60 protein-coding genes (2 of these 60 running past the window's edge) are annotated in these 57671 nt (G+C 43.4%); all 60 read right to left on the bottom strand.

Annotated features, from left to right (window positions below; genetic code table 11):
- Nucleotides 1-1609 carry the 5' portion of a chemotaxis protein CheA gene (locus BHE18_RS07000; RefSeq protein ID WP_071617866.1) on the bottom strand. The gene continues 413 nt to the left of window position 1, outside the view, so only the first 1609 of its 2022 coding nucleotides appear in the window; it begins with the start codon at nt 1607-1609; the stop codon falls past the left edge of the window.
- Nucleotides 1610-1624: 15 nt separating this feature from the next.
- A complete protein-coding gene (locus BHE18_RS07005; protein ID WP_071617867.1) occupies nt 1625-2722 on the bottom strand; it encodes a protein-glutamate methylesterase/protein-glutamine glutaminase in 1098 nt (365 codons plus the stop codon).
- A 4-nt stretch (nt 2723-2726) separates the two neighbouring features.
- Complete coding sequence (locus BHE18_RS07010; RefSeq protein ID WP_071617868.1) at nt 2727-3593, bottom strand: MinD/ParA family protein; 867 nt, start codon at nt 3591-3593, stop codon at nt 2727-2729.
- Nucleotides 3568-4728, bottom strand: coding sequence for a flagellar biosynthesis protein FlhF (flhF, locus tag BHE18_RS07015; RefSeq protein ID WP_328585876.1), 1161 nt, complete (start codon nt 4726-4728; stop codon nt 3568-3570). Before flhF ends, BHE18_RS07010 begins: the two co-directional genes overlap by 26 nt.
- Nucleotides 4729-4733: 5 nt before the next feature.
- Nucleotides 4734-6770, bottom strand: a complete 2037-nt coding sequence (gene flhA / locus BHE18_RS07020; protein WP_071617870.1) for a flagellar biosynthesis protein FlhA — start codon at nt 6768-6770, stop codon at nt 4734-4736.
- A 21-nt stretch (nt 6771-6791) separates the two neighbouring features.
- A complete protein-coding gene (flhB, locus tag BHE18_RS07025) occupies nt 6792-7874 on the bottom strand; it encodes a flagellar biosynthesis protein FlhB (protein WP_071617871.1) in 1083 nt (360 codons plus the stop codon).
- 1 nt (nt 7875) lies between these two features.
- Nucleotides 7876-8652 carry a flagellar biosynthetic protein FliR gene (fliR, locus tag BHE18_RS07030; protein WP_071617872.1) on the bottom strand — a complete coding sequence of 259 codons (777 nt, stop codon included), beginning with the start codon at nt 8650-8652 and terminating at the stop codon, nt 7876-7878.
- A 4-nt stretch (nt 8653-8656) separates the two neighbouring features.
- Nucleotides 8657-8926, bottom strand: coding sequence for a flagellar biosynthesis protein FliQ (fliQ, locus tag BHE18_RS07035; RefSeq protein ID WP_032088820.1), 270 nt, complete (start codon nt 8924-8926; stop codon nt 8657-8659).
- Nucleotides 8927-8938: 12 nt separating this feature from the next.
- Nucleotides 8939-9604 (bottom strand): flagellar type III secretion system pore protein FliP, encoded by a 666-nt coding sequence (fliP, locus tag BHE18_RS07040; protein ID WP_071617873.1) that lies wholly within the window; start codon nt 9602-9604, stop codon nt 8939-8941.
- Entirely contained in the window at nt 9597-10253 is a 657-nt protein-coding gene (locus BHE18_RS07045; protein ID WP_083573654.1) for a flagellar biosynthetic protein FliO, read from the bottom strand. The genes fliP and BHE18_RS07045 overlap by 8 nt, the downstream gene beginning before the upstream one ends.
- A 26-nt stretch (nt 10254-10279) precedes the next feature.
- The gene (locus BHE18_RS07050) at nt 10280-10642 is read right to left on the bottom strand and encodes a response regulator (protein ID WP_032088822.1); all 363 of its coding nucleotides are present in this window, start codon (nt 10640-10642) and stop codon (nt 10280-10282) included.
- Between the two features lie 73 nt (nt 10643-10715).
- Nucleotides 10716-11912 carry a flagellar motor switch phosphatase FliY gene (fliY, locus tag BHE18_RS07055; RefSeq protein ID WP_071617875.1) on the bottom strand — a complete coding sequence of 399 codons (1197 nt, stop codon included), beginning with the start codon at nt 11910-11912 and terminating at the stop codon, nt 10716-10718.
- Nucleotides 11902-12897: a flagellar motor switch protein FliM gene (gene fliM / locus BHE18_RS07060; protein ID WP_071617876.1), complete on the bottom strand. Its 996-nt coding sequence runs from the start codon at nt 12895-12897 to the stop codon at nt 11902-11904. Before fliM ends, fliY begins: the two co-directional genes overlap by 11 nt.
- Before the next feature lie 33 nt (nt 12898-12930).
- Nucleotides 12931-13356, bottom strand: coding sequence for a flagellar basal body-associated protein FliL (gene fliL / locus BHE18_RS07065; RefSeq protein ID WP_071617877.1), 426 nt, complete (start codon nt 13354-13356; stop codon nt 12931-12933).
- Nucleotides 13346-13567, bottom strand: coding sequence for a flagellar FlbD family protein (locus BHE18_RS07070; protein WP_071617878.1), 222 nt, complete (start codon nt 13565-13567; stop codon nt 13346-13348). The genes fliL and BHE18_RS07070 overlap by 11 nt, the downstream gene beginning before the upstream one ends.
- Before the next feature lie 63 nt (nt 13568-13630).
- A complete protein-coding gene (locus BHE18_RS07075) occupies nt 13631-14854 on the bottom strand; it encodes a flagellar hook protein FlgE (protein ID WP_071617879.1) in 1224 nt (407 codons plus the stop codon).
- Nucleotides 14855-14926: 72 nt separating this feature from the next.
- Complete coding sequence (locus BHE18_RS07080) at nt 14927-15319, bottom strand: TIGR02530 family flagellar biosynthesis protein (RefSeq protein ID WP_071617880.1); 393 nt, start codon at nt 15317-15319, stop codon at nt 14927-14929.
- A gap of 14 nt (nt 15320-15333) precedes the next feature.
- Nucleotides 15334-15966 carry a flagellar hook assembly protein FlgD gene (gene flgD, locus BHE18_RS07085; RefSeq protein WP_071617881.1) on the bottom strand — a complete coding sequence of 211 codons (633 nt, stop codon included), beginning with the start codon at nt 15964-15966 and terminating at the stop codon, nt 15334-15336.
- A 9-nt stretch (nt 15967-15975) separates the two neighbouring features.
- Nucleotides 15976-17199, bottom strand: coding sequence for a flagellar hook-length control protein FliK (locus BHE18_RS07090; protein WP_071617882.1), 1224 nt, complete (start codon nt 17197-17199; stop codon nt 15976-15978).
- A gap of 31 nt (nt 17200-17230) precedes the next feature.
- Nucleotides 17231-17815 (bottom strand): MotE family protein, encoded by a 585-nt coding sequence (locus tag BHE18_RS07095; protein WP_071617883.1) that lies wholly within the window; start codon nt 17813-17815, stop codon nt 17231-17233.
- 4 nt (nt 17816-17819) lie between these two features.
- The gene (fliJ, locus tag BHE18_RS07100; RefSeq protein ID WP_071617884.1) at nt 17820-18266 is read right to left on the bottom strand and encodes a flagellar export protein FliJ; all 447 of its coding nucleotides are present in this window, start codon (nt 18264-18266) and stop codon (nt 17820-17822) included.
- On the bottom strand, nt 18263-19591 hold the full coding sequence (gene fliI, locus BHE18_RS07105; RefSeq protein ID WP_071617885.1) for a flagellar protein export ATPase FliI: 1329 nt from the start codon (nt 19589-19591) through the stop codon (nt 18263-18265). The genes fliJ and fliI overlap by 4 nt, the downstream gene beginning before the upstream one ends.
- The gene (fliH, locus tag BHE18_RS07110) at nt 19588-20367 is read right to left on the bottom strand and encodes a flagellar assembly protein FliH (RefSeq protein ID WP_071617886.1); all 780 of its coding nucleotides are present in this window, start codon (nt 20365-20367) and stop codon (nt 19588-19590) included. The genes fliI and fliH overlap by 4 nt, the downstream gene beginning before the upstream one ends.
- A complete protein-coding gene (gene fliG, locus BHE18_RS07115) occupies nt 20360-21373 on the bottom strand; it encodes a flagellar motor switch protein FliG (RefSeq protein WP_071617887.1) in 1014 nt (337 codons plus the stop codon). The genes fliH and fliG overlap by 8 nt, the downstream gene beginning before the upstream one ends.
- 12 nt (nt 21374-21385) lie before the next feature.
- Complete coding sequence (gene fliF, locus BHE18_RS07120) at nt 21386-22969, bottom strand: flagellar basal-body MS-ring/collar protein FliF (protein WP_071617888.1); 1584 nt, start codon at nt 22967-22969, stop codon at nt 21386-21388.
- 33 nt (nt 22970-23002) lie between these two features.
- Entirely contained in the window at nt 23003-23308 is a 306-nt protein-coding gene (fliE, locus tag BHE18_RS07125; RefSeq protein ID WP_071617889.1) for a flagellar hook-basal body complex protein FliE, read from the bottom strand.
- Nucleotides 23309-23321: 13 nt separating this feature from the next.
- The gene (gene flgC, locus BHE18_RS07130) at nt 23322-23783 is read right to left on the bottom strand and encodes a flagellar basal body rod protein FlgC (RefSeq protein ID WP_071617890.1); all 462 of its coding nucleotides are present in this window, start codon (nt 23781-23783) and stop codon (nt 23322-23324) included.
- A 2-nt stretch (nt 23784-23785) separates the two neighbouring features.
- On the bottom strand, nt 23786-24172 hold the full coding sequence (gene flgB / locus BHE18_RS07135; RefSeq protein ID WP_071617891.1) for a flagellar basal body rod protein FlgB: 387 nt from the start codon (nt 24170-24172) through the stop codon (nt 23786-23788).
- A gap of 660 nt (nt 24173-24832) precedes the next feature.
- Nucleotides 24833-25612, bottom strand: a complete 780-nt coding sequence (codY, locus tag BHE18_RS07140; protein WP_071617892.1) for a GTP-sensing pleiotropic transcriptional regulator CodY — start codon at nt 25610-25612, stop codon at nt 24833-24835.
- A gap of 107 nt (nt 25613-25719) precedes the next feature.
- Nucleotides 25720-27135: an HslU--HslV peptidase ATPase subunit gene (gene hslU / locus BHE18_RS07145; protein WP_071617893.1), complete on the bottom strand. Its 1416-nt coding sequence runs from the start codon at nt 27133-27135 to the stop codon at nt 25720-25722.
- 48 nt (nt 27136-27183) lie between these two features.
- The gene (gene hslV / locus BHE18_RS07150) at nt 27184-27729 is read right to left on the bottom strand and encodes an ATP-dependent protease subunit HslV (protein ID WP_071617894.1); all 546 of its coding nucleotides are present in this window, start codon (nt 27727-27729) and stop codon (nt 27184-27186) included.
- Between the two features lie 16 nt (nt 27730-27745).
- On the bottom strand, nt 27746-28645 hold the full coding sequence (gene xerC, locus BHE18_RS07155; protein WP_071617895.1) for a tyrosine recombinase XerC: 900 nt from the start codon (nt 28643-28645) through the stop codon (nt 27746-27748).
- Nucleotides 28646-28708: 63 nt separating this feature from the next.
- Complete coding sequence (gene trmFO / locus BHE18_RS07160; protein ID WP_071617896.1) at nt 28709-30010, bottom strand: FADH(2)-oxidizing methylenetetrahydrofolate--tRNA-(uracil(54)-C(5))-methyltransferase TrmFO; 1302 nt, start codon at nt 30008-30010, stop codon at nt 28709-28711.
- 313 nt (nt 30011-30323) lie between these two features.
- Entirely contained in the window at nt 30324-32399 is a 2076-nt protein-coding gene (topA, locus tag BHE18_RS07165) for a type I DNA topoisomerase (RefSeq protein ID WP_071617897.1), read from the bottom strand.
- A gap of 287 nt (nt 32400-32686) precedes the next feature.
- Complete coding sequence (gene dprA, locus BHE18_RS07170) at nt 32687-33562, bottom strand: DNA-processing protein DprA (protein ID WP_071617898.1); 876 nt, start codon at nt 33560-33562, stop codon at nt 32687-32689.
- A gap of 83 nt (nt 33563-33645) precedes the next feature.
- Nucleotides 33646-34548 carry a succinate--CoA ligase subunit alpha gene (gene sucD, locus BHE18_RS07175; RefSeq protein WP_071617899.1) on the bottom strand — a complete coding sequence of 301 codons (903 nt, stop codon included), beginning with the start codon at nt 34546-34548 and terminating at the stop codon, nt 33646-33648.
- A 16-nt stretch (nt 34549-34564) separates the two neighbouring features.
- A complete protein-coding gene (sucC, locus tag BHE18_RS07180; RefSeq protein ID WP_071617900.1) occupies nt 34565-35725 on the bottom strand; it encodes an ADP-forming succinate--CoA ligase subunit beta in 1161 nt (386 codons plus the stop codon).
- A 224-nt stretch (nt 35726-35949) separates the two neighbouring features.
- Nucleotides 35950-36231, bottom strand: a complete 282-nt coding sequence (locus BHE18_RS07185) for an EscU/YscU/HrcU family type III secretion system export apparatus switch protein (protein ID WP_071617901.1) — start codon at nt 36229-36231, stop codon at nt 35950-35952.
- Nucleotides 36228-38039: a hypothetical protein gene (locus BHE18_RS07190; protein WP_071617902.1), complete on the bottom strand. Its 1812-nt coding sequence runs from the start codon at nt 38037-38039 to the stop codon at nt 36228-36230. Before BHE18_RS07190 ends, BHE18_RS07185 begins: the two co-directional genes overlap by 4 nt.
- Nucleotides 38040-38052: 13 nt before the next feature.
- On the bottom strand, nt 38053-38826 hold the full coding sequence (locus BHE18_RS07195; protein WP_141771840.1) for a ribonuclease HII: 774 nt from the start codon (nt 38824-38826) through the stop codon (nt 38053-38055).
- Nucleotides 38827-38926: 100 nt separating this feature from the next.
- Nucleotides 38927-39793 (bottom strand): ribosome biogenesis GTPase YlqF, encoded by an 867-nt coding sequence (gene ylqF / locus BHE18_RS07200; protein WP_071617903.1) that lies wholly within the window; start codon nt 39791-39793, stop codon nt 38927-38929.
- Between the two features lie 29 nt (nt 39794-39822).
- A complete protein-coding gene (gene lepB, locus BHE18_RS07205; RefSeq protein WP_071617904.1) occupies nt 39823-40362 on the bottom strand; it encodes a signal peptidase I in 540 nt (179 codons plus the stop codon).
- 240 nt (nt 40363-40602) lie between these two features.
- Nucleotides 40603-40947 carry a 50S ribosomal protein L19 gene (gene rplS, locus BHE18_RS07210; protein ID WP_032088854.1) on the bottom strand — a complete coding sequence of 115 codons (345 nt, stop codon included), beginning with the start codon at nt 40945-40947 and terminating at the stop codon, nt 40603-40605.
- Nucleotides 40948-41081: 134 nt separating this feature from the next.
- Nucleotides 41082-41816 carry a tRNA (guanosine(37)-N1)-methyltransferase TrmD gene (trmD, locus tag BHE18_RS07215; RefSeq protein WP_171910683.1) on the bottom strand — a complete coding sequence of 245 codons (735 nt, stop codon included), beginning with the start codon at nt 41814-41816 and terminating at the stop codon, nt 41082-41084.
- Nucleotides 41816-42334, bottom strand: a complete 519-nt coding sequence (rimM, locus tag BHE18_RS07220; RefSeq protein ID WP_071617906.1) for a ribosome maturation factor RimM — start codon at nt 42332-42334, stop codon at nt 41816-41818. Before rimM ends, trmD begins: the two co-directional genes overlap by 1 nt.
- Before the next feature lie 17 nt (nt 42335-42351).
- Nucleotides 42352-42738: a YlqD family protein gene (locus BHE18_RS07225; protein ID WP_071617907.1), complete on the bottom strand. Its 387-nt coding sequence runs from the start codon at nt 42736-42738 to the stop codon at nt 42352-42354.
- A 168-nt stretch (nt 42739-42906) separates the two neighbouring features.
- Nucleotides 42907-43140, bottom strand: a complete 234-nt coding sequence (locus tag BHE18_RS07230) for a KH domain-containing protein (protein WP_032088858.1) — start codon at nt 43138-43140, stop codon at nt 42907-42909.
- A gap of 12 nt (nt 43141-43152) precedes the next feature.
- Nucleotides 43153-43425, bottom strand: coding sequence for a 30S ribosomal protein S16 (gene rpsP / locus BHE18_RS07235; protein WP_032088859.1), 273 nt, complete (start codon nt 43423-43425; stop codon nt 43153-43155).
- A 118-nt stretch (nt 43426-43543) separates the two neighbouring features.
- A complete protein-coding gene (ffh, locus tag BHE18_RS07240) occupies nt 43544-44887 on the bottom strand; it encodes a signal recognition particle protein (protein WP_071617908.1) in 1344 nt (447 codons plus the stop codon).
- A gap of 12 nt (nt 44888-44899) precedes the next feature.
- Nucleotides 44900-45232, bottom strand: coding sequence for a putative DNA-binding protein (locus BHE18_RS07245; protein ID WP_071617909.1), 333 nt, complete (start codon nt 45230-45232; stop codon nt 44900-44902).
- A gap of 715 nt (nt 45233-45947) precedes the next feature.
- Entirely contained in the window at nt 45948-46937 is a 990-nt protein-coding gene (gene ftsY / locus BHE18_RS07250) for a signal recognition particle-docking protein FtsY (RefSeq protein WP_071617910.1), read from the bottom strand.
- Between the two features lie 17 nt (nt 46938-46954).
- Nucleotides 46955-50521, bottom strand: a complete 3567-nt coding sequence (gene smc / locus BHE18_RS07255) for a chromosome segregation protein SMC (RefSeq protein ID WP_071617911.1) — start codon at nt 50519-50521, stop codon at nt 46955-46957.
- Nucleotides 50522-50532: 11 nt separating this feature from the next.
- Entirely contained in the window at nt 50533-51279 is a 747-nt protein-coding gene (gene rnc, locus BHE18_RS07260; RefSeq protein WP_071617912.1) for a ribonuclease III, read from the bottom strand.
- A gap of 499 nt (nt 51280-51778) precedes the next feature.
- Nucleotides 51779-52012, bottom strand: coding sequence for an acyl carrier protein (acpP, locus tag BHE18_RS07265; RefSeq protein ID WP_032088865.1), 234 nt, complete (start codon nt 52010-52012; stop codon nt 51779-51781).
- A 105-nt stretch (nt 52013-52117) separates the two neighbouring features.
- On the bottom strand, nt 52118-52861 hold the full coding sequence (gene fabG, locus BHE18_RS07270) for a 3-oxoacyl-[acyl-carrier-protein] reductase (protein WP_071617913.1): 744 nt from the start codon (nt 52859-52861) through the stop codon (nt 52118-52120).
- Nucleotides 52862-53806: an ACP S-malonyltransferase gene (fabD, locus tag BHE18_RS07275; protein ID WP_071617914.1), complete on the bottom strand. Its 945-nt coding sequence runs from the start codon at nt 53804-53806 to the stop codon at nt 52862-52864. It abuts the gene before it with no gap.
- Entirely contained in the window at nt 53799-54794 is a 996-nt protein-coding gene (gene plsX, locus BHE18_RS07280; RefSeq protein WP_071617915.1) for a phosphate acyltransferase PlsX, read from the bottom strand. Before plsX ends, fabD begins: the two co-directional genes overlap by 8 nt.
- Nucleotides 54795-55376 (bottom strand): transcription factor FapR, encoded by a 582-nt coding sequence (gene fapR / locus BHE18_RS07285; protein WP_071618273.1) that lies wholly within the window; start codon nt 55374-55376, stop codon nt 54795-54797.
- Between the two features lie 93 nt (nt 55377-55469).
- Entirely contained in the window at nt 55470-57527 is a 2058-nt protein-coding gene (gene recG / locus BHE18_RS07290) for an ATP-dependent DNA helicase RecG (RefSeq protein WP_071617916.1), read from the bottom strand.
- On the bottom strand, nt 57508-57671 hold the end of the coding sequence (sdaAA, locus tag BHE18_RS07295; protein ID WP_071617917.1) for an L-serine ammonia-lyase, iron-sulfur-dependent, subunit alpha. Its footprint extends 730 nt past the window's final position; 164 of the gene's 894 nt are visible here — the last part of the coding sequence; its start codon lies off the right edge, out of view; the stop codon is at nt 57508-57510. Before sdaAA ends, recG begins: the two co-directional genes overlap by 20 nt.

Below are 57671 nucleotides of genomic sequence, written 5' to 3' on the forward strand. Positions count from 1 at the left end.
ATTGAATGGAAAACAATGACCCATTTCCTTCAGTAGAATCTATGGTGATTGATCCGCCAAGGGATTCTATCGTCGCTTTGACTACATCCAGGCCGACTCCCCTTCCGGATATATCGGAAATTTGTTCTGCAGTGGAAAAACCGGAAGCTAAAATCAATTCATAGATTTGACGGTCGGTGAGTGTGTGGGCGGTTTCTTCACTGACGATTCCTTTTTGAACCGCTTTCTCAAGGACCCGGTGTTTATTGATGCCGGCACCGTCATCTTCCAATTCAATGAATACATGATTTCCGCTGTGGTAGGCTTTGAGCTTTACTGTACCCTCTTCCGGTTTTCCGTTCTTCACGCGGATATCCGGTTTCTCGATTCCATGATCGATCGCATTACGGATCAGGTGGACAAGAGGATCTCCTATTTCATCAATAACAGTACGGTCAAGTTCGGTTTCAGCCCCGATAATTTCAATATTGATTTTTTTATTTAGATCTCTTGCCAGCTGGCGTACCATTCTAGGGAATCGATTGAATACTGTTTCAACCGGAACCATCCTCATATTCAAGATGATAGTTTGTAAATCCCCGGAAATACGAGTCATCCTTTCAACCGTTTCATTCAATTCAGGATTTCCGAGGTCTTGGGAAATCTGTTCCAGTCTCCCGCGGTCTATGACAAGTTCTTCAAATAAATTCATCAAGATATCCAAACGCTCGATATTCACTCTTATCGTTTTATTTGCCGGACCTGATTTTTGAGTAGGGGACTTTTCTATTTTTAGTGAATCCCCTTCTTCTTTTCTAGTTGTCTTTGTTTCATCTGTATGTACTGCAGGACTACCCTTAAAAGCAGCAGGGATTATTTCTGAAACTTCCGCTTTCTCTACTTCTGACACTTTCATTACCTTTTTCTCCAGGCTTGCTGCATCTTCATTCGTTATAAGAGTAACGGTAAAAGATTGATCAAATTGCTCTTCTTCCAGCTTATCCACTGAGGGTTCTGATTTAATGATTTCCCCGCTTTTCTCCAAAACTTCAAAGACCATATAGACTCTTGCTGCTTTAAGGAGGCAGTCTTCCCTTAATGAAACAGAAATTTCAAAACACTTCATACCCTGTTCATATGACTGTTCGATTATGGTCTGTTCGTAGGCTTCATATTCAATCGAAGCTTTTTCATGAGCCACGGCTGAAGCTGTCTCTGAGTGGGCATCCGCTTGGACCGCCTGGATCCCTTCGCCTTTTTCAATTGACTGGAGCAAAGTGACCACTTCCGTCACATCCCGCTTCCCATCTCCTCCATTCGCGATGGAAATGACCATCGCTTCAAGGTCATCCACCGATTTAAAGACCACATCCAACACCTCGGGAGAAACATATATTTTCTCGTTTCTGATCCCGTCGAGTACATTCTCCATTTTATGAGTGAGGTTCGCCAGGTCTTCATATCCCATCGTTGCAGACATACCTTTCAAGGTGTGGGCTGCTCGAAAAATTTCATTTACGATTGATAGATTTTCTGGATTCTTTTCCAATTCAAGCAATTGTTCATTGCATGTCTGCAGATTTTCTTTACTTTCCTCAATAAAGACTTCTAAATATTGGCTCATTTCCATATGTTCTACACCTCTCTATCCCATGTATTTCATTATCGATTGACCAATTCCTTCTACATTGACGACTTCGTCTGCAAGCTTTGCAGCTATTACAGATTTAGGCATTCCGTAAACGATGCAAGTTTCATGTGATTCTGCAATCGCTGTAACGTTTCCGGTCTCTTTCAGCTTCATCAGGCCTTCTGTACCGTCAGATCCCATTCCGGTCATCACCACCGCAACTTTTTTGCAGCTGCCGAGAGTGCTTGCTGATTCAAATAAGACATCAACGGATGGACGGTGCCCGTTTCTCGGAGGTTCTTCCTTGGTTAAATGGACCATCAAGTTTGATTCTTCGTTCATTATCCTCATATGGAACCCGCCCGGTGCGATATAGGCAGTACCCTTCTCTAGAAGCTCCCCATGTTCTGCTTCTTTTACCGTTATAACAGCCAGGGAGTTCAAGCGGTCTGCCAGGGATTTCGTAAACCCGGGAGGCATGTGCTGCACGATGGCTACAGGTGCATCCAGGGAGGATGGCAGATTTGTCAGCACATGCTGTAATGCCCTTGGACCGCCAGTCGATGTTCCGATCATGATAAGTCCAGGTTTTTGAATGTCCTGCATTGGGCGGGCAGTTTTACATTCCAGCGCGGACTCATCAATTTCTTCATGATTGACTTTTCTGTTTGGAGAAACCACAGTCGGAGACGGCTGCCCAAGCAGCTTAGTGATCGGCACAAGACTTGCTGTATACACCTTGCGTACGATTTCCTCCTGAATCTTATGCAGGTCCAGTGAAATCGTACCTGAAGGCTTTGCAATAAAATCAACCGCACCATACTGGACCGCTTTAATGGTTTCCTCTGCCCCTTCTTTGGTAGTGGAAGAAAGCATGACAACCGGAACTGGACATTCGGACATTATTTTCTTTAATGCCTCTATGCCGTTCATCTTCGGCATTTCAACGTCAAGGGTGATGACATCCGGTGAAAGATTTTTTATCTTCACCAGAGCGTCTTCTCCGTTGCGGGCAATTCCCACTACTTCCATTTCTTCTGAAGCAGATATGAAGTCACTGATCAGCTTTCTCATAAATGCTGAATCATCGACTACCAGCACTCTTTTCTTCATCTCTTTACCTCCTGAAAAATAAACTCTTTATATTTTTCAAGAACGAAGGTTTCTCGTTTTGAAATTCAAATTTGTCAGATTCATTGAGAAAACGATTTGCAAGAGAATCCAAGGCCAATGAAATTTGCGAACGCGGAAAACTTTTGATCAAGGGAACCTGCATGCTTACCGCTTTTCTTACTGCGGGATCTTCAGGCAAAACCCCCAACGGGATAATTTCCTTTTTCAAAAACTTCCTGGCTGTTTCCTGCAGCCTTGAAAGGGTAAGCAAGCCTTCCTGCTTACTCTCTGCCCTGTTACACACAAGGTAGAATTCTTTCATTTCATCCCTCAAATGGATATATTTCATCATGGAATATGCATCGGTTATCGAAGTCGGCTCAGGAGTGGTGACGACCATAATCTGCTCCATCGTCAACAGGAAATCCAGTGTTCCCTTGGTTGCTCCCGCTCCCATATCAAACACTATATAGTCATACTTTAGAACCAATTGATCCATCGCCTCAAAAAAGCGGTCTTGCTGCTCTTCCTTCCACTCTACTACACTATCAAGGCCATTCCCTCCGCTAATATAGGAAATTCCATGAACATTTTCACATATGACATCATTGATATTAAGGTCTTTATTCCTGATATAATCCATGATTGATAAATGGTTATGACTGCCCAGGAGGATATGGATGTTCCCCATCCCGATATCCATATCAAATAATAGGATCTTCTTATGTGCATTCCCTAATAATATCGACAGGTTGGTTGATATATTTGATTTACCCACGCCCCCTTTACCGCTGACAATGCCTATCGTCTTTGCAGGAGGATGTGAATTCAGAAGCATCTTTTGCCTAAGATGATATGCTTGATCTTTCATAACTGAATCCTTTCAGAAGCAGTCTTCCGATTTCATCGGCATTCACTTCAGTGATATCTTCTGGAACGTCCTGGCCTGTTGTTATATAGGCAATTCCCCTCTGTGTTTCCTTGATGATATTCATCATCGAACCATAACTCGATGTTTCATCCAGTTTTGTAAAAATGTAACGGCTTATATCAATGGAAGAAAATTGGGCGATGATATCTTTCATGTCCGTTTCCTTGCTTGTCAGGGATAACACCAGGAATGTTTCCATGTCCCGCTCAAAGTCTATTATCTTACGCATGTCTTCTACATATTTCTGTTCCCTGAAATTCCTTCCTGCCGTATCTATGAATACATGATCGAAATCCTTGTATTTATCGATTGCTTTATTATAGTCCTCAAGTTTATAAACTACTTCCACCGGCACATTCAGGAGACCGGCATATGTCTTTAATTGCTCAATGGCTGCGATCCTGTATGTATCCGTCGTAATGAATCCTATCTTCATTCTTTTGTCTATCACTGCCTCTGCAGCCATTTTCGCGAGAGTGGTCGTCTTCCCCACACCGGTCGGACCGATAACATTGATATATTTTTTCTTATAACTTATTCCCAACATTGGAATATCCATGATTTCGTTTTTTATAAACTGTCTTGCCCATACAAGCAAATCGGCTTCGACATTGTTTGTTTTTTCTGTATCAAGTTTCAATTTATCATCAAGATAGCTGGCTGCCTGAACGAGAAGTGCCTCTTTTAGACCTTGCTCTTGTAAATGAGTCAGTAGTCGCCGGATTCTTTCATCATACTGCTCGAATTGTTTTGCAGTCGTGAAAGCAGCAATCATATTTTTTAATTCTTTCAACTCTTGCTGAACAGAGTCTTCAGGGATTGATTTTTTTTCTTTAACTGTGTTTTCAGGAGATGATTTCGGTAATGTATGCTGGTGACGAATTTTTTTCATTTCTGCTTTTTCCGTTTCGATCATAGGATCGACTGCAGCAACGACCTCGACCATCTTTTTCTTGAACAAACCCAATATTCCCCCTGTATGCGTCACCTTTGAATTTAAGAGGACCGCATCTTCCCCCAGCTCGCTCCTTACCTTTTTCATAGCTTCATTCATACTGGGTGCTACATATTTCACTACTTTCAATCTACATTCACCACCCCAACACTTTGTACTTCTACATTCGCTTCCAATTCGTTATATGAGAGAATCGGCACTTGCGGAAAATAACGTTCTGTCAATTGCCGGACATACATTCTGACAGCAGGGGAACACAGGATGATAGGTGATTCTTCCATCAAAGATAATTGTTCGATCTGGTTGGCGATGGTTTCGAGCAGACGCTGTGAATCGCTTGGATCCATCGATAAATAATTCCCGTGTTCTGTCTGCTGAATGGAATCTGCAATCAGCTTTTCTGCCTTGCCGGACATCGTGACCACTTTAAGGTTCCCATTTTCCTGGACATAATGATTCGTGATTTGACGGGCAAGTGCCTGTCTTACGTATTCAGCAAGCAGGTCCGTGTCCGAGCTCATTTTAGAAAAATCAGCAAGTGTTTCAAAGATGACTGGAAGATTACGGACTGACACATTTTCTTTTAACAGTTTGGCCAGCACTTTCTGCACCTCTCCCACTGATAACGGGTTCGGGGTGACCTCCTCAACGAGAATCGGATAGGATTCCTGAAGATGATCAATTAATTGTTTCGTTTCTTGTCTGCCTAGCAGTTCATGGGCATTCGTCTTGATCACTTCTGTAATATGAGTGGAAACCACGGAAGGTGGATCCACCACGGTGTAACCGAATATTTCCGCCTGTTCCTTCATATCCTCTGAAATCCATTTGGCTGGAAGACCAAATGAAGGTTCAACTGTGTCTATCCCTTCAATTGAATCATCCTCTACACCGGGACTCATGGCTAAGTAATGATCAAGCAATAGTTCTCCCCTTGCCATTTCACTGCCTTTGATTTTCAAACGGTATTCATTGGGCTGAAGCTGGATATTATCCCTGATCCTTACGACCGGAATCACTAACCCAAGCTCAATTGCAAGCTGTCTCCTGATCATGACGATGCGATCAAGCAGATCGCCTCCCTGATTTGTATCTGCAAGGGGGATCAACCCATAGCCGAATTCAAATTCTATGGGATCTACATTAAGGAGATTGACTACACTTTCGGGACTCTTCATTTCTTCTGTCTCTATTTCTTCCTCCATTGCAGCCGTTTCAGTTTCACTTTCGACAGGGGTACGTGAGAGCATAAATCCTCCAATTGCCATCGCTGCCGCAATGGGAATAGTCAATAGATCATTTATCGGCGTTGCCACACCAAGCATAAAAATGGTGAACGCTGCTACATAGAGCATATACGGATAGGCCAAAAGCTGTTTCATGATGTCCTGGCCGAGATTCCCTTCTGATGCGGCCCGTGTCACCACAATACCCGTAGCAGTTGAAATCAATAATGCCGGAATTTGACTGACGATCCCATCCCCGACAGTAAGGAGTGAATAGCGGGTGGCCGCCTCCCCGATCGGCAGTCCCTGCTGGGTCATACCGATAATGATCCCGAAAATCAAGTTGATCATGACAATCACTATTCCTGCGATCGCATCACCCTTTACGAACTTTGAAGCACCATCCATCGCACCATAAAAATCTGCTTCCCTGCTGATCTTATCCCTCCGGTGCCTGGCATCATGTTCGGAAATCATTCCCGCATTCAGGTCGGCATCGATGCTCATTTGCTTACCTGGCATGGCATCAAGCGTAAACCTTGCAGCGACTTCGGATACACGCTCCGATCCTTTGGTAATGACAATGAATTGAATGACAATCAAGATCACGAAAACGACGAGACCGACTAAGACATTTCCTCCAACCACAAATGTTCCAAATGTTTCCACAACGCCCCCTGCTTCTCCCTTGCTGAGAATCGACCTCGTTGTGGAAACATTTAGACCTAAGCGAAATAGCGTAAGCAGCAGCAGTAACGAAGGAAAAATGGAGAATTGGAGCGGTTCATTCATATTCATCGAGGTTAGGAGTACTAAAAGAGCAAGTGAAATATTTACAATAATAAGCACACTCAACATCCAGGAAGGGAATGGGATGATAAGCATGGCTACGATCAATATGACACTGGCTAATACGGATAAATCTCTTGCTGACATACTATTACTCTCCTAACATTCTTACAGTTTGTTTTGGATCCGGTACACATATGCGAGAATTTCAGCCACCGCTTTAAAGAACTCTTCCGGTACGGTATCCCCGACTTCGGCTGCATCATACAATGATCGCGCCAGCGGGCGGTTCTCCACCATCACCACATCATTTTCTTTGGCAATATATTTTATTTTCTGCGCCAGATAATCCACTCCCTTTGCAACAACATAGGGAGCATCTCTTTTCGTTTCATCATACTTCAGGACAATGGCAAAGTGGGTGGGATTCGTTATCACCACATCGGCTTCCGGGACTTCCTGCATCATCCGGCGCATGGCCATTTCCCGCTGCCTTTGCTTAATTTTGGATTTAATCAAAGGGTCCCCCTCGATGTTTTTGTGTTCATCCTTCAGATCTTGTTTTGACATCCGTATATTTTTTTCAAAATCGAATTTTTGATAAAGATAATCAAATACCGACAAAAACAACAGAGCCAGTGAGGCAGCTATTCCCATCTGCACGGCCAATTTTGACATGACGATCAGGGAATCACCAACAGATTTGAATGATAAACTCAGCACTTCTTCTATATTCGTCCAGAGCACCACAAAGGTAATGGCCCCGATGAATGAGATTTTCAGTATCGACTTCAGAAGTTCCACGATGGCCCTGAGTGAAAAAATACGCTTGAATCCTTTTATCGGGTCTATTTTTTCCAATTTCGGTTCCAGGGGCTTGGTGGTGAACATGGCACCCACCTGAATATAGTTGGCCGCAATGCCTGCCACCATCGCCACCAGCATGATGGGTCCCAGAAGAAGCGCTAACTCTTTCATCAGATCCATCGTGATGACCTGGACAGTATTTTCAGTCACCTCCATCAGCATATATTCCTGAAAGGATTGACGGAATAAGTCAAATACTATATTGCCGATATAGGAGGCCCCGAAGGTGAAAAATAAAAACACCGCCAACAGGATGATCGCTGTGTTGACATCCTGACTTTTAGCAGTCTGGCCTTTCTTTTTGGCGTCCTCCCTTTTCTTAGGTGTGGCCTTCTCTGTTTTTTCACCACTGAAGAACTGTAAATCTAATGTTAACCACTGCACCTTACGCGCCCCCAATTAATTTCATTAAATCCCGCATCGTGATGAACATCATTTCAAATAGCTGCTGCATGACAGCAAACATGACGCGCATCACAATAAAAAGAACAATAAATGAGACCGCAATTTTAATGGGAAAACCTACAACGAATACATTCAGCTGAGGAACGGTCCTTGCAACGATCCCCAAAGCGACATCCACAAGGAAGAGAGTCGCTACAACCGGAATCGACATTTGAAAAGCGATGATGAACATGGAATTAAAGGTTTTGATGATATAGTCAATTAAATTCTCATCGCCAAAGGGAATCCAAGGGCTGTCGACCGGTATGAGCTGATAGCTGTAAAAGATGCCGTCAAGAATTAAATGGTGCCCATTCAGAGCCAGGAGTAAAAGTAATGAAAAAGTGTACAGATACTGCCCCATCAAGGGGCTTTGTGCACCAGTCTGGGGATCGATGACATTCGCAATGGCAAATCCCATCTGAAAATCAATGAACCCCCCGGCTATTTGGATCGCGGAAACAATCATATAAGCAACAAACCCAATCAAAAGACCCACCATTGCTTCTTTCATCACCAAGAGGATATATTGGCCGTTGATTTCAAATGCTTTTGATTCGACCGTATAATACATCACCCACGAAAGCACCAGCGAAAAGGCCAGGCGATGCTGTGCAGGGATGTTGCGGTATGAAAATAAAGGCATTGTGACAAAAAAAGCTGAAACCCTAACAAAAACGAGTAAGAATACCGATAATACAGGTGCAAGCTCTGACATTCTATTATCCTACAAACCTTGTTAAGTCAGAAAAGATCTGTGATGAATAGGTGACTATTTTCGTCAGCATCCATGGTCCAAAAAACACAATCCCGATCAGTACCGCGACAATCTTCGGAATGAATGCAAGCGTCTGCTCCTGGATTTGTGTGGTTGCCTGAAAGATACTTACAATCAAGCCCACTACAAGTGCAAGCAGCAGCAATGGACCGGATACGATTAGAGTTATATATACCCCGCGTTCGGCTAACGCAATAACAGATTCGGCATTCATAAAATCACCCACTTAAAAACTTTCTAAAAGAGATTTAACGACCAAGTACCAGCCATCCACCAGTACAAATAGTAAAATTTTGAACGGCAGTGAGATCATTACCGGCGGTAGCATCATCATACCCATTGACATTAAGACACTGGCCACCACCATGTCTATGACAAGAAACGGGATGAAAATCATAAAGCCGATTTGGAAGGCTGTCTTGATTTCGCTCAACGCAAATGCCGGTACAAGAGAGGTCATCGGTATATCCGCGATTGATTCCGGTCTTTCAGCACCGGAATAGCTTAAGAAGAGCTCAAGATCCTTCTGTCTTGTATGTTTACTCATGAATTCCTTAAAAGGGACAGCAGCTTTCTCATACGCTTCCTCCAGATTGATTTCTTCATTAAAAAGAGGTGTCAAAGCCTGATCGTTAACCTCCTGGAACGTCGGTGCCATGATAAAGAAGGTCAAGAATAAGGAGAGCCCGACCAACACCTGGTTCGGCGGCATTTGCTGAGTTGCCAGTGAAGTCCTTACAAAGGAAAGGACAATCATGATACGGGTAAAAGATGTCATTAGAATAAGGATGCTCGGTGCCAGCGACAGTACCGTAAATAACAGCAGGAGCTTTACACTGGTGGAAACAGAGTCCGCAGGGCTTCCATTGAAAAATTCCATAAATTCATTCATCTGAGCGGTTCTCCTTGTCCTTCAAATCCTTAAGCATCTTTTTTCTCCCTTTACTCATTTCGTCCAGCTGCTTTTTGAAATGAGACTGAAAAGAGCCTTGTTCAGAACTTCCCGTACCGCCTGTTACCTTCGTCAGCAGATTCGAAACGACCGTCTTTGCATCGCGCACCTGCTCGGTCCCATTATGATAATAAGCCAGAATCTCTTCTTTTTCTTTTTCATCATGTACCTCTTTTAACAGCTGGATATCCTCTCCAACCCCTAATACCAGCACTTGGTTTCCTACTTTGACAATCTGTACAGAGCGGTTCCCCCCAAGTGGGGCCCCCCCTAAATGGTTGATCATCTTTGTCTGTTGAAACGATCTTCCTTTTTGGTTAATGAATTTTAACAGGAAATATATAAGTGCTACTACAAATATCAAAGCAAAGATCATTTTCACATAATCAAAGAAAGTGACGCCCGCTGTTTGAGTTTCCTCAATGTTTTCCTTTTCAGAAGGTTTCACATCTTTGTTGCTGCCATTTTCGCCGCTTCCAGGACTTTCATACCAGTCATCCACTGACTTCATGTTGGCATGTGCCGGTGACACACCGACACATGCCAGGATGAGAATACATAGAACACTCATTACTAGTTGAAGCTTCATCAATACATACACCTTCTTAAAAACTGTTAACTTAAAGCTTTCTGAATCGCCTCGATTACACGGTCGGCCTGAAACGGTTTGACAATGAAGTCCTTTGCGCCTGCCTGGATTGCATCGATGACCATTGCCTGCTGGCCCATTGCTGAACACATAATGATTTTCGCCCCGGGATCCATCGCTTTGATATCCTTCAGTGCTGCGATGCCATCTTTCTCAGGCATGGTGATATCCATTGTCACCAAGTCAGGCTGTACTTCTTTGTACTTCTCTACTGCCTGGGCACCATCAGCAGCTTCACCTACTACCTCAAATCCATTTTTCGTTAGAATATCTTTAATCATCATCCGCATAAAAGCTGCATCATCTACAATCAAAATCTTATTTGCCATCGCCGTCATCCTCCACCTATCAAATAATTATTTTAACTTCTTATTATCTATGGTACTTCCTTTAATTTAGAATTTACCTGAGTTTGTTCAACCGGTCACTCGGGCTTACGATATCCGTGATGCGGACACCAAAATTCTCATCGATCACCACCACTTCACCTTTCGCGATCAGTCTGCTGTTCACCAGGATATCAACCGGTTCGCCTGCTAATTTATCGAGTTCAATGATCGAACCCGAAGACATTTCCAATATGTCCTTTACGGAACGATTCGTCCTTCCGAGTTCCACCGTAACCTGTAACGGGATGTCGAGGAGCATATCAAGATTTTTCGATTCCTGCTGGCCTAACCCGCCAGGCTGAAATTCAGAGAAAGTGGCAGGTTGTACATTCACCTGCTGACCTGAATATCCATAGCCGCCATAATGCTGTGGCGGTGATTGCTGCCCCACAGGCTGGGCATGCTTGTCAGCAGCTGCACCAGGTGCTTCATTTCTTGCTGCTTGTCCCCCCATATGACGGGCAGGCGGTTCCTGTTGAACATCTTGCTCTGCAGGGATGTCTGTGTTTACCTCTGCTTCTTCCCCGCTTCCATTCATTAGCTCATCGACAAGACTTCTTGCAAAACTTAACGGAAGAAGCTGCATAATACTTGAATCGATGAGATTTCCGATTTTCAGTGAAAAAGAAACCTTTACCAGCAGATCCTGGTCAGGGATGTTCTCCTGTCCTTCCCCCTGCGGTATATACATTAAATCAATGGAAGGAGGTGAGATATCGACCTTCTTACTGAATACCGTCGACATGGATGTAGCGGCGGAACCCATCATTTGATTCATCGCTTCCTGAACTGCACTGAGCTGAATTTCCCCCAGTTCCCCGGAAGGATTCAGCCCGTCTCCCCCAAGCATCAAATCAGCGATGATTGAAGCATCGGACTGTTTAATCACCAGCAGATTTGCCCCCGAAAACCCTTCAGTATACTTAACTTCTATTGCAACGTACGGATGAGGGAATTCTTCCTCCAGTAAATTTTTATTCACAATGGACACTTTTGGAGTCGTGATTTCAACCTTTTGATTAAGCAATGTGGATAACGCTGTTGCAGAACTGCCAAAAGAGATATTCCCAATTTCCCCTAACGCATCTTGTTCAATAGAACTGATATAATCATTTATGTTGATTTCGACCGGAACCTGTTCTTCAGGTTCTGCAGAACCCCTAAGGAGCGCATCGATTTCATCTTGTGACAACATATCATCACTCATCATCGTCGTCTCCCCCTTTCAATGTTTCTAAAATTTGGATTGCAAGTTTATTGTTAGATCTCCCAGGCTGACCTGTGAATTTCGGCATCTCCCCGACCTTAATTGTGAGAGGATCATCGATTCTGGCATTTAGTTGAATGACATCCCCGCTGTCAAGCATCAGGAAATCCTCAATGGAAATTTCTGAATTTCCCAGTTCTGCCACAACCGGAACGTATGCCTTTTTAATCCTTCTCTCCAGGTTCGCCGTTTCTTCCGGCTTGATGTCCCTCTTCTTGGTTTCCATCCAGTAGCTTCCAGAGAGTTTCGGAATAATGGGTTCAAGTACCACATGAGGGATGCAAATGTTGATCATCCCGCTTGTTTCTCCAATCGTAGTATTCAAAGAAATGACCACGACGGTTTCATTTGGGGACACCATCTGGAGGAATTGGGGATTGACCTCAAACTCCGCAAATACCGGAACCACGTCTGCGACTGAACTCCATGCTTCACTTAAATTTTCGAAAGCCCGTTCAAACAGCTGTGACATGATCGTTGTCTCTATTTCCGTCAAGTTCTCCACTTTATTGACACTGACCCCTTTACCGCCCATCACCCGGTCCATCATCGAATAAGCGATATTTGGATTGATTTCCATCAGGATCCTTCCGTCCAAAGGGGGAAGTTCATATACATTCAAGATGGTCATTTTCGGCACCGAACGAATGAATTCTTCATATGGAATCTGATCTGCTGAAGCAACGTTGATTTGTACATATGTACGAAGCTGTGCGGAAAAATAAGTGGTTAAAATCCTTGCAAAGTTCTCATGAATACGGGTCAAACTTCTGATTTGATCTTTGGAGAAGCGCAAAGCCCTTTTAAAATCATAAACTTTTACTTTTCTTTCTTCTTCTTCTTTCTTAAAATCGTCTGCACTCATTTCACCAGTGTTCAATGCTGATAACAAGGCATCAATTTCACTTTGTGACAATACATCTGCCATTCCTTCACCCCCAGCCCATGCATTTTTCCATTATCATTGAATCATCATAGAGGTGATGTACACTTTTTCGACCATTCCTTTTTGCATCAGGGCATTCACCTTTTCCTTAACCTTGGCCTCAATTAATTCTTTTCCTTTCTTCCCTTGAAGTTCATCTGCTTTCATTTCAGAAAGTTCTTCTATAATGATGTTATTCACTTGAAAATCTCTTTTCTCCAACTCTTCCTTTGCTTTTTTGCTGTCAGTTTGAACTTTGAAAGATATACGTATAAAATCATTGCTTAATAGATTGGTTGTTATTTCAGGGATATCAACTGATGCCTCAATAACCTCTTCAATTGATGGTTCCTTTGTTTCTTCATCATCTGAAAATTTCAAAATGACAACCAGGGCGATCACACCCGCCAAAGTGATTGTCACCAGAAGGATCAACATGATGGTCAAGAATTTATTTTTCATCTGTGCCTCCTCCTTTAAATGCCGGACCAAGAAGGTTGACACTGCGGAAAAAAGCAAGAGTGTACCCGGCAACCTCATCAACCGATTCTTTCACCACATATTTTCGGCCGTTGGTCAATTGGATCGTGGTATCCGGGAATGCCTCAACGGTCTCAATATAAAAGGCGTTAAGGGTAAAGGGTTTACCATTCAATCTAGTTAACGTAATCATATTATGTAGAACTGACTCTCACTGAATAGTAAGAGCCAGCCCCCTACCTCCCTTACTGACTAATTATCGCTTCAAGTTAACCAGTTCCTGCAGGATTTCATCCGAGGTGGTGATGATTCTGGTATTCGCCTGGAACCCCCGTTGTGCCGTGATCATTTCAGTGAATTCTTCCGATAAGTCGACATTCGACATTTCGAGGGAGCCTGATTGGAGAGATCCCCTGCCTTCTCCCGCCGTTCCCATATTTGGAAGCCCTGAGTTGTTTGATTCCTGAAATAAATTATTCCCTGCCTTTGTCAAACCGCCTGGATTTGAAAATGTTGCCAACGCCAGCTGGCTGAGCACTCTTACTTCACCATTTGAAAAGACGCCGTTCACTTCCCCGGAAGATCCTATATTGAAACTCTCGAGGTATCCTTCCGAGTTACCGTTCACGGTATCAGTGTTTGCCGAAGAGGAACTGTCAAATTGAGTGATGTTGGAGAAATCCATCTCGATATCCAAGTTATTCGCTCCGTTGCTATTGGTAAGGGATAAATCATGCGGCATAGCTGTCGTCAATTTACCGTTTGCATCGAAACTGAACGATAGATTCCCGCCTCCGGCAACTGTTACTCCATTGGTCAGGCCTGAGATATTTGCTGTCCAAGCGTTGTTACCGGCATCCTTTGTCAAAGTAATGTTCAAACTGATATCGTTCCCCTGGGAATCTTTTACCTTGGATTCAATTTCCACTTTGGTCCCTGCAGCAGCAGTTGCTTTTAAGTTCCCATTGTATGAAGCTTTGGTTGTAGCCTGCGGTGCCATCGTTGTGTCGGTATCAATTTTAATATCCGCTACACCTGAACGGTTGACCACTCCATCGGCATCTACCGGGTATCCCTGAACCAGGGCGCCACCTCCTGTCACAAGACTTCCGTTCGAATCCAAGTAGAAGTTTCCGGCTCTTGTATAAAGTGCGTTATTCCCTTGTCTGACCATGAAGAAGCCGTCCCCGGATACCGCTACATCAAGAGATCTCCCTGTTGTTTGCAGACTTCCTTGAGTCTGGATACTGTCGATCGAGGCCAGCGTGGAACCTAAACCGACTTGCATCGCATTTTGGCCGCCTCTGTTATCAGTTGCCCTGCTTGCTCCGGATACCGTCTGGTTCATAAGGTCTTGAAACGTTACGCGCCCCTTCTTGTACCCATAAGTGTTCACATTCGCGATATTGTTCCCAATGACATCTAATTTTGTTTGGAAGTTCTTCATCCCGCTTATTCCTGAATACATTGAACGTAGCATTAATTTTTCCCCTTTCTTAATGAGCTGCTTCGATCATTCCACAGCTGTCAGGCTTCCTATTAAAGGTCCAGCCTATGAATCCATTATTATAGTTCCGTTAATATTAGTGAAAATCTGCGAATTTGCTTCTTGCCTATTCAAAGCTGTTATAACTGTTTCATTTTTCGCACTGACGATTAAGGCAGCATCTTTTAAAAGCACCAGCGAATCATGGACTCCTTTGGATTTAGCTTCATTCACTTTTTCCGCAATTTTTTCCCATTGGGGCGGTGTGATGGAGATGCCTCTTTGTTCCATTCTGCTCTTCGCATGTTTACTGATCTGAAGTCCGGAGCAACGGGTGATCACTTTGTTCAGTTCGGCTGAAAAAGCAGTATCCCCTCTGACACCGGATTGGGCAGTTCTCGGCTTTATCGTTGGTGTTAAAGGATTAGGTGGAATGCGGTGCAAGAAAGTTTTATCCATACGCCCCCTCCTTGTTAAGATTCAATTTTTGTCAGGCTTCCGCTCTTGACTTTTTCGCCGCCATCCGTATGGATCCAAATATGTGAGTCTTTAGAGGATACAGATTGAACGATGCCAGTCTTCTCTCCTCCTTCATCTTCCCAAGTCACTTTTTTTCCAATCAACATTGAAGCATTTACCAAAGATACGTCGGAAGAAGCCACATCATTCACTTGTGAGACGTTACCCGGTGTTAGGGTTGTACCGTCTTCCATGACAAATTCAACATTATCTTCTTTAAAGCGTATGCCTTTCACGATTCCCTGGCCTTCTGTGATTTCAGGGGCGTCATCTGTTTCTGCATCGCTTATCTTATGCCAGGTAACCTGCTTTCCTACAAATTGATTATAAGAAATCAATTGGGATTGATTTTGGTTCTCTACGAACTTTTCCATTGTTTTAGTAAGATTCGTCATTTGTTCCAATGAAGAAAAGGTTGCCATTTGAGCAATGAAATCCTTATCCTGCATTGGATTCATCGGGTCCTGATTCTGAAGCTGTGTCATCAGGATTTTCAGGAAATCATCTTTTCCTAAAATATCATTGCCGCCTTCACGTTTCTTCGTCTGCAAGGTTGAATAAAGTAAATTCGGATCTATTTTTGTCATATTCATCACCTATACTTCGCTGTTCACGAGATATTCTTTAAAGCCTGCTGCTTCCTGTTCCTCATTATCCTTATGAGTATCTTCGGGTGCTTGCTTCGACTGCCCATTCGACTGCTGTTGAGATTGTCCTTTTGACTGACGTTCCGGATCGGCAAGTGCCTGTGAAACTTCAATTTTATCAACCTGCAGATTTTGGGAAGCAAAGGCATGCTTCAATCCTTGTAGCTGCGAATCAAGCATTTCCTTTGCAGCCGATGTTGTGGCAAGAATCCTGGCTGTCATGATTCCATTGGTTTGAAGAAGTTCGATTCTCAGGGAGCCAAGCTGTTCAGGATATAATTTAATTAACAGCTTATTCATATTAGGCAGTGTCTGCAAATTGGATCTGCTCAATATTGTTTGAAGTTCCTTTACAAATTGTTCATATTGCAGGGTACCCTTTGTCTGTCCCATATTCAACGTGAATGTTTCAGGTTTGGGAACAAGGACATGAAGGTTATTCCCCTGCCCTGAAATCATAAATTTGTTCTGTTCGGTTTTAACCGCTTCGGTCATTTCCATAGACGAATGCCGGCTGTATGCAGCCCTTATGAGTTCTTCCTTATCACCCTGCTTCAAGGCAGCGCTGAATTGAGTCACCGTCTCTGTTTTTTGCTGAAGCTGTTTCAATAATTCCTTTATCTCAGACACTCTCTGGGCTTCCCCCATTGGAAGGTCCTTATGAACTGCCATGAAAACAAGTGCTTTAGCCATCTTCACGAGCTGACTGGCAGCTTGAGGATTTACCGAATCCCCCCTGCTTTTACCAAGAAAGAGTTGTACAAAATGTAATAAGTCCACTATTGATTCCAGGGACATTTCTACTTCGGTCTCTTCTTCCTTTATGCCGGCGGGTAAGCTTGCTTGCAGACTGTCTTGCTGGTTGAAGATTTCTTCTAAGTCAATATCCATGAGGCCGGCAATTTCTTCAATGTCCAGTTTGCCGATATCGCACAAGGCTTTAATTTGTTTATCAGAGAGCCCCAAGTCTCCGAATCCTTCCGCATTTAGCAAACGATTTAACAGTTCAAGCTCCGGGGAAATGTCGTTAACATTTATGGATTTTTGCTGAATTGAACTATTTAAACTTCCAAGCAGATGCTGGGAAAATGAAGCGCTGCCCCGCTTTGATGAACTCATTCCGTTGACAGATACCCCTTTTACCTGAATGGCTTGTGTTGGTGCAATTTCCATTCTTTCACCCCCTTTCCCATGTATCTATCGTCTAATTCTCATCTGCTGCCAATAAACCTGTGTATCTTGCGGCATCTTCAGGAGGCATTTTCTCAAGTATGTCGGCTAAATCATCCGGTTTAATGCTGGAAAGTATTTTAAGTGCTTCTTGATCCTCCATATTCATTAAGACCGGGGCGGCACTTTTAGCTGACATAGACTCGAATGTACTTACTACTTCTTTAAAAGCCCGTTTATTTTCTTCCCCTATCTGTCTCAGTTCTTCAAGCTCAAGCTTTTGCTGTTCGATTGTTGCCTGAAGTTTTTCATTGTACTTCTCACTGCCGTCAATTTCACTTCGCAGCCGGGAGATTTGGGCTTCTTTATCCTCAATGGAAGTCTGTAGCGAAACAATCCGGCTCTCCAGCTGCTCTTTCCCCTCCTCACTTGCAGATGGGATCACTTTTGAAATGAAAGGAACGGACTGTGCTTTCTCGAACACATTGATTCCTGCAACTGTCATTACGATCAAGGCGATGGTAATCGCAAATAATAGAGGAATGAAGATTACAAATACAATCCATTGAAAACGGCTGGTTTCTTTGTTCTCTTTCTCTTCTGCAATCATTTTTGGCATTCTATCACCTAATTCCCCGATTCATGTATTGGACAACGGACACTTCATCCAACTGGTTGTTTTCATCTTCTTTCATTTTTTCAAGAAAAACACTAGCGTCCTTTTCTTTTATTTTTTCGTACTTCTTCACTTCCATGTTCATATCGACTAGTTTTTCTTCATACCAGTTCATGCGATTACGTGCTTGGATCACGAGTTCCTGATAATAGGAAATCGTCTTTTCCAGATTTGTTATGAATTGTTGATGGTGGCGTATATCCTGCACCGAAAGGCCGTTTTGAAGTCGGCCGGCTTGATGGAATTCCAAATCTTCCTTTTTCTTTAAAAATCCATAAAGCATTTCTGCCACCTTCTCAAACTTTGAGATGGCTCCTTTATATTGCTCATTCAATTCATCTTTCTCTTTTTCCTTGAGGGTCAAGATCCGTTCAAATCGATATTGATAACTCATGACCGCACGTCACCTTTTTCTGCCAGCTGTATAAGTTGGTCGATACTTTCAGCCTGCGATATTTTTTCATAAACACCTTGTTTAAGAAATGAAATAATCTTGGGATAATAGTTGATGGCTTCGTCTATTTCTTTAGAAGAACCCTTCTTATATGCACCGATTTGAATGAGATCTTCAGATTCTATATAGGTGCTGTAAAGCTCCCTTAACCTCACCGAAGCCTCAAGATGCTGGTCCGAGGCCAGATGATTCATAAGGCGGCTGACGCTTTTCAAGATATTGATTGCCGGAAATTGCCCCCTGTTGGCTATCTTTCGATCCAATACAATATGTCCGTCCAAAATCCCCCGTACTGTATCGGAAATTGGTTCATTAAGGTCATCGCCGTCCACGAGCACAGTATAGAACGCCGTAATGCTTCCCTTTAAGTTGGTTCCCGTCCTTTCAAGTAGCTTCGGGAGTATCGCAAATACTGAAGGAGTATACCCCTTTGTTGTAGGAGGTTCACCGACAGCCAGGCCGATTTCCCGCTGCGCCATTGCCACGCGGGTAGCAGAATCCATCATCAACATTACATTCATGCCTTTATCGCGAAAATATTCAGCGATGGCCGTTGCTGTAAAGGCACCTTTGATCCTCATGAGAGCCGGCTGATCAGAAGTGGAGGCAACGACTATCGTCCTTTTCAATCCATCTTCGCCAAGGTCCCTTTCAATGAATTCCCTGACTTCCCTGCCGCGTTCCCCGATCAAAGCAATGACATTCAAATCAGCTTTCGTATTCCTTGCTATCATTCCGAGCAGCGTGCTCTTTCCGACCCCGCTCCCTGCAAAAATCCCTACACGCTGACCTTTTCCTACCGTCAGCATACTATCGATTGCTTTCACCCCGACCTCCATCGGTTCATCTATAGGCGGCCTGGAAAGCGGATTAGGGGGTTCGTGATCGGTGTGAGCAGCAGACAGGCCGGCGGGCAGCATACTTCCGTCCAGCGGCTTACCCAGCGAATCCACAACTTTCCCGATCAATGCCGGACCTATTTTAACTTCCAGGGGCTTTGATGTAGCTTCCACCAGACTTCCCGGGGCTATATCCTGCATGTTGGAATAGGGCATCAGGATGACAAGCTGACCATTGAACCCCACCACTTCTGCAAGAATTATTTTTGGTATCCCCCTGCTGATGATATGGATATGACAGACCTCACCGACTGAACTCTCGGGTCCCTGTGATTCGATCATAAGTCCGACGGCACGCTTTACTTTCCCGTATTTCTTGAACGTATTGACCTGCGGGATAAGCGGTAGTAAATCTATTGCTTTCATGTTGCATCCCCCTGCAGCACTTCAAACAGTTTCAGTTTCAATTCCGCCAGCTGTGAATCGATACTTACGATTATTCTCCCTTGATTTGTCTCTATGTAACATTCATCCTCTCTCAAATCATCATTCCCATAGATAAAGCATTGTACATTTGCAGGAAATGCCGATTCAATTTCCTCTTTGTTTTCCATCAGATTAAAATATCGGGATGGATGGCAGTGGATTTGAACCTCAGGCAGCTGCCTGACTTCCTTCAAGGCTCTTTTAACAATTGAAGTGAATGTTTCCGGCTCATCTATAATCTTTTTACCGATGATTTTTTCAGCACTGGCGATTGCAAGGGAAACAATGACTTGCTGCGCTTTTTCTAAATATGAGTAATATTCTTGCTTGTTCCATTCTATAATTCGTTCTGCTTCAATCAGCCTTCGGGCATATTCCTGATATCCCTTTTTCATTCCCTCTTCTTCACCTTTTTGAAATCCGGCGTCATAGGCTTCTTTAAATTGTTTCTCACGTTGTGTCAGCCAGTTATCTTTTTCCTGTTGAATCTGGGAGTGAATGCGGTCCCTCTCTTCAAAAGCCCCGGATACAATCTTCTCAGCTTTACGCCTGGCTTCTGAGATTAAATCTTCTAGTTCTGTGTACCTCAGCTGTTGTTGGTTGGAAAGGTCCTCTTCTGAAAGTTCCGTCATTGTAGAACGTATATGCTTAAGGGCTATGACCTTCTCATTATCTCCGCGAGTATGAGCTGCGGAAGACTTAATGATTCTAGACAATGATATCGTCCCCTCCACCCCGGGCAATGATGATTTCCCCGGCTTCTTCCAATCGTCTGATGATCGCTACGATTCTTGATTGGGCTTCTTCTACATCACGCAGTCTGACTGGCCCCATGAATTCCATTTCTTCTTTGAGGGTCTCCACCATCCGATTGGACATATTTTTAAATACAATTTCCTTGACCTCATCGCTCGATACCTTGAGTGATAGAAGAAGGTCTTCATTATCACAATCTCTGATGACTCGTTGGATGGAACGGCCATCAAGCGTAACGATATCTTCAAATACAAACATTCTCTTCTTGATTTCTTCGGCCAGCTCCGGATCCTGGATTTCTAGTGCATCCAAGATCGTTTTTTCCGTTGAGCGGTCTACACCATTCAGAACTTCGACTACAGCTTCCACCCCGCCGGTTTGTGTATAATCCTGGGTGACAGTCGCAGACAGCTTCCTTTCAAGAATGGCCTCGACTTCACTGATTACTTCCGGCGATGTACCGTCCATGATCGCGATCCTTCTGGCTATATCAGCTTGAACATCTTGAGGGAGTTCAGATAGGATCTGTCCTGACTGCTGTGGATCCAAATAAGATAATATCAGGGCAATCGTCTGCGGATGTTCATTTTGAATAAAATTCAATATTTGAGCCGGGTCCGCTTTACGGGCAAAATCAAAGGGTTTCACCTGCAGTGATGAAGTCAGGCGATTGATGATCGCTGCAGCCTGGTCCGCACCGAGTGCCTTCTCCAGTACTGTTTTCGCATAACCGATCCCCCCTTGGGAAATATAGTCCTGAGCAATTGCGATATTGTGGAATTCTTCGAGGATATCTTCTTTTGCCTCAGTCTCTACCTTCCTAACTCCAGATATCTCTAAGGTCAGCTTTTCTATCTCTTCTTCAGATAAATGTTTATAGACTGTTGCCGACACATCGGGACCGAGTGAAATCAGGAGGATAGCCGCTTTTTGTTTACCTGTTAAATCTTTCTCTCTTCTAGCCATTTCCTCACCCTTCTACTCATCAGCTAACCAAGTTCGAAGTAATTTGGCGAACTCTTCCGGTTTTTCTTTTGCCATTCTTTCAAGCTGCTTACGTCTGATCGAACCATCCGTTTCTTCTTTAGGTTCAATTTCAGGTATCTCAGCAGGAATGCGTTCCTCTTCAATGTACAATTCTTCTTCCTTCTTCCTGCGTGATTTCAGCAGAAAGAAAATCAGCAATAAAATGATGATCAGCAGGATACCGCCGATGGCATATACCCACCAAGGAATCCCTTGTTTCGTGTCATCTTCAAATTCCATCTTTCCGTTAAACTCCTGAACTGAAACGACAACCTTATCTTCAATATCTTCATCTGTCAGTTCCGGGGATGATTCCTTATCGATGGAAGTCCTCACGATGGTGGATAGAACCTTTTGTATATCATCAATCCGGTCCTGTGGAAGTGAACTCTCGTCTGCAGGGTTCGGGGGTTCCACCATCACCTGTATTCCCAAGTCACGGATTTTGTAAGGACTTTCTACAATTTCGGACCTGATCCGGTTGACTTCATTATTGATCGTTTCTTCCATTCTTTCATAATCGCCGTTCGATCCGGTACCTTCTTGATACGAGTCAAGAGTATCATCTGTGTCTTCTCCGGATGGAACACCGCCTGGACCTGCCCCTTCTCCCGAAAAGGTTTCCGTGATTCTCTGTGCGCTTACGGCGATTCCTTCCATATTCTCTTCATCAACAGGCGTTACCATGTTTTTTTCATGATTTGCCTGGGTAAAGTCAATATCAGTCGATACCGAAACGACTACTTTATTGAAACCGATCAGTGTACCGAGCATATTTTGAACCTGGCGCTGGATATCCCGCTCGATTTCCTTTTTTACATCCATCTGCTGGGCGATATTTCCGCTCATTGAATTATTTTGAGATTCCAAATCGAAATACTCAAAAAACTGGTTCATGATGACGATATTCTCAGTAGGCAGATTCGGAACACTTTTTGATACTAAATGATAAAGTGACTTAATCTGACTCTGGTCCATATTAAAACCAGGATTGGTATTCAAAACGATCGATGCTGATGCATTCTGGGCATCATCATTGAGGAATACCTGCTCTTCCGGGAGATTAATCATGACCTTGGCATCTTTTACGCCTTCAATTCCTTTAATCAGGTCCACCAGCTCTGTCTGCATCGCATCAAGTTTCATGACGTCAAATTCATTATCCGTCATTCCAAATCCGGCATTCTTACTGAAGAATGAATAATCAATGCTTCCTGAATTTGGAATACCTTCAGCGGCAAGTTCCACTTTTAACGTATCTACTTGCTCTGAAGGCACGAGTATGGCTGTTCCACCCTCTGTGATTTGGGAAGGAATCCCCCTGCCATCAAGATTTTCCTTAATGGTGCCTGTCTCTGAAGGAGACAGATTTTTATACAGAGGCGCCATCGGTGTTTTTGTCATAAAAAAAACGGCAGCGCTTATGATAACGATGCAGCATAGCAAAACAGCTCCCATGACCGCTTTTTGCTTTTTCGTTCTGCTTGTCCAATATGTCTTTATTTGATTTGTATAATTCTTAAACGATTCATTCATTACAATCCTCCGGTACTCGACTGCATGTTTCTATTACATTGGCATTCTCATTATTTCCTGATACGCCTCAACGACTTTATTGCGTACTTCCATTGTTGTCTGAAGAGTGATACTTGCCTTCTGCGAAGCGATCATAACTTGATGAAGATCGACATTTTCGCCCCGCACCAGTTTTTCTGTCATTCTATCTGATTGAATCTGCGTTTGATTGACCTCTTCAATTGATTTTTTCAGCAATTGTCCGAAATTACTTGTGGCATCTGAGGGTGAAATTTGTTTTTCACTTAACGACGGACTTAAAAAATTCGGATTGACCGAACTTATACTATGTATGGCCATGAGTGCTGCCTCCTTACTTACCTATTTCAAGTGATTTCATCAGAATCGATTTATTTGCATTGAACACAGTGACGTTTGCTTCATAAGAGCGTGTAGCCGAGATCAGGTCGACCATTTCCCTGAGAGGGTCGACATTAGGGAGCTCTACATAGCCTTCCTCATCAGCATCCGGGTGTTCCGGGTCATAGACCATTTTAAAAGGCGTTGTATTATCCTCTTTTATCTTGGATACTTTGACCCCCTGTCCAACTGATTGAGTCCCTTTGTTCACGGCTGCATTAAGAAAGGATGAAAATCCCGCTTCCTTAGGTTCCATTACAACTGATTTCCTTCTATACGGCTCCCACTCACCATCTGCATTCACCTTCGCCCTTGTGGAATCTGCGTTTGCCATATTGGATGATATAACATCCATTCTTAATCTCTGAGCTGTCAGGGCGGAAGATGTAGTGTTTAAACTAGTGAAAATGGACAATGCTACTTACCTCCCCTGATAACTGTCTTCAAAGAGTTGAATTTTCCATTGATCCGATCTGACAGCGCATTGAAATAAATTTGGTTTTCTGCCATTTCAGACATTTCCTTGTCCAGGTCAACCCCGTTACCATTATGGTTAAATTGATAGCCATTCCTTGACTTCACAGCGGGATGTGCATCTGCAGACTTAAATGCGATATGCCTTGAATCTGTTCTTTTCGCATCCAATTGCATGGAATGATTCAGGACGGTTTTAAAATCCACTTCTTTTGCTTTATAGTTTGGAGTATCTACATTTGCTATGTTTTGAGAGATTGCTTTCTGATTTAAAGAGGCATAGTCCAGGCCCCTTTCTAGACTTGTAATCGTATTGGAAAATAATTTCACCTGAAGCACCTCTATCCATTTAATTAGTAAGATTCGGATACTTTTACAAATATAACTTCTTTCCGTCCTTATTGTAATGTTTAGGTCTAATAGTGTCTATGAATATTCAGTATTTTTTAACGAAAACCGTCGAAAAATGAAGAATTAATGACTTTAAACCTATAAAATGACCTATTATTGGAAACTTTTCTTACCGTTCATTACTCTACTGTTTCATTTCAGTTACACTTCATTACAAAGTTTTACATGGTTAATTTTATCAGCGGGTTCAACTTTCCTCTAGCAGAATATTTTTCCAATAAATCGACATTTCAAGACACATTTTCTACCTTTTTTATTACTTTTGAAAGTTTATATTTTACTTATCCTGTATGGTTGTAATAGTGTCGAAAAAAGTCGTAATAGAAATGTAACATCTTAATTTTACTACCCATATTGTAGAAGACAAGGCCTGGCTCTTGTCCTTTTATAGTCCATTCGGCTTATTTACTGCCTAATAATTGTCTATGGATACAACCTTTTCATCAGATAGCTGAATCCCCTTAAATTCTCCTGATAATTTCGGAACCAGAAAATCATAGACCAGCTGGATAGTGTTGCTGGCCAAATAAAAAATCCGTTATTCCTTTAGAAGGAATAACGGATTCTTATCATCTATTATTAATTTGTACGAAGCTTTTCAAGTTCGAGCAGGAATTTATTGTTAAGAACTTTGATGTATGTCCCTTTCATACCCAATGAACGGGATTCGATTACTCCGGCACTTTCAAGTTTACGAAGGGCGTTTACGATGACCGAACGGGTTATACCGACTCTGTCAGCGATTTTGGATGCTACCAATAAGCCTTCATTTCCATTGAGTTCTTCAAAGATATGTTCAATCGCTTCCAGTTCGCTATATGACAGGGAACTGATCGCCATTTGAACGACAGCCTTGCTTCTTGCTTCCACTTCGATTTCTTCAGCTTTTTCACGGAGGATTTCCATACCTACCACTGTCGCCCCGTATTCAGCAAGAATCAGATCATCATCCTCAAAGCTTTCCTGCAGTCTTGCAAGGATCAGCGTACCAAGACGCTCCCCTCCGCCGATAATCGGTACGATTGTTGTTAAACCGTCTTTGAATAACTCTCTATTTTCAACCGGGAAGGCAGTATATTCGCTTTCAACATCAAGGTTTGGAGATGTTTCCTGGATATTGAAAAGATTTTGAGTATATTGTTCAGGGAATTGACGGTCTTCAAGCATCTGCTTCATTCTTTCGTTTTCAATCTGCTGATTGATTGCAAATCCAAGAAGTTTACCGCGGCGGCTGACGACAAATACATTTGCTTCGATTACACCGCTGAGCGTCTCTGACATTTCCTTGAAGTTAACCGGTTTACCGGCAGCCTTTTGAAGCATGGCATTAATTGTTCTTGTTTTTCCTAATAAGTTCATTTTCATTTCCTCCTAGTACAACTAAATTGTATCTATTGTTATATTTATAAATTTTACTTCATTTTTCTAATCTTTTTTTCTATACCCATATCTTCGTTAATAAAAACTTAAAGGATGAACTGGCTTAAATCCTTATCTTTTGAAATGGCCCCCAATTTATCATCCACATACTGAGGAGTGATTTTAATCGTCTCCAGCGTTATTTCAGGTGCCTCAAAGGATAAATCTTCAAGCAGCTTCTCCATGATGGTATGAAGTCGGCGTGCCCCGATATTATCTGTATTCTGGTTCACTTCGAATGCTATTTCTGCCAGCCTACGAATAGCATCGTCAGAAAATTCAATTTGTATACCTTCTGTTTCCATTAAAGCAATATATTGCTTAATGATTGCATTATCGGGTTCAATCAATATCCGTACAAAATCTTCAGTGGAGAGTTTCTTAAGTTCCACACGGATCGGAAAACGTCCTTGAAGTTCCGGTATCAGGTCGGAAGGCTTTGACATATGGAAGGCCCCTGCCCCGATGAAAAGCATGTAATCAGTCTTCACGGAACCGTATTTAGTCACGACCGTCGATCCCTCCACGATTGGGAGTATGTCACGCTGAACACCTTCCCTTGATACATCTGCCGATGACTGTCCGGAACCTTTGCTGGCAATCTTGTCAATTTCATCAATGAAAATGATTCCAGACTGCTCAGCCCTGATGAGTGCATCCTGTGTTACTTCATCCATATCGATAAGCTTCTGTGCCTCTTCGTTGATGAGCACAGTCCTGGCTTCCTTCACCTTGAGCTTTCTCTTCTTCTTTTTCTTGGGCATGAAGCTGCTCAAGGCATCCTGCATGTTCATCCCCATATGTTCCATCCCTGACCCTTGAAGCATATCGAACATGGAAGCTTGCTGTTCTTCCACTTCAATGGTGATGAACTCTTCCTCCAGCTCGCCATCTTTCAATTTTTGTTCTGCCCTTGTTCTTTGCTCCCTCAATGACAGCTCTTCCTGCTTTTCCTGGTCTTCATCGGAAGGCTGACCGTTTCCGTTGCCGCCAAAAATCATTTCAAAAGGGTTTTTGTACGAAGACGATTTCTTCTTTGAAGGTACAAGCAGTTCGACAAGGCGGATTTCTGCGTTTTCTGCAGCACGTTCGCGCACCCCGGCCATTTTTTCCTCTTTAACAAGCCTTACAGCCGTTTCTACAAGGTCCCTGACCATCGACTCAACATCGCGTCCTACATAGCCGACCTCAGTGAATTTAGTTGCTTCAACCTTCACAAACGGAGCACGTACCAATTTAGCAATCCTCCGTGCGATTTCCGTTTTCCCCACACCTGTGGGTCCAAGCATAAGGATATTTTTCGGTATTACTTCATCTTTAATGGCTTCTGCCAGCAGGCTTCTCCGGTAACGATTTCTTAACGCGACAGCCACCGCTCTTTTCGCATCTTTTTGCCCTACAATATATTGATCTAATTTTTCAACGATCTGTCTTGGGGTCAATTGCTCAGCATTCTTTTTCAAATGACACACTCCTAACTTTTCTATCGTGTGAAAAAATATTATATTGAGCTATTCCAATACTTCTACAATGATTTGTTCATTGGTGTAGACACAAATATCAGCTGCAATCTGCAGGGATGCTTTTGCAATTTCACTTGCAGACAAATGCTCTCCCGAATATTGCTTCAATGCCCGGCCAGCCGACAATGCATAATTCCCACCTGAACCAATCGCTAAAATCCCATCATCAGGTTCAATGACTTCCCCTGTTCCGGAAACAAGAAGCAAATGTTTTTCATCCATGACGATGAGCATCGCTTCAAGCTTCCTTAATACTTTGTCACTGCGCCACTCTTTTGCAAGCTCCACCGCAGCACGCTGAAGGTTGCCGTTGAATTCATGTAGTTTCCCTTCAAACTTCTCAGACAATGTAAAAGCATCCGCAACCGAACCGGCAAAACCGGCCAGCACCTTGCCATTGAACAGTTTGCGTACTTTTTTTGCAGTATGTTTCATCACGACTGCATTCCCGAATGTCACCTGCCCGTCTCCGGACATAGCGCACTCTCCTTTATGCTGTACAGCAAAGATAGTGGTTGCATGGAATTGTTCCATTGTATGACCTCCAATATTAAGCACGCGGATGATGTGCCAGATATGTTTTTCTTAACTGATCTTTCGTCACATGCGTGTAAACCTGGGTTGCAGATAAATCAGCATGCCCCAAAAGCTCCTGCACGGACCTGAGATCTGCACCATTATTCAATAAATGCGTAGCAAAGGTATGTCTTAATTTATGCGGCGTGATCTTGCCTTTTAATGATGCATTATCTATGAGCTTATTCAGGATGAGCCTGATTCCCCTCGCAGTAAGGGCCCCGCCCCGATGATTGACGAATACGGCTGAATGACTTTGATCTTTAATAAGTGAAGGCCGTGATTGATTTATGTATGCAGTCAATGCATCTTGAGCAAAGCTACCAAATGGGACATATCTTTCTTTATTCCCTTTCCCTTTTACAAGAATCGTGGAAACTGCCAAATCCACATCCTTCAACTGCAGATTCGCACATTCACTCACCCGGATTCCGGTTCCGTAGAGAAGTTCGAAGATGGCTTTGTTGCGGATATCCAGCAAAGATTCTCCATTACAGGCTTCCAGCAGGACCTGAATTTCTTCTTCGTAAAAAAACTTTGGCAGCCTTTTCTCTTTTTTTGGAAGATTCACAAAAGAAAAAGGATTTTTATCCAGATGCTCCTCACGGTTAAGGAAACGGTAAAAGCTTCTCAAGCTTGATATTTTTTTTGAAATTGAGGCTCTCATCAGCTTTCTTTCGTGCAGGACGGTTAAGAAGAGCCGTGCATCGGAGTATTCCACTTCTTTCAGGGAATGAAGTCCCTGTTCTTTCATAAATACGTAAAACTCCTCGATATCATGACGATATTGTTCAAAAGTATAGGTGGAATACTGCTTTTCTATTTGTAAATATTCTATAAAAGATTGTAATTGATCTGATAAAGGATTTGACATATAGTGTACACCTCACAAGGGCTACTAAATAGTAACACAACCAAGCGGCCCATGCAATTAATTTTACATTTTTTTCACAAAGTTCTGAATTGTTTCTAATGCCCTTGCAGCATGCTTTTCATTCCGTTCTTTTTTGCCTCTTATCTTTTCAGTGAGCTCAGGGAAAAGTCCAAAATTCGCATTCATAGGCTGGAAATTCTTCTGACTGGCAGTCGTGATATACCTTGACATACTTCCTATCGCAGTTTCGTGCGGGAAGGTCAGCGGTTCTGTTCCTGCAGCTGCCCTTGCTGCGTTGATTCCTGCAATCAATCCGCTGGCGGCAGATTCAACATAGCCTTCAACGCCTGTCATTTGTCCGGCGAAGAATACTCGCTCATTATCCTTAAGTTGATACGTATCCTTTAATACTTTTGGTGAGTTGATGAACGTATTTCTATGCATGACTCCATACCTTACGATTTCAGCATTTTCAAGTCCTGGAATCAATCGCAGCACTTCCTTCTGCGGCCCCCATTTTAGATGTGTCTGAAAACCTACAATATTATAAAGAGTACCGGCAGCATCGTCCTGTCTCAATTGCACGACCGCGTAAGGTCTTTTCCCTGTCTTCGGGTCCTCCAATCCAACCGGTTTCATGGGCCCGAATAACATTGTTTTCTTGCCTCTTGATGCCATCACTTCTATCGGCATGCAGCCCTCGAAGAAGATTTCTTTTTCAAACTCTTTCAATGGTACGGTTTCCGCAGATATGAGGGATTCATAAAAAGCATTGAATTCTTTCTCATCCATCGGACAGTTCAAGTATGCTGCTTCCCCTTTATCATAACGGGACTTCAGATAGACTTTATCCATATCGATTGACTCTTTTTCGATAATCGGTGCTGCTGCATCATAAAAATATAAATGCTCTTCCCCGGTTACCTTCTTTATCTTCTCTGAGAGGCTTTCACTCGTTAACGGACCTGTAGCAATAATGGTGATGCCCTCGGGAATATCCGTGACTTCTTCATTAAACACAGTCACATTCGCATGGTTTTTCACCTTGTTCGTAACATAGTCCGCAAATTCATGACGGTCGACTGCCAAAGCGCCGCCTGCAGGTACAGAACATGAATCAGCGGCAGAAATGATGATGGAATCAAGCATCCTCATTTCCTCTTTCAGGACACCTACGGCATTGGTCAGGGTATTTGATCTTAGTGAGTTGCTGCAAACCAATTCCGCAAATTTTTCTGTGTGGTGGGCAGGTGTCTGACGGACCGGCCTCATTTCATATAGATTTACCTTTATTCCCCTTTTGGCAATCTGCCAGGCAGCTTCACTTCCCGCCAAACCGGCTCCGATTATATTTACAACTGTCATTTATTTAAGTCCTCCCGCATATTCCCATCATCTTAATCATATCCAATTTGAATTGTATAACAATACATATGGTTTAAAAACTTAAAAGCATTCTGTCATTTCAACATAAATCCCCTGATGGATATGTAAATGGTGAATGCGACTCTGTATGTTTTGTATAATTTCTACAAAAATGATAATTCATTTACAGCATGTTCAAAACAGAAAAGAACTGACCCGGCAGGCAATAGAATGATCGCCTTCTGGGACAGTCCCTCGTTACATTGTATAAGTACCGCAGTAAAGAAGCAATTGTTTTTTGATGACTCCCTCTTTATTTTTGCGGTTCTTCTTTGTAATCACAGTTTGTACACTGTATCTGATTGCCTTTTTTAAGCTTTTTCTCTACAAGAAGTTCAGAGCATTTCGGACATTTCCTTTCGATCGGTTTATCCCATGATAAGAAATCACATTCAGGATATTGATCACATCCGTAAAAGATCCGTTTCTTTTTACTTTTTCTTTCTATTATATTCCCTTTTTCGCACTTCGGACATTTCACTCCGATTTCTTTCACGATCGGCTTTGTGTTCCGGCAGTCAGGGAAATTGCTGCAAGCCATGAACTTTCCATACCGGCCCATCTTGAAAACCATCGGATGTCCGCACTGCTCGCAGTCTTCACCTGCAGGCTCATCACGAATTTCGATTTTTTCCATTTCATTTTCAGCAATGACCAAGTGTTTCTCGAAATCCCTATAGAATTCATCAATGATTCTTTCCCATTTCACTTTTCCATCTTCAATATCATCCAAGCTTCTTTCCATGTTGGCAGTGAATTCCACATCAATGATTTCCGGGAAGAACTCTCTTATAAGTTCTAAAACAATTTCTCCAAGTTCGGTTGGAACAAACCTTTTATTATCAAGGGAGACATATCCCCTTCTTTGGATTGTATCAAGTGTAGGCGCGTAAGTTGACGGGCGGCCGATTCCCAGTTCTTCAAGCGTCTTGACAAGCCTTGCCTCTGTATACCTTGGAGGCGGCTGAGTAAAGTGCTGTTTAGGATCGATTAATTCACTTTTTACTTTATCGTTTTCTTTCAGCTCCGGCAGAAGATTATCTTTTTCTTCCTTTTGATCGTCAGAGCCTTCTACATATACCTTCATAAATCCCGGGAATTTCACTTTTGAGCCGTTCGCCCTGAAATAAACCGGCCCATTCACCAGGTCCACACTCATTGTATCCATGACGGCCGGTGCCATCTGGCTTGCCACGAAACGTTCCCATATCAGTTTGTATAAACGGTATTGGTCTCTGGAAAGAAATTCTTTTACCGAGCCGGGGTCCCGCAATGTGCTTGTGGGACGGATCGCTTCATGCGCATCCTGGGCTTTTTGCTGTTTCTTTTCTTTTCTTTCCGATTGTCTTACAAAATCTCCACCATATTTTGAGGTGATAAATTCGTTTGCTTCTTTTTGAGCAACTTCTGAAGTCCGGGTAGAATCGGTTCTCATATAGGTGATCAAACCGGCTGTACCTTCTTTGCCTAATGCAATACCTTCGTATAATTGCTGTGCAAGCATCATCGTTTTCTTAGCACGGAAGTTTAATTTCCTGGCAGCTTCCTGCTGCAGTGAAGAAGTTGTAAAAGGAGGCGCAGGATTACGCTTTCTTTCCTTTTTGGTCACTTTGTTCACTTCAAAGGATTTCCCTTTTACTTTTGCAAGTACTGACTTGACTTCTTCTTCCGTCTTCAAGTCCACTTTTTTTCCATCAATCCCATAGAAGGATGCCTGGAATGTTTCTTTATCTTTTTTAAATTCTGCTTCAATGGACCAATATTCTTCCGGCTCGAAATTTTTAATTTCGTTTTCGCGGTCAATGATCAGTCTCACCGCTACAGATTGCACCCTGCCGGCACTTAGACCCTTCTTGACTTTCTTCCATAGCAGCGGGCTTATGTTATAACCGACCAGCCTGTCTAGTATTCTTCGAGCCTGCTGAGCATCAACAAGATCCATATTGATCGGGCGGGGATGCTTGAAAGACTCTTTGATCGCATCTTTTGTGATCTCATTGAATACTACCCTGCACTGCGACGCTGTGTCCATGTCCAAACTATGGGCGAGATGCCAGGCAATGGCCTCCCCTTCTCTGTCGGGGTCGGCCGCAAGAAAGATCTTTTTTGCTTTTTTGGCAGCTGTTTTCAACTCTTTCAACACAGGACCTTTTCCGCGTATTGTTATATATTTAGGCTCGAATTCTTTCTCTACATCGACACCCATTTGACTTTTAGGTAAATCTCTCACGTGCCCCATGGAGGCGCGTACTTTATATTTTTTTCCTAAATAACGTTCAATCGTTTTCGCCTTAGCCGGCGATTCCACTATTACTAAATAATCTGCCATCCAATATGCCTCCTTGAAGAGGAAAATAATCACTGTTTATTTTCATAAACTGTATTTAAGCTCCGTGGTAAACGGTTACACAGCTTTCCATACAGTATATATTCAGCGGGGAGTCTTTGCTCCGGTTAACTTGTTATGTTCTCTTCTGTTGTTTTCGATACCTGTTGCAAAATGTATAACAGTTTGCAAAGAATTGCAACCTTTTTGTATAAATTAATACGTTATTTTCTCTATTTGATGGAAAAAAAGCTACTTTATTACATGATTGTATATAATTTTCTGTAACTTTATACATCGAGCTCGAAAAAAATGTCTTCTATTGATAATACCATCTTAGCCCCTTCTTTTATCAAGGTATTTGTACCTTCCGATAGCTTCTGGTTAACTGAACCGGGGATGCACAGGATATCCCTTCCTTCATTTAAGGCATAATCTGCTGTAATAAACGTACCGCTCTTTTTTTGTGCCTCGGTCACCAAAATTGCCTGCGATAAACCGCTTATGATCCTGTTTCTAAAAGGGAAATGCCATTTTTGGGGTTTAGTATCCGGAGGGTATTCTGAGATGAGAAGCTGCTCCTTCATCATGTACTCTGCAAGCTGAATGTTTTCCCGCGGGTATATGTGGTGAAATCCGCCTGCAATCACGCCGATGGTAGGGGCGCCCGCACGTATGGCTGATTTATGCGCCATCGTATCGGCACCCCTGGCCAGTCCGCTTATAATGACAACATTTTTCTCAGCGAGACCCGGCATCAAAATCCTGAGGTTATCGCAGGTATAACTGGTGGCCTGCCTGGAACCCACAACTGCAAGCTTTGTTTGAAACTCCAGGAGCTCTCTCCTTCCTTTCATAAAAAGGATAAAAGGAGGATCATAAACATTTTTTAATAGATCAGGGTAATTTTCGTCATAGATTGATATCCAGTGAATATCGTGTTGCTGATAATATTCTTGGTAATAATCAATATTGAAAGTGTGAAAATCGCTGTAGAATAATTCAGCGTGAAGGGCGGTGGAGCCTGATAGCCGCATGATGGAGGAAAGGGGTAAATTGTAGATTTTCATCGGGTCGGACAATTGCGAAAGTAATCGTTTTGTCCCTTTGTTTCCAAGACCTCTGCAGTGCTGCATATGAAATAGTAAACGGGTAATTTCCTTCATTAAAAACCTCCTGCTTATTAGTAGTTGATAGGTAAATAGAAATAAGAGGCTGAAAGCAGCAGGCCCAGCCTCTTATTTCATAATTAATGAGTTTTACACTTATCAAAAATTCCTTCTTCTTTAAGGACCTTTATTAATGTTTCGCCCATGTCTGAAGGAGTAGGAGCCACTTGAATGCCGCACTCATTCATGACGCGGATTTTTTCATCAGCCGTCCCTTTTCCTCCTGATATGATGGCACCGGCATGCCCCATACGTTTTCCTGGAGGTGCCGTACGTCCGCCGATGAAGCCTACTACAGGCTTCGTCATGTTGGCTTTGATCCATTCAGCTGCTTCTTCCTCAGCAGTTCCGCCAATTTCACCGATCATGATGACTGCGTACGTGTCTTCGTCTTCATTGAAAGCTTTTAATACATCAATGAAGTCCGTACCGTTAACAGGGTCTCCACCGATACCTACAGCAGTTGATTGCCCGATACCAGCTTGAGAAAGCTGATGAACCGCTTCGTATGTCAATGTCCCTGAACGGGATACAACTCCAACATGACCTTTGGTATGAATGTAACCAGGCATGATCCCGATCTTACATTCTTCAGGAGTGATGACTCCTGGACAGTTCGGTCCTACAAGACGCGTTTTCTTTCCTTCCATATAACGCTTCACTTTGACCATGTCTAGTACCGGGATATGCTCCGTGATACAAATAGCTAAATCAAGCTCAGCATCAACCGCTTCCATGATTGCATCTGCAGCAAATGGAGCAGGAACATAGATTACTGAAGCGTTGACTCCTGTTGCTTTCTTTGCTTCTTCAACCGTATTGAAGACAGGAACGCCTTCAACCTCAGTTCCGCCTTTACCAGGTGTGACACCTGCCACGATTTGTGTACCGTATTCAAGCATTTGCTTTGTATGGAAAAGAGCTGTTGATCCAGTGATCCCCTGCACAACAACCTTTGTATCCTTGTTAATAAATACGCTCATTTGTCCCCCGCCTTTCTTAGCCTACTTGCTCAACGATTTTTTGTGCGCCGTCTGCCATTGATTCAGCTGCAATAATATTCAATCCGGACTTATTCAGGATCTCTTTACCTAAATCTACATTAGTACCTTCAAGGCGAACTACCAACGGTACTTCCAGACCGATTTGCTTAGCTGCTTCAACCACACCCGTTGCGATGACATCACATTTCATGATTCCGCCAAAGATATTGACAAAGATACCTTTCACATTTTCATCAGAAAGGATGATCTTGAATGCTTCCGTTACTTTCTCGGCAGTCGCACCGCCCCCTACATCAAGGAAGTTAGCCGGATCTCCGCCATAATGCTTGACGATATCCATCGTTGCCATTGCAAGACCTGCTCCATTTACCATGCAGCCGATATTTCCATCCAGAGAAATATAACTTAAATCATATTTAGAAGCTTCAATTTCTTTTGCATCTTCTTCCTCAAGGTCACGTAATCCCATGACATCTTTTTGACGGTATAACGCATTGGAATCGAAGTTGAATTTCGCGTCAAGAGCCATTACATCTCCACTGCCTGTAACGACCAATGGGTTGATTTCAACAATCGAAGCATCTTTTTGGATATAAACATTGTAAAGTCCAAGCATGAATTTAGCCGCTTTATTGACAAGTTCTTTCGGTATATTGATGTTGAAAGCGATACGGCGCGCCTGGAAACCAGTCAGCCCTACCACCGGATCGATGTACTCCTTGAAGATTTTTTCAGGAGTAGCTTCTGCCACCTCTTCAATTTCAGTTCCGCCTTCTTCAGAAGCCATCAGGACAACCTGTGAAGTCGCACGGTCCAATACTAGTCCAACATAATATTCTTTCTTGATATCACAGCCCTCTTCGATAAGTAAGCGCTTTACTTCCTTACCTTCCGGCCCAGTCTGATGAGTGACCAATGTCTTCCCAAGTAACTCTTCTGCATATGTACGCACTTCGTCAAGGCTCTTGGCAATCTTGACACCGCCCGCTTTACCGCGGCCTCCTGCGTGGATTTGAGCTTTTACTACATAAACGCTGGAACTAAGCGTTTTCGCCGCTTCTACCGCTTCTTCAGCCGTGAAAGCCACTTTACCATTCGGTACGGATACCCCGTTATTTCTGAGGATTTCTTTACCTTGATATTCATGGATATTCATTTTCCATCCTCCTATCAAACTCTTCAAAAAATAGACTGCGCTTTCATTGTATAAAATGACAGATTATCTGTCTACCATTATGCTAAAAATATTATATTAATTTAAAAATTCTGAACAAAAGTTACGCTTTTTCACAATATTTACCGGGCTGATCAGTCATTGTGCATTGTATTTTATTATACTTGTAAAATTATTTCCGGCCCTTTTTTCGCTATTTCCAATTATCAGGTTTTTCTCTTCGCCATTTCTTTATCCAATCTGTATACAAAAGCAAACACTTCAGCTACGGCTCCGTACAACTCTTCAGGAATCGATTCTCCTACATCGATCTTTCCCAGTAAGGCTAATAGACTCTTATCTTCCTGAACAGCAACGCCGTTTTCGGCTGCCTTTGTAATGATATTTTCAGCAATAATCCCTTTCCCTTTTGCCAATACTCTTGGCGCTGACTCCGAGGACTGATCATATCCGAGTGCTACTGCTTCTTTTCTTGGAAATGATGTCATATTTTCATATCAACTCCCGAATAGGTGATTGAATGCATCTCCCGGGTCCTCTTTTTTGATATGTCGTCCCCGTCATTCACTTTCTTGAATTTCACTGAAGTAAGTTGATAGTTCATATTTTGAAGGGATTCTTTGAGAACTGGAAAATATGAATGGGATATATCACTTATTTCTTCGTTTTCATTCCATATTGACAGTGAGATGATCCTATTTTGTACGTTCATATCCACAAGGGTTTCATTTAAATTTCCCAGATTAAGATAAAATAGAACCCGGCAGTGATCACTGTCTATCCTGCCTTTTTCCTTTTCCCTTCCCGTCCACTGTACAGTAATATCTGTCTGTCGTCCGTATAAATTGAGAGGGAACTGTTGGACGATATTCAAGACAGAGGACTGATCCCATGACATTAATGCCGGATGGTTCATTTTATGAACAAGCTTTTCTGCAAGTTCCCGTATTTCAAGTCCGGGGTTCTGAAGGATCAGCCTGATCAGTTTCTCTTTAAGAGTAGGTAAATCAGAAGCCTGAGCACTATACTGGCTATGGAGCTGTGATTCAAAATTCAAACCGAGAGTGCGGATCATCCCTTTCAATGCGCGACCTAATTCCTCACCCTTCAGGCTTGACAACAATTCTGCTTCAATCCCGGCACTTAACATATTAAAAACCTTTCCTTCATTAGAAAGGGGAATATTCTTATTCCACTTGGCATAGAGGACAGAATAATTCTTGTCCAGGACCTGGAGGTCGGAATCTCTCATTAACTCTATTAAATTGCCCAGGATCCTCCCAAGTGCCCCTTCATTTAAGCCAGGGGATGCCTGCTTGAAGATGTTGTTCAACACCGAGTCAATCATGGCCTTATTTGCCTTGCCTCCGCCGCCGATTTCCTCACCTGATTTAGATGTCACAAATTCGATATCCTGGCGTGACTCCGGGCGGGAAATAAGCTTCCTCATACTGCCCATTAAATCAAGAAGTTGTTTAAGTGTTGTCCCGTTTTTATGAAGTGAGTCGGAAAGTGCATCCTTCAACCCTGCATTCATATTTTGAAAGGTGGTACCCTTTGGCAGGATGCCCAGAGATCTTAACAGTTCAAAATTCGCATGCCTTTGGGAAAAAGGTTCAGACTGATCCAGGGCATTCCCCATTGCTTTAATCGTCATTTGCTTGGCCAAATGGAGCCCCAGCGGGTTTTGGACCTTCCTGATCAGGTCCAGAGTATCTTGAGCAGACCCCAGGGCTGTCAGGCGCTCTTTAAGACTGCTCAGGAGCCCGCTGAATGTATCCTGGCCCTTTCCTGCCTCCAGGGATAACAGCACGTTTTCTGACAAGGGGAGGTTTGCTTTCAGCATATGGATCAATACAGGAAGCCGTATATGCAGGTTTCCGCCATTGATTTTCTCTGCAGTGAACTTAATCAATTCGCCTGTGATCGGAATATCATTATCAATCAAACTGCTGACCGAATTTAGAAGTATCTTATCAGCAGTCTGATAATGAAATTGACGGATCAACGCTTGAGCCGCTTCCATGCTGTCTTTCTTCCCGGAAATTTTCTGAATGACACTCAGGCTCAACACATCCCCGGCATTTTGCACCCTCATCCAATACTCCTTACCTGCCTCTAAAGGGGCATCCAGCTTCGCAATGAATTTCCTGCCTGCAGCCGACACCTCCGCCATTCCTTCACCAATATACTTTCGTACAGTAACATGAAGGATTCTTCCATTTTGCATAGAAAAAGGTTCACTAATAATCTTGGGTGAAGCTTGAGAATTGTGTGCACCGTGAATATCATTCATTATTATTACTCCCTTATCCTTTTAGATCATAATCCTTTACAGGAGCAAAGCTTCTTCTGTGTATTGGGGTAATCCCTCTCAAATTCAGACCTTCTAAGTGCTCCCTTGTACCGTAACCGGCGTTTTGATCAAATCCATAACCCGGATATTGCACGGCATATTCTTTCATCAGGTTGTCACGGGTAACTTTGGCAATGACTGAAGCTGCAGCAATCGAAATGCTCTTAGAATCACCCTTGATGATTGATTCCTGCGGGTATGGAGTCTGAAGTTTCATCGCATCGATCAAAAGAAAATCAGGGTTGCAATCAAGGTTTGAAATGGCCAGAAGCATTGCTTTCTTTGTCGCTTCATAAATATTAATTATATCTATCTCCCCGGCCTCGATCATCCCGATTCCAATGGAATGGGCTTTTTCCTGAATTACCTTGAAGTATTCGTCCCGTTTTGCTTCAGACAGCTTTTTACTGTCATTTAAACCTGCAAGATAAAAGTCGGGGTGCAATATAACAGCCGCGGCAACTACCGGCCCTGCCAACGGGCCCCTGCCAACTTCGTCTATACCGGCCACAAGCGAAAACCCTTCCTTATAAAGCTTCTTTTCAAAAAATGTCAGCTTTGCAAAGTCTTCCTTTTCCTTTTTCAGCTTTTGCAGTTTACGATTGTGGCTTTCTATTATTCTTTGTACACCTTTTCTATTGTCACTATGTAATTGTTCAATAAGCGGATCATTTTCTGCTATATCTTCCATCAGGGTCTTGATTTCATTTATTGTCATATTGCTAATATCCAATGGGCCGTTCTCCTTTTCTTAATATCGGATCATTGTCAAAAAAATAAAGAGGCTTCCAAAAAGAGCATTCACCTCTTTAAAGAGCCTCTGTCTATTATATATCGTCACTTTCCAATTCTTCAATCATATCAAACGTCATCGGGCCAAGCTGAACATTCCTAATATCCCGGATGATGACTTCCGACGTCTTGTCATAGTTCACTTCTCCTCCGGCCATCAGGCATCCGCGCTTCTTGCCGACTGCATCGAACTTTGCGAGAACCTCTTCCGGTATCTCATCAAGACTGTAGCGCTCCTTCAGCCGATCGGGATAATGGGTCTCCAGAAACTTCAATCCGAATAAAGCGATATCCTGCAAATTCAATATCGTATCTTTTATTGCACCTGTAAGAGCAAGTTTATACCCTACTCTTTCATCTTCGAATTTCGGCCACAATATTCCGGGAGTATCCAGGAGTTCAAGTTCCTTCCCCACTTTAATCCACTGCTGGGCTTTCGTCACCCCCGGAGTATTACCGGTCTTGGCAATATTCTTTTTCGCCAGACGGTTGATTAAAGTTGATTTACCGACATTGGGAATGCCGACAATCATTGCCCTTATGGCACGCGGTCTCATTCCCCGGGATTTCATGCGGTCAAACTTTTCTTTAAGGATATCTTTCGCTGACTGGACAATAGAATGAAGTCCCTTACCGCCCTGTGCGTTGACAGCAAGCGCTTTAATACCCTGTTCCTCAAAGTATGTAATCCACTGATCGGTTTTCACTGGGTCGGCCATATCCGCTTTATTAAGCAGGACCAGGCGGGGCTTCTGACCTATGATTTCTTCAATCATGGGGTTCCTCGATGATAAAGGGATACGTGCATCCACAAGCTCAATGACGATGTCGACCAGCTTTAATTTTTCTGTTACCTGCCTGCGGGCTTTAGCCATATGTCCAGGAAACCACTGAATCGTCATATGACCACCTCCAAACTTACTTTTTACTATTATTCCACTATTCCTATATCTTTAACAGGCCAATAGATGAACTTTGTGTCGCCGATTACTTCTTCAAAAGGAACGGTGCCGATGTGACGGCTGTCCTTGCTGAATCTCCGGTTGTCACCCATTACAAAAATTTCGCCTTTCGGTACGGTTTCCCTGTCGATGATGTCCTTCAGGGAGAAATCTTCCGTCAAAGGCCCTTCGCTGACCTGATCTTTATATTCCTGCAAATATGGTTCCTCATATGCTTTGCCGTTCACATATAACGTATCATTCTTATATTCTATTTTATCGCCTGGCAGCCCAATCACTCGTTTAATATAATCCTTGTGCTCGGGTGCATGAAAAACGACGATATCGAATCGATCAGGATTGCCAAGCTTGTTGACGATCATCCTGTCCCCATTTTCCAGAGTAGGTGTCATAGATAAACCGTCCACCACGATTGGTGCAAACAAAAAGTATCTGATAATAGCAGCCAGTCCAACCGCAATCAAGAGGGCTTTCATCCACTCCCACCACTCGTTTTTCTCTTTAGCCAACACATCCACCACCCAATGTAATTTCCTATCTTTTTCTATTCTACTAGAAAATCCTTTTTTTCACAGTATAAAAGGAGGAATTACTCCATTAGCCCCAATCCTGCTGCTGATGGATTGCAGCCGGGATCAGTCAGCACTGGGCCCGTCACTAAAGCCCGGCAGCGTCATCCCTTTAGAGAAGAATGGTTTAAACAAGAAGAAAAGGAGCTTGTCTCCAAGCTCCTTTTCATACATTCTTGATTATCGAATTTCTTTAATACGAGCCGCTTTACCGCGAAGGTTACGCAAGTAGTAAAGTTTCGCACGACGTACTTTACCGCGACGGATAACTTCCAACTTAGCAATCTTAGGTGTGTGTACAGGGAAAGTACGTTCAACACCTACACCGTAAGAAATTTTACGAACAGTGAATGTTTCGCTGATACCGCCTCCGCGGCGTTTGATTACTACACCTTCGTATACCTGAATACGTTCACGAGTACCCTCAACGATGTTAACGTGTACACGTACTGTATCACCAGGACGGAAAGATGGTAGATCAGAGCGAAGCTGTTCTTTAGTAATGTCTTCGATTAATTTGTGCATCTTATTCAACTCCTTCCAACAGATGTTCTTACAAAAGCGATGGATTGCAGCGGAACATCGGGATCAGTGATTTGAGGAAAAGCCCTCAAGCCACAAAGAATATATTAACATACTGGATATCAGGATGCAATAGATTATCTCGACTTTTCCCATTCCTCTATCCATTGTTTTTGTTTTTCGGATAAAGTGTGGTTTCCCAATAGGTCCGGCCTTCTTTCAAATGTCCTCCTGAAGCTTTCTTTCTCTCTCCACTCTTCTATCAGTCGATGGTTGCCGGAAATCAGCTCAGAAGGAACTTTCATCCCCCGGAAATCAGCAGGGCGCGTGTAGTGGGGGTGCTCCAGTAGTCCGGATGAAAAAGAATCCTTCACAGGTGAATCTTCATTACCCAGGACCCCCGGGAGTAGTCTGACGACACTGTCGATGACGACCATAGCTCCCAGCTCCCCGCCTGTCAGAACATAGTCTCCGATAGAGATTTCATCGGTGACAACATGTTCCCTGATTCTTTCATCATATCCCTCATAATGCCCGCAGATGAATATCAGATGTTCTTCCTTCGCTAATTCCTCTGCTTTTGACTGGGTGTAACGCTCTCCCTGGGGACACATCAGTATGACACGGGGTTTCAATTCATTTTCACCCTTCAAGCTCTCCACCGCATCAAAAATCGGCTGTGGCTTGAGCACCATGCCTGCTCCGCCGCCATATGGATAGTCATCCACCTGACCATGTTTATTGTCGGCAAACTCCCGGAAATTGATGACATTGTACGTAACAGCCTGCTTCTCATTTGCTTTTTTCAAAATCGACTCTCCAAAAATGCCAGTGAACATTGCAGGGAAAAGTGACAATACATCAATTTTCATCATGAAAGAAGCCCTTCCATTGGTTCAATCACAATTAAACCTCTCTCAATATCTACTTTCTTTACCACATCTTCAATAAATGGAATCAGATGTTCTTTTCCCTTCTCACCCTTTACGACCCATACGTCGTTCGCCCCAGGACTGAGAATTTCTTTGACCAATCCCACTTCTTCACCCTGGATGGTCGTTACTTTACACCCGATGATTTCATGGTAATAATATTCGCCTTCTTCCAGTTCCTGCAATTGATCTTCCTGAATTTTAAGAATGCCTTCTTTGAATTGTTCTACCTGATTGATATCGTTATAACCCTCAAATGTTAAAAGGTCAAAATTCTTATGAGTCCTGTGCTTTTCAACTATCAAAGAAAGCGGTTCTTTCTTTTCAGGAAGAAAAAGATGAAGGGTGTTCCCTTTTTGATAACGTTCTTCAGGAAAGTCAGTGCTTGAGACCACTTTTACTTCTCCTTTGACACCGTGTGTATTCACTATTTTACCTACATTAAACCAATTTTCCATACTACCACCTCTAGTTGTTACCGAATTTCTTTTATTATTCCATCTTCGATGATGATTGTTTTGGACAGAGCAGCTTCATCCCAATTGTCACCAACTTGAATATCAATCATACCTTGAACTTCTTTCTCTTTCAATTCACTGCCGATTGGCAGGATGGCCAGCTGCTCCAGCTGAAAATCCAAAAGCTTGATCTTTTCAAGCTTTTCTTCCATTTCCTTTTGAAAATGCTGGCTAAGTTTTTGAGAAGGATATTTCTTCGCGCGTTCAATTTTTTTCCATTCAAATTGAAGTTGTTCATGTTCCCGCTTCAATTGGAACTTTTGATCTTCATACCGTTTTTGCAGGGCTTCTTTCGTACTTACGGTCAGCACTTGCTTCACGGTGATCGTATGTAAAATATTCAACTATCGTCCCTCCTTATTTCACCCCCAGAGATGTCTTGGTGAAAAGGGCTTATTCTTAGGGAGTCTCGTTTTGGATATGAAAAAAGGGACTGACTTGATAAGGCTGTATGAACCTTTTTGGGTCAGTCCCCTGCTCTCCAAAGTATAGTTGAAAGCTAGTGTCAGCTGTTATTCAACTATCTCCAGGAAGATTTTCTTCTGTTGTGAAGATCCTGCTGCAGCGTATACCACAGTTCGAATCGATTTAGCTACTCTCCCCTGCTTCCCGATTACCTTTCCCATGTCCTCAGGATGCACGGACAACTTATAGGTTATTCCGTTTGATCCTTCTTCCATTTCGATACGGACATCTTCCGGACGGTCGACCAAGGGTTGCACAATCGTTAGAATAAGATCTTTCATCGATTTGATCGATTACTTGCTGTTCTTAGCATTGTGGAATTTTTCCATAATGCCTTGTTTTGAGAATAAGTTACGAACTGTGTCAGATGGTTTAGCACCATTTGAAAGCCATTTAAGAGCAAGCTCTTCATCGATTTTCACTTCAGCTGGCTTAGCAACCGGGTTGTAAGTTCCAACTGTTTCGATTTGACGTCCATCACGTGGTGAACGAGAATCTGCTACTACGATACGATAGAAAGGAGATTTTTTTGCTCCCATACGTTTTAATCTGATTTTTACTGCCATTATTAAAGCACCTCCGAATAGTTTCACACAAGTTAGTATGATATCAAATGTGTATTTTGTTTGTAAAGTGTTTTTTCTTAACAGTTCGATTTTTTTTGCGAAAATCAAACCGGATTACCTACATAAAAGGGAATTTCATTCCTTTTTTCTTACCTTTGCCCTGCATGCCGCTCATTTGTTTCATCATTTTTTTCATGTCTTCAAACTGCTTCAAAAGACGGTTTACTTCCTGTATGGATGTGCCGCTTCCTTTGGCAATCCGTTTGCGGCGGCTTGCATTGATTGTTTCAGGATGAATCTTTTCATTCTTAGTCATCGATTGAATGATCGCTTCAACATGACTGATCTGCTTTTCATCGACCTGCAGCTTGTCCAGGCCTTTCATCTTGTTCGCTCCCGGCATCATTTTCAATAATTCATCGAGAGGCCCCATTTGTCTTACCTGTCCCAGCTGGTCAAGGAAATCATCAAATGTGAAAGACATGGTGCGCATCTTTTGTTCCAGTTCTTTGGCTTTTTCTTCATCGACATTCGCTTGTGCCTTTTCGATAAGGGAAAGGACATCACCCATGCCGAGGATCCTCGAAGCCATCCGTTCCGGGTGGAAAGGTTCAAGTGCATCCATCTTCTCACCCATACCGACGAACTTGATCGGTTTTTGCGTGACTGAACGGATCGATAAAGCCGCCCCGCCCCGTGTGTCACCATCTAGCTTGGTCAATACGACCCCGCTTATGCCAAGTGCATCGTCGAAGCTTTGTGCAACATTGACAGCATCCTGACCTGTCATCGCATCGACAACGAGGAAAATCTCATCCGGGTTTGAAAGTTCCTTGATCTCTTTCAATTCTCCCATCAGGTCTTCGTCAATATGCAGCCGGCCTGCGGTATCAATGAGTACATAATCATGATGCTCTTCTTTTGCTTTCTCGATTGCCTGCTTCGCAATTTCAACCGGACTCACTTGATCTCCCAGCGAGAAGACAGGAAGGCTTAACTGCTTTCCAACTGTCTCCAGCTGTTTGATGGCAGCCGGCCTGTATATGTCTGCCGCTACGAGCAGCGGTTTTCGATTATGTTTCTTCCGGAGCAGGTTCGCAAGTTTTCCTGTGGTGGTCGTTTTACCGGCACCCTGGAGACCTACCATCATGATGACGGTAGGAGGCCTCTTGGCTACGGCAATCTGACTCTGTTCACCGCCCATTAATTCAGTAAGCTCTTCCTGAACCACCTTGATGACCTGCTGCCCGGGCGTAAGGCTTTTCATGACTTCCTGGCCGACAGCCCGTTCGCTTACTTTCTTAACGAATTGCTTAACCACTTTAAAATTAACGTCCGCTTCGAGAAGCGCAAGACGAACTTCACGCATCATTTCTTTTACGTCCGCTTCAGAAATCTTTCCTTTTCCGCGGATTTTTTGAATTGTACCTTGCAGTCGGTCGGCTAAACCTTCAAATGCCATTCATGCCGCCTCCTAATCCAATATTTCAAGATCATCAATGAGTTTCATACAGACAGAAGAATCGATTGATGGGTCTTCTATGCTTTTTCTTAATTGAGCAAGAATCTCGTTGCGTTCTTGAAATTTCTTAAATAATAAAAGCTTTTCTTCATATTCCTCAAGCATTGCCTCTGTACGTTTGATGTTGTCATAGACAGCTTGTCTTGAAACCTCGTATTCTTCAGCAATCTCACCCAGTGAGAAATCGTCCAGGTAATAGAGGGACATGTAGCTTCTTTGCTTTGGGGTTAACAAAGATTGATAAAAGTCGTAGAGATAGTTCATTCTCGTTGTTTTCTCTAACACAATATCCCTCCTTGTTAAGTGAAAAACCTTTACATATGAAGAATACAGATTCTACGCGTTTTTGTCAAGGTTTCGTACTATATTTTTGAATTGTTTTATATAAATTAGTCATCTAAAGACCGCTATCGATTTCCGTGCAAGACGTTGCTTTCCGCGGGCAGCCAGTGAGCCTCCTCATCAAGCCTGCGGGGTCTCACCTGTCCAGCTCCGGCGGCTAGAGACTCGAGACATAAGCCTTGCCATCCAAAAAGGCAAAACCCCGCCTTTCCGGATGCCCTGTCTTATGCTTGTCGTCTCTGAACGAGCCGCCTCCGCTTTTCTAGCTGTCCAGCTGCAGGGCTTAGAGGCACATGACATAAGTCAAACCGACCAAGAAGGCAAAGGACGCCTTCGTGGCCGATTCGTCTTATGCCACACGCCTCTGAGCGAAGCCCTTCCGCTTTTCTAGCTGTCCAGTTGCAGGGCTTAGAGGCACATGACATAAGTCAAACCGACCAAGAAGGCAAAGGACGCCTTCGTGGCCGATTCGTCTTATGCCACACGCCTCTGAGCGAAGCCCTTCCGCTTTTCTTATAAGTTACTCTTCCCGCAGGAGTCTGCGTCTTGCACTCCAATCAACCGCTGGAAGGGTTCGAAAATGTTTGATTTCTGCTAGTTCATATAAAATGTAGAAATTAAAAAAGCAGCCATATTAACTGCTGCTTTTCTATCGAACTTATTCTTCTTCGTTATCCACGAGATTTGAAAATAGTCCGTAGACGTATTTTTCTGCGTCGAATGGCTGGAGGTCATCCATTTTTTCTCCGAGACCGACGTATTTAACAGGTACATTCAGTTCATTGCGGATGGCAAGGACGATTCCGCCTTTGGCTGTTCCATCAAGCTTTGTCAGGACGATCCCGGAGACGTCTGTGGCCTCCTTGAATGTCTTTGCCTGGATCATGGCATTCTGTCCGGTCGTTGCATCGAGGACGAGCAGGACTTCATGAGGAGCGCCCGGGACTTCCCTTTCAATGACACGTTTCACTTTTTCAAGTTCTTTCATCAAGTTAACCTTGTTTTGCAGGCGACCGGCCGTATCACAGATCAGTACATCCGCTTTTTTGGCCTTGGCCGATTGAACAGCATCGAACATGACCGCTGCGGGGTCGCTTCCGGCAGCCTGCTTAATGACAGGAACCCCGACCCTTTCTCCCCAGACTTCCAGCTGTTCGATCGCACCTGCACGGAAGGTATCCCCGGCAGCCAGTACAACATTCTTTCCTTCTTCCTTGAGCATATGTGCCATTTTTCCGATCGTTGTGGTTTTACCCACACCATTCACTCCGACAAATAAAATGACAGTCAGCTCATTTTCCTGGATATTAAGTGTACTGTCATCATCATTATCACCCTGATAGATTTCGACCAGCTTCTCCGAAATCACCGGTTGAATCTCTTCAGTATCCTGGATGTTGCGCCGCTTCACTTCCATTTTCAATTCATCGACAAGTTCCATCACAGTGTCAAATCCGACATCCGCACCAATCAAAATTTCTTCAAGCTCTTCAAAGAAATCTTCATCCACTTTCCGGTAACGAGCAACGAGATCATTCACTTTGGAAGTGAAGTTATTACGGGTTTTACTTAAGCCGTCTTTGAATTTTTCAGTTGCATTATCACTTGATTGCGTAAATTTATCCTTTAATTTTTTGAAAAAGCTCATCTTTAACACCCCGCCTATTAAGTTTCTAGTAATTCATGTGTCTCCTGCAGCCTTACCGATACAAGCTTGGATACACCGGATTCCTGCATTGTAACCCCATATAACACATGTGCCTCTTCCATTGTTCCCTTTCGGTGGGTAATGACGATAAATTGAGTGTCGTCACTGAATTTCTTCAGATAATGGCTGAACCGCTGGACATTCGCTTCATCAAGCGCTGCTTCGACTTCATCCAGAATACAAAATGGCACAGGCCGGATTTTGAGAATCGAGAACAATAGGGCAATCGCTGTCAGTGCTCTTTCCCCGCCGGACATAAGACCGAGGTTTTGAAGTTTCTTGCCCGGAGGCTGGGCGACTATATCAACACCCGTATGAAGAAGGTCCGATGGATCCGTGAGTTTCAGCTCGGCCCGGCCGCCTCCGAAGAGTTCTCTGAAGACACCCTCAAACTCTACCTGGATCGCAGAGAAAGTTTGATCGAAACGCCTGATCATTTCTGTATCCATTTCATTTATGACCTGATACAGTGTGTCTTTCGCTTCGGTCAAATCTTCCTTCTGCTCCAATAGGAAATCATACCGCTCTTTTACCCTTTCATATTCGTCTATTGCACCGATGTTCACCGTACCAAGCTCTTCAAGAGCCAATTTGACAAGCTTTACTTTCTTGCGTGCTTCTTCCACACCGGTCGTAAGCGGATAATCTTTCTTCGCAGCCTCGAATGAGAGCATATACTCATCTCTTAAATGATCCAGGCGGTTTTCAAGCTCTACATCAAGACGGTTGATTTTAACTTCTTCATCTTTAAGCGCAGTCACAAGTCCTTTGTGCTGACGCTTCAGTTCTTTCAATTCGAGCTCTTCCGTTTCGACAACTTGCTGCAGATTCAGCCGTTCTTCACGGCGTATCGAAATAAGCCCTGACGTCTCAGCTTTTTGAACTGCACATTTTTCCGCCGCTTTGACAAGCTGTTTTTCCCCTGAAAAGTTATCCTTCATTTCTGTCTGAAGCCATTGAAGATCATCTTTTAATGCTTTGACCCTTTTTTCTGTATCAGCTGCATTCTCTGTTACGCGCTCCAGTTGACTCCTGATATTGACAAGCTGTTCATTCCGGGCTGCCAACGCTGCTTTCAGATCGCTTATCTCAGACGACAGGGCATCTTTGGACGTACGCTCTGAATTTTTCTGAAGCGTCAGATCCTCAATTTTTTCATCCAATTCTTTTATTTCTTTTTGAAGTTCATTGAGGAAATCCCTTAATTCCTTTGTTCTAGAGTCATGCTTTTCTTTGACAGATGTATAATCTTTTTGCTCGAGATCGTAAAGAGACAGTCTCTCATCCATATTTTCCTTGGACAGTTCATTTTCCCTCAATTGAGATAAAATTTCCTGCTCCTTTAAACGCTGACGCTCGCCTGCCACTCTCATTTCTTCTAACTTCTTTTCTCTGAAGGCACTCTCTTCTTTCAGAGATCTCACTTGAGATTGGAGCTCCTCCGTCTGGGATTCCATTACTGAAAGTCTTTCTTTCATTTCTTCAAGTTCTCCCTTTCTCGATAGAAGGGAATTCTTCTTTTGCTTAACGGCGCCCCCGCTCATCGAGCCTCCCGGATTGACTACATCTCCTTCGAGTGTTACAAGCCTGTAGCGATATTGAACCAGTTTGGCAATTTCACTTGCACCCTTAAGATCCTTCGTGACCAGTACATTACCAAGCAAATTGGACATAATGGTCCCGTACCTCGGATCATAACGGATAAGTCCCGACCCGACCCCGACAAACGAAGGATGCCCTTTTAACATAGCAAGCTGACTTTCAGGGACTGACTTTCCCTTGATGACATTCATAGGCAGGAATGTTGCACGGCCGTATTGGTTTTTCTTCAAGTAACCGATGGCTCTCCTGCCGTCTTCTTCAGTGGCCGTTACGATATGCTGCATGGATGCGGACAGTGCGGTTTCCATAGCAGTTTCGTATTGCTTCGGCACCTGGATCAATTCTGCCACGGCCCCTTCAATACCTGTCAGGGCTCCATGACGTGCTTTCAAAACTTCTTTTACTCCCTGGAAAAAACCGGAGTAATCATCTTCCATCTCTTCAAGCATTTCTTTCCGTGATTTTGCCTGCTGCAAATATTGGTATGCCTGATAGAGTGTTTTCTCCTGTTTTTCGTACTTCGCTTTTACGGATTCCAGTTTCTTTTTCTCTTCTCTGAATAAATGGATATGCTCTTCTATCTTTTCTTTTTGAATCTGCAATTCCTTCGACAACTTTTTATGAGTTTCCTGCAGCTCGTCTCTCTGCTGAACATACTTTTCATTTTCTGCCTCTAACCGCCCGCTTCTGCTTGACTGCTGCTCAAGCTGCTGCTGCAGATATTGAATTTCATTTTTTGCAGAGGCTTGCTTATTCAGCTTTTCAATATAATCACTTTTAAAGGATTCTATGATTTCTTCGATGTTTTCACTGTAGTGTTTGAGCTGGCTTTGCTTCAAAGTCAGCTGTTGTTTCAAAGTACTGACTTCACTTTCAACCTCTTTATAGCTCTCCGCCAATTCTTTTCTTTCAAGTATCAGGCGCTCCAGTTGTTCTTCCTTCTCGACAATCGATTGTTTTAATTGAGTTTCATTTGATGACGAATTTTTCTTTCGCTCGATCAGGACCTGTTTTCTGCCTTCCAGCTTTTCTAGTTCTTCACTTGAAGATAGCAGTATCTCCTGAAGGGCAGTGATCGATTCATCCAGTGCTGCAATTTTATCGCGTGTGAGGGAAAGGCTTGCTTCCTTCTTCTGTACTTGGGAAGAAAGTGCAGCCTCATCGTTTCCATGCCTTTCGAAGTCCACACTCAATCTTTCCCATTGTTTATGTAAATCCTCGATATCATGAACGGTAAGGGCAACTTCGAATTTCTCAAGTTCCTCTTTTTTTTCCAGATAATCCTTAGCCATCGATGCCTGGATTTTCAGGGGTTCCACCTGTCCTTCCAACTCATGTAGGATGTCATTTACACGATTCAGGTTTTCCTGGGTTTCAAACAGCTTCGATTCAGCTTTCTTCTTTCTTGATTTATATTTCAACACACCGGCAGCTTCTTCAAAAATGGTTCTTCTTTCTTCCGGTTTACTGTTTAAAATTTCTTCCACTTTCCCCTGACTGATGATGGAAAAGGCTTCTTTTCCAAGACCGGAATCCATAAACAACTCGATGATATCCTTGAGTCTGCAAGGCTGCTTGTTCAAGAGATATTCGCTGTCACCTGAACGGAAAACCCGTCTTGTGACGCTTACTTCACTGTAATCGATTGGAAGTGCCCCGTCCTCATTGTCAAGTACGAGTGTGACTTCCGCTATATTAAGCGCTTTTCTTGAATCACTCCCGGCAAAGATGACATCTTCCATTTTTGAACCGCGAAGGCTTTTGGCAGACTGTTCTCCCAAAACCCAGCGGATCGCGTCGATGATATTACTCTTCCCGCTTCCGTTCGGTCCGACCACCGCCGTTACACCAGGCACGAATTCTACCGATATTCTTTCTGCAAAAGACTTAAACCCCATTACTTCCAGTTGTTTGAGGAACATCTTCTTTCCCCCTATTTAACGTCTAACTTTTGTTTTAGCTTTTCAAGCGCTTTTTGCGCAGCCTGCTGCTCCGCTTCTTTTTTTGATCGCCCTTTTCCTATCCCAAGTTCCTGGTCATTGAGACAGACCCGGGATATGAATTGACGATTATGAGCGGGACCGCTTTCTTCAAGGATCCCATATTCAATCATGCCTGCATTCCCTCTTTGTACGAATTCCTGCAATTGGCTTTTATAATCCATCACATGAGAAAAAGCACCGATATTTATTTTAGGATAGACAACTTTTTCAAGAACGCCGACCACTGCCTCAAGACCCTGATCAAGGTATACAGCCCCGATGAATGCCTCAAAGACATCAGCCAAGAGAGCCGGTCTTTCCCTTCCGCCGGTCATTTCTTCACCCTTGCCTAAGAGGATCAAATCCCCAAAGTTCATCTCTGTTGAAAATTTCACCAATGAGGGTTCGCAAACAATGGCGGCTCTCAGTTTGGTTAATTCACCTTCCGACATCATCGGGTATTTTTTGAAAAGGAATTGGGATACGGTCAATTCCAGCACCGCATCGCCAAGGAATTCTAGGCGTTCGTTGTCTTCATAAGGTTTTCTGCGATGCTCATTCACATAGGATGAATGAGTAAATGCTTGTTTCAGAAGTTTATCATCCTGAAATCTGATTCCGATTTCTTCCTGGAATTTTTTGAATTTCAACTCGTTTTTTTGTTTATTCATTCCTTTGTTTCTACTATGCTTTCGCATAAAGCACTCCACCTTGCTCTATAGGTTCTCAAATATACACTTATCAAGTTTATGATAAATAAAACAAATAATCAAAAGTTAATTTAATTCTGATCCATGAATTCCATGCTTATACGCCGCTGTTGATTTCCGTGCTTTCCGTGCAAGACTTCGCTTTCCGCGGGTGACTGGTGAGACTCCTGGCATTCCACGGCAGATTCTGTCCAGTTCCGGCGTCTAGCCCCTCGAGGTCATAAGCTAAATTGACCTAAAAGGCAAAGAACGCCTTCGTGGTCGATTCGTCTTGTGCCACCCGCCTCACTTCAAAGCCATACCGCTTTTCTGATAGGAGTCTTCGTCTTGCACTCCAATCAACAGCTGGAACCGCTTCACTATTTCAATTAATCTCATAGATGGAAATTAATAGATCTAAATAAAATGACAAAAAACTTGGCAGAGGAATTCTGCCAAGTTTGAAATGGTTGAGGTGCAGACTATTTGGCTGCATTCAACAAAACGATTATGCGTTTGCTTTTATGTAGTTCACAGCGTCACCCACTGTGCCAATTTTCTCAGCATCATCGTCAGAAATTTCCATGTCGAATTCATCTTCAAGTTCCATTACAAGCTCAACTACATCAAGGGAGTCAGCTCCTAAGTCTTCTTTGAAAGAAGCTTCAAGAGTTACTTGAGATTCATCTACACCAAGACGATCAACAATAATTTTTGTTACTCGATCTAATACTTCTGCCATTTTTGTCACCTCCCCTCAAGGTATTATAGAGTATTTCCACCCGAAATGAAAAGCATATCCGCGGAATTTTATTATTTTCCTGATTCCACTTCGGTACGAGTCGGGTTACATCACCATTCCGCCGTCGACATGAAGGGTCTGTCCGGTCATGTAAGAAGATGCATCCGAGGCTATGAAGCTTACCACTCCGGCTATATCCTTGGGATCACCCATGCGGCTCAATGGAATTTGTTTCAACATTTCACTGCGTACATCTTCAGGCAGCTCATCTGTCATGTCAGTTGAAATAAAACCGGGTGCAACTGCATTTACCGTGATCCCACGCGGCGCCAGTTCCTTGGCAGCGGTTTTCGTCAAACCGATGACACCTGACTTGGCAGCCACATAGTTCGCCTGCCCGGCATTACCGCTCACCCCTACAATGGATGAAATGTTAATGATGCGGCCGCTTCTTTGTTTCATCATCTGGCGGGTTGCCGCCTTGGTACAAAGGAACACACCTTTAAGATTAATATTGATGACATCATCCCATTCACTTTCTTTCATGCGCATCAATAAGTTATCTTTCGTGATTCCTGCATTATTCACAAGGATGTCCAGCGACCCGAACTGGCTGATGGTTTCTTTCACCATGGATTGAACAGACTCACCGTCAGCTACATTGCACTGAACGGCGAAAGCTTCTCCGCCCATAGTTTTTATTTCATCGACCACTTCATTTGCCTTAGCTTCACTTCCTGAATAGTTGACTGCAACCTTGGCACCTTCACGGGCAAGCTCAAGGGCGATCTCTCTTCCGATCCCTCTGGATGCACCTGTAACAAGTGCCGCTTTTCCTTCCAACTTCATTTACGCTTCCTCCTTTAACTTTGCAATCGTTTCAGTCAAGGAAGCCTCATCTTGGACCGCGTAAGTTTTAACCCTGCGATTCACTTTTTTGATGAGACCTGATAATACTTTACCCGAACCAATTTCTATAAAAGTGTCTACACCAAGCTCCAATAACTTTTCTACCGTATCTTCCCAGAGTACCGGGGAGTACAGCTGTTCAATCAGCAAACGCTTGATTTCCTCTGCATCTGACACAGGAGATGCAGTAACGTTTGCGATAACCGGTACCTCTGCATGGCCGATTTCAATCGAATCTAGGATTGAAACGAATTTCTCAGCTGCAGGCTTCATTAATTCTGAGTGAAAAGGTCCGCTCACTTGAAGAGGGATGACCCTTTTGGCGCCTTCATCTTTTGCACGTGAAGAAGCATCTTCGACCCCTTGAACAGTTCCTGAAATTACAATCTGTCCCGGGCAATTGAGATTAGCGAGTCCCACCGGATTGCCTTCTTCGGTGACCGAATGCGTGATTTCTCTCAGTGATTCCCTGTCCATACCAAGCACTGCAGCCATCGTACCTTGACCGCTTGGAACGGCTTCTTCCATGAATTCCCCTCTTTTTCTCACTGAATAAACAGCGTCTTCGAACGAAAGGGCACCAGCTGCAACCAGCGCAGAATATTCACCAAGACTGTGGCCTGCTGTATAATCGGCTTCGATCCCTTCTGATTTCAGCCTGTCCAGAATCGCAATACTCGTGGTCAGTAAAGCAGGCTGCGCATTCGTCGTTTGAGTCAATTCTTCCTGTGGACCTTCAAAAATGATAGAAGAAAGGTCAACATCCAGCTTTTCGTCAGCTCTTTTGAAATACTCTCCAACTTCTTGATACTTTTCGGCCAGTTCCTTCCCCATCCCGACTGTCTGAGAGCCCTGACCCGGGAAAACAAATGCAATTTTACTCATGTGCATCTCCTCCTTTAACAGCTTCCTTGATCGTATTTGAAACGTTGTTCTTTACCATATCCCTTGCCTGTCTCATCGCATTAAACAAAGCAACTTCATTTGAAGAACCATGGGCTTTGATGACAGGGGCTTTCAAACCGAATAAACCGGCCCCTCCATACTCTGTATAATCGAGCATGCCTTTCAGTTCCTTCAAATCATTTTTCACAAGGCCGGCCGCGATTTTATTCTTCATGGAAGAAGTAAGCGTCTTTTTAAGCAGGGAAAAGATTGAGAGGGCGGTGCCTTCGATTGTCTTCAACACCATATTCCCCGTGAATCCGTCTGTGACCACCACATCCGCAACACCTTCCAAGAGATCTCTTGATTCAACATTTCCGATGAAGTTCACAGGGGCATCCTTCATCATGCTGAACGCTTTCTTCGTCAGCTCGTTCCCCTTCTTATCTTCAGTACCGATATTTAATAAGCCGACGCGGGGCTGCTTAATCCCTCTTACTTTTTCAGTATAAATACTCCCCATAATGGAGTACTGAACCAAGTGTTCCGGCTTTGCGTCCACATTTGCTCCTAAATCAAGCATCAGGAAGCCTTTTCCGTCCAGGGTCGGCAGGGTCGGGGCAAGGGCAGGCCGTTCAATCCCATCGATCCTTCCCACAATGAATAAGCCTGCTGTCATCAGTGCTCCTGTATTCCCTGCGGAAATGCATGCATCAGCCTCACCGTTTTTCACGGCCTCTGCCATCAAGACCATCGATGAATTCTTCTTTCTTTTTACTGCTCGCACCGGTTCATCCGTACCTTCGATCACTTCATCTGTATGGACGATCGTCAATCGCTTATGTGAAGGCAGCCACTCTTTGATCTTATTTTCATCACCGTAAAGGAGAACTTCAATATCCTGAAATTCTTCCAGCGCCTTCTTTACACCGAGGACGATTTCCTTAGGAGCATGATCTCCGCCCATTGCATCAACGGCTAACTTCATCTATGCTTCATCCTTTTCTGATTTTTTGGAGCGGTACATCTCGAAGTCACCCCTGAATACGAGTTCTCCTCCGACATAACTTTGTACCTCTACCATTGTTCGATCTTTTTCATCTTTGATATGTAAGACCTTTGCTTTCGCCACCACTCTTTCGCCTTCTTTAACAGGGCGGGTAAACCGGATAGTGGACTTGGCCGTCAAAGCAAGTTCATCATTTATGACTGCAACTGCAAGGGAATTTGCCTGTGCGAACAGGTGATGCCCCCTTGCAATTCTATTCCGTACAAAGACATGTTCAGCCTTCACATCAAAAATAGATATTGCACTTTCATCAAGTTCTATGTCAATAATCTCCCCTATGACCTCTTCAATAGGCAGGGATTTCACTTCATCTTCAAAAGATTTTTCCGCAACGTTCTTGATGCGTTCCCGAAGTTCGGGTATCGAGAGCTCCATTCTGTCAAGACGGATGGTCTGCACACTGACACCGAAACTTTCCGCCAATTCTTCATCAGTAATAAACGGATTCTCTTTAATCGTTTCTAATAGGTTCGCTTGCCTTTCTTTTTTCGAAAGTCTCATCATTCAACACCGTCCACTATTAGTACTAGGTACTAATAGTAGTATATAATCTAAAAAAACAGATTGCAAGAATTAATCTCACAATCTGCCTTATCAGTCCAGCTTTTCACCTTTCATTACACCTGATTCAGACAGGAACAAACGAAGCTGTCCCCATTGCGGATCTTCCCAGAAATCCTTGGAGTTGATCAATGCTGAAGCATCGTCCCTAGCAACCTCCAACGCACGATAATCATGCACCATATCAGCTACCTTGAATTCAGGCAGACCGCTTTGTTTCTTACCGAAGAAATCCCCCGGCCCCCGCAGTTCCAAGTCCTTTTCGCTCAGGACAAAGCCGTCGTTAGTCTCTGTCATGATCTTCATCCGTTCTTTCCCGACCTCCGTCTTCGGTTCAGCCAATAAAATGCAATAGGATTGGTTTTCACCGCGTCCCACCCGGCCGCGCAGCTGATGAAGCTGTGACAGGCCGAATCTCTCAGCATCATAGATTAGCATGAACGTGGCATTCGGAACGTTTACCCCGACCTCAACAACTGTAGTGGAAACCAGTACTTGAATGTCGTTTGAACTGAATCGTCTCATAACTTCCTCTTTTTCATCCGGATGGAGCCTGCCGTGCATGAGCCCGACTTTATAACGTCCCTCAAAATAAACAAGGAGCTGATTATAGACATCGATCGCATTTTGGACGTCCAGTTTATCTGATTCCTCTATCAACGGACAGATGACATACGCCTGCCTCCCCTGATCAAGCTCTTTATCCATGAAACCAAGGACACGGGGAAGAGTATCTGCCTTTGTCCAATAGGTTTCAATTTCTTTCCTTCCCGCCGGCATTTCATCGATGATGCTGACATCCATCTCACCGAAAACTGTTATGGCAAGGGTTCTCGGGATAGGGGTGGCTGTCATGAATAAGACATCCGGGCTTTCTCCTTTTTCTCTCAGCACTCTCCTCTGATTGACACCGAAGCGGTGCTGTTCATCGGTGACTACCAAACCCAATGATTTAAACTCGACATCTTCTTGAATCAGGGCATGGGTACCGATGAGGATATCGATTTCTCCCTCTTTCAATTTTTCCAGAAGAAGTCTTCTTCTTTTTCCCTTGACGGAACTGGTCAACAGCGCGACCGATAATCCTGCAGGTGTCAAAAGTTCACTCATTGAATCTGCATGCTGTTCCGCCAGTATCTCGGTGGGAACCATGAGAGCCCCTTGATAACCCGCTGTCACGGAGGAAAACAAGGCAATAGCAGCCACAACAGTCTTACCAGATCCGACATCCCCTTGAAGGAGCCTGTTCATCCGGAAAGGTGACTTCATATCAGCCGAAATTTCATTCACGACTCTTTTTTGTGCACCAGTTAAGGGAAAAGGGAGTGAATCCGTGAATACTTTGATCTTCTCTACATCGTAATGCTGTGCGGTCCCGTTGGAATGTTCCCTCTCGAATTTTCTCAGTGCCTGCATTTTAAGCTGAAACAGCAAAAATTCCTCGTAAACAAATCTTCTCCTCGCCTGTTTCATGTCAGCGGGAGAAGCAGGGAAATGCATTTGGTAAAGGGCATCCGACCTGCTCATCAACTTATATTTCTCGAGGAGGACGCCAGGCAGATTCTCGGTAATGATCTCATGATAGTCATCGAATGCCTTCTTTATGAATTTTCTAAGGGTCTGATTTTTAATATTCCCTTTCAACGAATAGACAGGTTCGAAATCCCCGTCTTTGTTGTGGGGCCCCCCCGTGAAATGCTGTACGGTTATGACCTGTCTGTTTTTATCCCATTTCCCCGTAACAGTGACTGTATCATGCAGATTTATTTTCTTCTTCAGATACGGCTGATTGAAGAATACTGCTTGAATTAAATATCTCCCCACCAGCAGCCTTACTGTCAGCCTGGATTTCTTCCTTCCAAAATACATGAGAGAAGGTTCGGAATGAACTTTCCCCTCGACCGTGACTCTCTCGTCATGTGCAACTTCCTCTAAATCTCTCAGTCTGTAATCCTCAAACCGATACGGCAGGTATTCCAACAAATCCAGAACCGTGTATATCCCCATCTGGTTCATCTGCAAAGCAGTTTCCTCACCAATCCCCTTGACGTTCTGGATTGTCAGTCCTTCATTAGGAATCTTCACGTTTATTCAGAGATACTCCGAAAATTTTCGCTTCAAGTTCCCTGCCGGTAGGTGTTGCGGCTAATCCCCCTTGTGCCGTTTCCCTCAATGCGACAGGCATTGTTTGACCGATTTTATACATAGCATCAATCACTTCATCACAAGGGATGC

This window comes from Rossellomorea aquimaris (genome assembly GCF_001877785.1).
Lineage (GTDB): Bacteria > Bacillota > Bacilli > Bacillales > Bacillaceae_B > Rossellomorea > Rossellomorea aquimaris_A.

Excerpts from the sequence above, each read along its gene's own strand:
- BHE18_RS07010 (WP_071617868.1), bottom strand. The coding sequence starts at position 3,593 with ATGAAAGATCAAGCATATCATCTTAGGCAAAAGATGCTTCTGAATTCA.
- dprA (WP_071617898.1), bottom strand. The coding sequence starts at position 33,562 with ATGAAGGAAATTACCCGTTTACTATTTCATATGCAGCACTGCAGAGGT.
- BHE18_RS07075 (WP_071617879.1), bottom strand. The coding sequence starts at position 14,854 with ATGCTACGTTCAATGTATTCAGGAATAAGCGGGATGAAGAACTTCCAA.
- fliM (WP_071617876.1), bottom strand. The coding sequence starts at position 12,897 with ATGGCAGATGTATTGTCACAAAGTGAAATTGATGCCTTGTTATCAGCA.
- fliR (WP_071617872.1), bottom strand. The coding sequence starts at position 8,652 with ATGTCAGAGCTTGCACCTGTATTATCGGTATTCTTACTCGTTTTTGTT.
- BHE18_RS07090 (WP_071617882.1), bottom strand. The coding sequence starts at position 17,199 with ATGGAAATTGCACCAACACAAGCCATTCAGGTAAAAGGGGTATCTGTC.
- rimM (WP_071617906.1), bottom strand. The coding sequence starts at position 42,334 with ATGGAAAATTGGTTTAATGTAGGTAAAATAGTGAATACACACGGTGTC.
- fliE (WP_071617889.1), bottom strand. The coding sequence starts at position 23,308 with ATGGCCATACATAGTATAAGTTCGGTCAATCCGAATTTTTTAAGTCCG.
- ffh (WP_071617908.1), bottom strand. The coding sequence starts at position 44,887 with ATGGCATTTGAAGGTTTAGCCGACCGACTGCAAGGTACAATTCAAAAA.
- sucC (WP_071617900.1), bottom strand. The coding sequence starts at position 35,725 with ATGAATATCCATGAATATCAAGGTAAAGAAATCCTCAGAAATAACGGG.
- BHE18_RS07070 (WP_071617878.1), bottom strand. The coding sequence starts at position 13,567 with ATGATTACGTTAACTAGATTGAATGGTAAACCCTTTACCCTTAACGCC.
- fliL (WP_071617877.1), bottom strand. The coding sequence starts at position 13,356 with ATGAAAAATAAATTCTTGACCATCATGTTGATCCTTCTGGTGACAATC.
- rplS (WP_032088854.1), bottom strand. The coding sequence starts at position 40,947 with ATGCACAAATTAATCGAAGACATTACTAAAGAACAGCTTCGCTCTGAT.
- trmFO (WP_071617896.1), bottom strand. The coding sequence starts at position 30,010 with ATGACAGTTGTAAATATAATCGGAGCCGGTTTGGCGGGAAGTGAAGCT.
- fliF (WP_071617888.1), bottom strand. The coding sequence starts at position 22,969 with ATGAATGAATCGTTTAAGAATTATACAAATCAAATAAAGACATATTGG.
- fliQ (WP_032088820.1), bottom strand. The coding sequence starts at position 8,926 with ATGAATGCCGAATCTGTTATTGCGTTAGCCGAACGCGGGGTATATATA.
- ylqF (WP_071617903.1), bottom strand. The coding sequence starts at position 39,793 with ATGACGATTCAGTGGTTTCCTGGACATATGGCTAAAGCCCGCAGGCAG.
- fliG (WP_071617887.1), bottom strand. The coding sequence starts at position 21,373 with ATGGCTAGAAGAGAGAAAGATTTAACAGGTAAACAAAAAGCGGCTATC.
- BHE18_RS07190 (WP_071617902.1), bottom strand. The coding sequence starts at position 38,039 with ATGAATGATATTCACGGTGCACACAATTCTCAAGCTTCACCCAAGATT.
- flhA (WP_071617870.1), bottom strand. The coding sequence starts at position 6,770 with ATGTCAGCAAGAGATTTATCCGTATTAGCCAGTGTCATATTGATCGTA.
- BHE18_RS07230 (WP_032088858.1), bottom strand. The coding sequence starts at position 43,140 with ATGAAAGATCTTATTCTAACGATTGTGCAACCCTTGGTCGACCGTCCG.
- xerC (WP_071617895.1), bottom strand. The coding sequence starts at position 28,645 with ATGTCAAATCCTTTATCAGATCAATTACAATCTTTTATAGAATATTTA.
- rnc (WP_071617912.1), bottom strand. The coding sequence starts at position 51,279 with ATGCGAAAGCATAGTAGAAACAAAGGAATGAATAAACAAAAAAACGAG.
- acpP (WP_032088865.1), bottom strand. The coding sequence starts at position 52,012 with ATGGCAGAAGTATTAGATCGAGTAACAAAAATTATTGTTGATCGTCTT.
- fliI (WP_071617885.1), bottom strand. The coding sequence starts at position 19,591 with ATGAAAGCAATAGATTTACTACCGCTTATCCCGCAGGTCAATACGTTC.
- BHE18_RS07080 (WP_071617880.1), bottom strand. The coding sequence starts at position 15,319 with ATGGATAAAACTTTCTTGCACCGCATTCCACCTAATCCTTTAACACCA.
- BHE18_RS07185 (WP_071617901.1), bottom strand. The coding sequence starts at position 36,231 with ATGACATCATTTCCAAGAAAAGAAGCAGTAGCACTCGGATATGATCAG.
- flgD (WP_071617881.1), bottom strand. The coding sequence starts at position 15,966 with ATGACAAAAATAGATCCGAATTTACTTTATTCAACCTTGCAGACGAAG.
- rpsP (WP_032088859.1), bottom strand. The coding sequence starts at position 43,425 with ATGGCAGTAAAAATCAGATTAAAACGTATGGGAGCAAAAAAATCTCCT.
- fapR (WP_071618273.1), bottom strand. The coding sequence starts at position 55,376 with ATGAGACTTTCGAAAAAAGAAAGGCAAGCGAACCTATTAGAAACGATT.
- codY (WP_071617892.1), bottom strand. The coding sequence starts at position 25,612 with ATGAACTTATTAGGAAAAACAAGAACAATTAATGCCATGCTTCAAAAG.
- BHE18_RS07045 (WP_083573654.1), bottom strand. The coding sequence starts at position 10,253 with ATGAAGCTTCAACTAGTAATGAGTGTTCTATGTATTCTCATCCTGGCA.
- hslV (WP_071617894.1), bottom strand. The coding sequence starts at position 27,729 with ATGGAACAATTCCATGCAACCACTATCTTTGCTGTACAGCATAAAGGA.
- smc (WP_071617911.1), bottom strand. The coding sequence starts at position 50,521 with ATGTTCCTCAAACAACTGGAAGTAATGGGGTTTAAGTCTTTTGCAGAA.
- fliP (WP_071617873.1), bottom strand. The coding sequence starts at position 9,604 with ATGAATGAATTTATGGAATTTTTCAATGGAAGCCCTGCGGACTCTGTT.
- BHE18_RS07050 (WP_032088822.1), bottom strand. The coding sequence starts at position 10,642 with ATGGCAAATAAGATTTTGATTGTAGATGATGCAGCTTTTATGCGGATG.
- sucD (WP_071617899.1), bottom strand. The coding sequence starts at position 34,548 with ATGAGCGTATTTATTAACAAGGATACAAAGGTTGTTGTGCAGGGGATC.
- trmD (WP_171910683.1), bottom strand. The coding sequence starts at position 41,816 with ATGAAAATTGATGTATTGTCACTTTTCCCTGCAATGTTCACTGGCATT.
- fliY (WP_071617875.1), bottom strand. The coding sequence starts at position 11,912 with ATGATGAGTGATGATATGTTGTCACAAGATGAAATCGATGCGCTCCTT.
- fliJ (WP_071617884.1), bottom strand. The coding sequence starts at position 18,266 with ATGAGTTATCAATATCGATTTGAACGGATCTTGACCCTCAAGGAAAAA.
- topA (WP_071617897.1), bottom strand. The coding sequence starts at position 32,399 with ATGGCAGATTATTTAGTAATAGTGGAATCGCCGGCTAAGGCGAAAACG.
- fabG (WP_071617913.1), bottom strand. The coding sequence starts at position 52,861 with ATGAAGTTGGAAGGAAAAGCGGCACTTGTTACAGGTGCATCCAGAGGG.
- plsX (WP_071617915.1), bottom strand. The coding sequence starts at position 54,794 with ATGAAGTTAGCCGTTGATGCAATGGGCGGAGATCATGCTCCTAAGGAA.
- BHE18_RS07095 (WP_071617883.1), bottom strand. The coding sequence starts at position 17,815 with ATGCCAAAAATGATTGCAGAAGAGAAAGAGAACAAAGAAACCAGCCGT.
- fabD (WP_071617914.1), bottom strand. The coding sequence starts at position 53,806 with ATGAGTAAAATTGCATTTGTTTTCCCGGGTCAGGGCTCTCAGACAGTC.
- ftsY (WP_071617910.1), bottom strand. The coding sequence starts at position 46,937 with ATGAGCTTTTTCAAAAAATTAAAGGATAAATTTACGCAATCAAGTGAT.
- BHE18_RS07005 (WP_071617867.1), bottom strand. The coding sequence starts at position 2,722 with ATGAAGAAAAGAGTGCTGGTAGTCGATGATTCAGCATTTATGAGAAAG.